Consider the following 50,554-nt stretch of genomic DNA (forward strand, 5'->3'; position numbering starts at 1 on the left):
CCACGGTGGTCACCGCAGCGCCGGTCTTCGGGGGTCGGCGCCGGGCCGGACGACGACGCACCGGCCCACGGTGGTCACCGCAGCGCCGGTCTTCGGGGGTCGGCGCCGGGCCGGACGACGACGCACCGGCCGCCGATCCGCCTCGCGACYGGCACCCGTCGGGATGGAGAGCAGGAGGGTGCCGCCGATGACGATGAGCTGCACCGCGGTGATGAGGCCGGCCGGCCAGCCCCCCGCGTCAGCCGGGATGCGCGCCGCCGCGGCATCCGCCTCGGCTCCGGCGAATCGCCAGAGCGTGCCGTACTCCGTCTCGCCGACGGGGACGAGCGCGGCGTTCGCGTCGAGTGCGACGCGGGCCCGGGTCTCCGTCTGGATCGCCTCGCGGCCGTCGCCTGGAGCCGGGGCCAGCAGCACGAAGGAGGCGCCGAACTCGCGCATCGCCGCTTCGGGATCGGAGCCGCTGCGGGAGGCGAGGTTCCCCGCGACCTCGGCGAGCTGCTCCTGGTCGGCGGTCGGGTCCGTCCTGGTCTGCGCGAGGGTCGACTGGTCATCGAGGGTGGGGCCGATGCCCCGTTCCAGCGTGGAGCGCATGCCGCCGTCGGCCTGCGGCTGCATGAGCAGCGTCGTCACCCTGGGATCGTTCTCGGCCTGGGCCACGACGTACGCCGGCAGGGCTCGCTCGGTCGCGGGCGCGAGCGGCACGACGTCGACGGCGATCGCGTACGAGAGCGGAAGCACCGCCGCGAGGCTGAACGCGGCCACGACCCACCCGACGGCGCCGGCACCGCGGCGGAGCGCGTCGAGCGCGGCGACCGCCGCGAGCACGAGGCCGAGCCATGCGAGGCTCATGCCGGCTCCCGCCCACACCGGAACCGACTCGGCACCGACGGCCGCCACCGACAGGTGCGACGCCGCGACGGCCGTCGCGTAGCCGAGCAGCACCGTGCCGAGCGCGAGCACCCCGCGACGCCATCCGGGGGCGAAGACCGAGCAGAGCGCGGCGATCACGAGCGGCGCGACGAGCGCGCCCGCGACCATCCACGGTTCGAGCGACGTGAACGACTCGACGAGCTCGCCCCACCCGCCCCATCCCCCGGCAGGCCACCCGAGTGCGAGCTGCCCGGCGGTCGGGATCGATCCATCGACGGGCGGGCCGGGATCGGCGACCAGACCGAACGCCGTGCCGAGGCGGACCTGCTCGACGATCAGGGGCAGGGCGAGCGCCAGCGCCGGGATGGGAAGTCCGACCAGGCGCACGGCGGCACGGCCGCTGACGGCGAGGACGACGATCCATCCGACGACGAGTGCGGGTGCGAGGCTGGGGGCGGCCGCGATGACGGCCGCGAAGAGCAACGAGGCCGTCGCCGCCGCGGCCCACGAGGTGGCGGCGCCGAAGACGGCGAACGCGAGCCAGCCGAGCAGGACGTGGGCGAGCACCGGCCCCGGTCGTCCGTCCGCCAGCGCCGACAGGAACGGCGGTGCGGAGGCCCAGGCGAGCGCCGCGACCGCGCGTAGCGACCCGCGCTCGGTGAGTCGTGAGGCGGCGAACCACGCGCCGATCGCCGCTGCGGGGAGCGCGACGAGCCACAGCAGCACCATGGCGAACGACGGCGACCAGAACGACAGGGTCCCGAGCACGGCGAGCGCACCGTTGAACGGATCCGCCGCCCCCACGAAGCCGGTGTTGACGTCGCGCCACCCGTAGGCGGCGTTCTGCCACAGGCCGGACACGCCCGACAGGGGCAGCAGCCCGCCGCCGCCCACGCCGCCCGAGCCGATGAGCCACGAGAAGAGGCCTACGGATGCCGCAGCCGTCGCGAGCAGCACCCATCCACCCCCCGTGCCGATGAACTGGAGCTCCTGAGAGCGACCCCTGGCGCGATTGCGGCGCTCCTCGGTGGCCGCCTGACGGCGTCGGCGGAGCTCGTCGGGCTGCATGCGCAGCGGTGCGATCGCCGACCACTTGGCGCTTCGCGAGGACTTGAGCACCCGGCGCGCGCGGGACACGCGCATGCCGGAGAACATGGTGGCGATCGCGGCGCCGAACTCGCCGGGGATCGCGCCCGGCTGCTTGACGAGGAGCAGCCGCACGGAACGGAGGAGCGCCAGGGGCAGGAAGGTCAGCCAGTGCAGGGGCACCGCCGGCGCCGGCGCGTACACGAGTCGTCGATGCAGCTGGGCGGCTCGGGCGATGCGGGTGTTCCGTCGCCGGGTTCGCGCTCGCCCGTCGAGCGGCAGACCGGCGACGCCGGAGCCGCCGAAGCGCACCCTCGCGGCCGGGACGGCGGCGACCCGGTGGCCGGACAGCCGCGCGCGCACGCCGAGGTCGAGCGCATAGTCGGCCGATGGCAGCGCCGGGTCGAATCCGCTGAGCGCCTGCCAGACCGTGTGCCGCACGAGGAGGCCGGCGGGATCGAGCCCGAGCACGTCGCTCAGCCCATCGTGCTGGCCCTGGTCGAGTTCGTCGGCGACGATGGGCACGCTCCGGCCCAGCTGGGTGATCGTCCGGCCGAGCGACGTGATGCGATCGGGTTCGTCCCAGCCCATCAGCTTCGGGCCGGCGAGGGCGACGGACTTGCCCGTCTCGAGCGTCGCGACGAGTGCCGCCAGCGCTTCGGGCTCGGGCGCGGCGTCGTCGGGAAGCAGCCAGAGCGCATCGGCATCGGAGGTGGGGGTCTCGAGCACCCGCTCGCCCGCCCGGATCGCCTCGCCGAACGAGAGCGGCTCCTGGAGCTCGACCACATGCGACGCGCCCGCCGCCGCGGCCTGCGCTCGCGCCTCCGCACCGGCCTGGGACAGGACGACGACGAGGGAGTCGGGTGTGCGCGCCTGGGCGCGGATCGCGTCGAGGGTCTGCGCGAGGCGGTCGCCGCCGTGACGAACGACGAGGACGGCGGTGACTCTGGGGAACATCGGGGACAGCCTAGGCGGCGCCTGCCGCGGCATCCGCAACCGAGGCGGGCGTGCCACGAATCGCCGCCCCATGCCGAGCCGCGCGGATCAGGCCGTCCGGTCGCGTGGTCGCCCCGGTCCGATGCGACGTCAGCGTCGCATCGGACCCGGGCTCAGACCGCGCGCTTGCGGAGCTTGCGGCGCTCGCGCTCGGAGAGCCCGCCCCAGATGCCGAACCGCTCGTCGTTCGACAGGGCGTACTCGAGGCACTCCCCGCGCACTTCGCAGCCGGTGCAGATCTTCTTCGCGTCGCGTGTGGAGCCGCCCTTCTCAGGGAAGAACGCCTCCGGATCGGTTTGCGCACACAGTGCGTCGCTCTGCCATGCCAGCGGATTGTCGTCGCCAGTGCCCTGCCGAACCCCCGGCACGCCCAGCCTCACCGGATCGACGAACCAATCGTCAGGTACTCCAGAACGATATTCAGGATTGCCCATATCGTCTCCCACCCAGTTGTACCGACCACCCAGAGGGTGTGTCTTGACCAATTACACCGGTGTAATTCGCGTGAGTCAAGTCGCGGATCGTAAACCCTCAACCGGCCGTCGAGGCTTCAACCCGCGCGCGACACGCCGAGGCCGTTCCGGAGACGTTATCTTGGCGGCTGCACTTCAGGGTCGAGCGCCCGTGGCCGCCGGCCGCGGCGGGTCACTCGTCGGGATCAGGCGTCGGATGCCGCGCGGCGGGCCTCCCACGCGCTCTCGACCATCTGGGTGAGCGAATGCCGCATCCGCCAGTCGAGGTCGCGGGCCGCGAGGTCGCCCGAGGCCACGATCCGAGCGGGGTCGCCTTCGCGCCGCGGGGCGATCTCGGGCGTGAAGTCGATGCCGGTGACCTCGGCGACGGCCCGCATGATCTCGCCGACGGACACGCCGTCGCCCGAGCCGAGGTTGTACACCTGCTCGATCGGCTCGCCGGCGTCGAGCCGCTTGGCGGCGACGACGTGGGCGGCCGCGAGGTCCGCCACGTGGATGTAGTCGCGCACGCAGGTGCCGTCGGGCGTCGGGTAGTCGTCGCCGTTGATGCGGGGCGTTCGCCCGTCGAGCAGCGCGTCGAACACGAGGGGGAAGAGATTGTGGGGGCTCGCGTCGAAGACCTCGGACGTGCCGGAGCCGACCACGTTGAAGTAGCGCAGGCTCGTGTGCGCGAGCCCGGTCGCGCGGGCCTGGTCGGCCAGGAGCCATTCGCCGATGAGCTTGGACTCGCCGTAGGGCGACTCGGGACGCTTCGGGGTGTCCTCGGTGACGAGGTCGACGTCGGGGGTGCCGTAGACGGCGGCGCTCGAGGAGAAGACGATCTTCTCGACCGCGCTGGCCTCCATCGCCGCGAGGAGGGTCGCGGTGCCGGTGACGTTCTGCTGGTACGTGTGCAGGGGCCGCTTCACGGAGACGCCCGCGTACTTGAATCCGGCGAGGTGCACCACGCCCCGCACGTCGTAGCGCTTGATCGTGGCCTCGAGCTGCGGTCCGTCGAGGATCGTGCCGTGCACGAACGCCGCGCCCTGCGGGAGGAATCCGTGCCGGCCCGACGAGAGGTCGTCCACCACGACCGTGTCGATGCCCTGCTCGGCGAACGCCCGAACGACGTGCGCGCCGATGTATCCGGCGCCTCCGGTGACCAGCCAGCTCATGTTCCCGCCTCCCGCGTGCGGGAGGTCCGCGCGCTCCCACGATCGTAACGGGGCGGGCGGCGTCGAGCCGAGGCGGGTCGCGCTGCGCGGGCCAGGAGCGGCCGGCGCAGCGCGCGCCCAGCGGTCAGACGGTGCGGGTGGGCAGGTTCTCGGCGTGGCGGGTGCGGTTGCGGATCTCGGGACGCCCGTAGCCGTCGCCCTCGAGGCGGAGCACGGTGGCGAGCACGCCCCAGACGGCGAGGCCCGCGATGATGAGGAACACGAGAGTGGTCATGGCAGAAAATGTACTCCTTGCGACATCCTGCCGATAGTGGCAGAGTGGCCACACAACGACTTTTTCCTGCCAACCGGAGGACCACGTGCTCAAGACCATCGCCTGCATCGCGCTCCCCCAGATGGCGCCGTTCGAGTTCGGGGTGATCTGCGAGGTCTTCGGCATCGATCGCCGGGAACACGGGGGGCCGATCTTCGACTTCCACGTCGTGGCCGCCGACCCCGGCCCCATCACGACCAAGCTCGGCTTCGACGTCGTCGTGAAGGAGGGCCTCGACTTCGCGTACGAGGCCGACCTCGTCGCCGTGCCCGCGTCCCTGGTCGGCTCGCCGGCCGACGAGCGCGTGCTCGACGTCATCCGCGACGCCGTCGACCGCGGAGCCTGGGTGCTCTCGGTCTGCTCGGGTGCGTTCACGCTCGGCTACGCCGGCGTGCTCGACGGGCGCCGGGCCACCACGCACTGGATGTACACCGACAAGATGGCCGAGCTCTTCCCGCAGACCGAGGTCGACCCCGACGTGCTCTTCGTGCAGGACGGCAAGGTGGTCACGGGTGCCGGCACCGCCGCGGGCATCGACGCCGCCCTGCACATCGTGCGCACGGAGCTCGGGGCGAGCGCCGCGAACGTGGTCGCCCGCCGCATGGTGGTCCCCCCGCAGCGCGACGGCGGCCAGTCGCAGTTCATCCAGACCCCGGTGCCCGAGTGCCACAGCGACTCGTTCGCGAAGGTCACCGAGTGGATGCTCGAGCACCTCGACCACGAGCTCACCGTCGACCTGCTGGCGCGCAAGGCACTGATGTCGCCCCGCACCTTCGCCCGCCGCTTCCGCGCGGAGACCGGCACGACGCCGAACGCCTGGCTGAACCGCCAGCGCCTCCTCCGGGCCCAGCAACTGCTCGAGGAGACCTCGCTCACCCTCGAGGAGATCGCCCGCGAGACCGGCTTCGGCGCGGCCGCGGTGATGCGGCACCACTTCCTGAAGGTGCTGCAGACCACGCCGACGCAGTACCGGCGGCTCTTCGGGGTGCGMGAGGCGAGCGACCGCGAGGTGGCCGCCGCCAGCTGACGAGGACGCACGGCACGCCGTCGCTCAGGCGGCGTCGGCCGGTCGCCGTCGAGCAGCCGGCGTCGGCGGCCGCCATCGATCAGCCGGCGGATGCCTCGGGCGCGCCGGTCGTCGCCACCCAGGCGATCCCGTCGCCGGTGATCTCGACCGCGCCCTCGTCGGGCGTGACGTAGACCGCCTCGCCACGGGCGAGCCGTGACTCCCCCAGCCGCCCCCGGAGACGGAGCGAACCGTCTTCGGCCAGCACGATCGCCGGACCGTCGAGCGGCACGCGCGCGGCATCCGCTGCCTGGTCGCCGGCACCTGCGTCGAGCGCCGCAGTGCCCGAGATCGACACCGGTTCGGCCCGGTAGAGCACGAAGTCGGGGACGTCGGGACGGAACGCGACGACGCCCGGCGCGACCGGCTCGGGCTCGAGGCGCGGCGGGGCGATCGGGGTGAAGTCGAGCACCTCGAGCAGCTCGGTCACGTCGATGTGCTTCGGCGTGAGGCCGCCGCGCAGCACGTTGTCGCTCGCGGCCATGAGCTCGATGCCGAGGCCCGCGAGGTACGCGTGGATGTTGCCCGCCGCGAGGTACAGCGACTCGCCCCGACGGAGTCGCACGCGGTTGAGCAGCAGCGAGATGACGATGCCGGGGTCGCCCGGGTACACCTCGGCGAGGGTGCCGACGGTCTCGAACGAGAGTGCGTACGGCGACCGGCGGGCGGTGTCGGATGCCGCGAGCGCCGTCACCCGCTCGGTGATCCACGCGGCCTCCCCCGTGTCGCCGCCGCGTCCGTCGCGGAGCAGCCACTCGACGGTGTCGCGGAGCGGCTCCTCCGAACCCAGGTGCGCGGCGAGCAGGTCGAGTGCGCCCGGATCGGGCGCGGCGTCCGCGGCATCCGCCGCCCGGAGCGTCTGCAGGATCCCGGCCACCTCGTCGAGCGGACGGAACCCCGAGAGCGCGTCGAACGTCTCGCTCACCGCGACGATGAGCTCGGGCTTGTGGAACTCGTCGCGGTAGTTGCGGTCGTAGGCCGAGACCGGCACGCCGTCGGCCTCCTCGCGCGCGAAGCCCGCGCGGGCCTGCTCGGGCGTCGGGTGGGCCTGCAGCGACAGCGGCTCCGCCGCGGCGAGCAGCTTCAGGAGGAAGGGCAGTCGCGCGCCGTGCCGGGCGAGCCGGGCACCGAGGGCCTGCTCGGGTGCGGCGGCGATCCACTCGGCGAGGTCGGCGTGGCCCACGGATGCCTCGTCCACGACGACCGCCGGTGAGCCCGCGTGCGCGCCCAGCCAGAGCTCCGCCTCGGGCGCGCCCGACGGGGCCACGCCCCGGAAATCGGCGATCGCGCTCGTCGACCCCCAGGCGTAGTCGCGCGGAGTGTTGGCGATCGTCACAAACATGCTCGGTGGTCCCTTCGCGGAGTTTGGCTCCAAACTACCAACGGCTTCGGGCGCCGCCGGCCCGGTCCTAGGCTCGACGGGCCACCCACGACGCATTGTGCATTGGAGCAGTCATGACGTTCGAGCCGCTCGCGAGCGACTTCTACTCGTACGAGTCCCTTCTCAGTGACCAGGAGAAGGAGGCGATCGCCAGGCTCCGAGCCTGGCTCGATTCCGACGTGCGACCGATCGTCGCGGACTACTGGGATCGCGCCGAGTTCCCCATGCAGGTCGTGAAGCCACTCGCCGAGCTCGGTGCGTTCTCCTTCAGCTGGGAGGAGACCCGGCCCTTCGAGAACTCCGCGGTCTTCCGCGGCTTCGTCGCGATGGAGCTCGCCCGCGTCGACCCGTCGGTCGCGACCTTCGCGGGTGTGCAGAACGGCCTCGCCACCGGCTCGATCAGCGTGTGCGGCTCCCCCGGGCAGCGCGCGCAGTGGATCCCGAAGCTCGCGAGCGGCGAGGTCATCGGCGCGTTCGGGCTCACCGAGCCGCTCTCGGGCTCCGACTCCGCGCAGGGGCTCCGCACGACCGCGACACGCGACGGCGACTCGTGGATCCTGAACGGATCGAAGCGCTGGATCGGCAACGCCACCTTCTCCGACATCACCGTGATCTGGGCGAAGGACGTCGAGGACGGGCAGGTCAAGGGCTTCATCGTTCCCACCGACACGCCGGGCTACACCGCGACGAAGATCGAGGGCAAGGTCAGCCTCCGCGCCGTGCAGAACGCGGACATCACGCTCGACCACGTCGTGGTGCCCGAGTCGCTCCGCCTGCAGAACGCCAACTCCTTCCGCGACACCGCGAAGGTGCTCCGGCTCACCCGCGCCGAGGTGGCCTGGGCCGCCGTCGGCACGGCGGTCGGCGCCTACGAGGCCGCCGTGAAGTACGCGGGCGAGCGGGTGCAGTTCGGCAGGACCATCGGCTCCCACCAGCTCATCCAGGACCTCCTCGTGAAGTGCCTCGGCAACATCACGGCGTCGCTCGGCATGGTCGTGCGCGTCTCGGAGATGCTGGACCGCGGCGAGCAGCGCGACGAGCACTCGGCGCTCGCGAAGGCGTATACGACGGCGCGCATGCGCGAGACGGTCGCCTGGGCCCGTGAGGCCGTGGGCGGCAACGGCATCGTGCTCGAGTACGACGTCGCCCGCTTCTTCGCCGACGCCGAGGCGCTCTACTCCTACGAGGGCACCCGCGAGATGAACACCCTCATCGTCGGCCGCGCGATCACGGGCACGGCCGCGTTCGTCTGATCCGCGATGCCGCGATGACGGATGCCGCGAGCCCGCGTTCGGCACGCGGCATCCGTCATCTGCTCGCAATGCCCCGCGCGATAGCCTTGGACCCATGACCACCGGCCGACGTCGCACCCTCATCGGCGCGTACGCGACGTTCGCCCTCTTCACGGTGCTCGCCGGCCAGTTCTGGCGCAACCTGCTCGGCTGGTGGGGCTTCGCCGCGGTCGCGCTCGTGGTCATCGGCGGCGCGATCGCCCTCCTCGTCGGCGAGCGCCCGAGCTGGCGCTGGCGGCGCGTGCCGAAGTCGACCATCGCGTTCCTCCTCATCGCGGTGCTGTCGATCGCGTGGTCGTACTACCCAGGCGCCAGCGCGCTCGGCGTCACGATCACCCTCGTGACCACGCTGGTGGCCGTCGCCCTGGTGCTCTGCCTCACCTGGGACCGCTTCGTCCGGGCACTCGGGGGCGCCATCAAGTGGGTCCTCGGGCTGTCGATCGTGTTCGAGCTCTGGGTCGCGATCTTCGTGCGCGAGCCCGTGCTGCCGAACTTCCCCGACTTCGACCCCGACGCGGGCAAGCTGCCCATGGCCTTCTACTGGTCGCGTGGACTGCTGTTCGACGGCGGTCCCATCGAAGGCATCGTCGCGAGTCGCAACATCCTCGGCATGGTCGCGCTGCTCGGGCTGATCGTGTTCGGCGCCCTGCTGGCCGCAGGCAGCATCCGGCGGGCGCAGGGCATCGGGTGGCTGGTCGTGTCGGGGGGCGTCCTGCTCCTCACCCGCTCGGCGACGGTCATCCTCGTGGCCGTCCTCGTGCTCGCGGCGCTCGGTTTCGCTGTGTGGGCTCGGCGGGTGGGACCCGATCGTCGCAGAGGGGTGTACTGGGCCGCGGCCGGCGCGCTCGTGGCATCCGTCGGCCTGCTCGTGGTCTTCTGGAACGCGCTGCTCGAGCTGTTCGGCAAGAGCGAGGACCTCACCGGCCGCTTCGACATCTGGAACGCGGTGATCGGCCTTGCCGCGCAGCGACCTTGGTTCGGCTGGGGCTGGGTCGGCTACTGGGTGCCGTGGGTGGAGCCGTTCGACGGGCTGGCGGTGCGCAACGGCGTCGAGTACCTGCAGGCGCACAATGCGTGGCTCGACGTGTGGCTGCAACTCGGCATCGTCGGGGTGATCGCCTTCGCCTCGATCGTGATCGGTGCACTGTGGCGTTCGTGGTTCCTGGCGGTGGATCGACCGCGCGACGAGACCGGACGACTCCTCCCCCACACCGCGGCGTCCTTCGTGCCCCTCCTCCTGCTCGTCGCGCTCATCGGCCAGAGCCTCGCGGAGAGCCGGCTCCTCATCGAGGGCGGCTGGGTGCTCCTCATCGCGATCGCCTGGTCGACGAAGCAGCGGCAGTGGGACCCCGAGCCGATCCCCGCCGCTCCCCCGCCCGTCCGCGCCTCCCGGATGCCGCCGCCCGAGGTGGCTCGATGACGGATGCCGCCGGCGGTGCGCATCTCGCGCGCGCCCTGCGGGAGTTCGCCGGTTCCGCCAGGTTCGCCCAAGCCCTCACCCTGCTCGTCGTCGGCTTCGCCTTCACCACGCACGCCGTGCGCAGTCTCATCGGCTGGCCGGGTCTCCTCGCCGCGCTCGGCGGCCTGCTCGCGCTCTGCGCCCTGTCGCTCGTCGCCCGCTGGCGCGCCGTCGAGTGGTACGGCATCCTCCCCATCACGATCCTCGTGTTCGTCGGGTGGTGTGCGGCATCCGTGCTCTGGAGCGGGCCCGGCGCCAACGCGCCTGCGGCGACCGCGCTGCGCGTGGCCTACCTCATCGCCTTCGCCTTCCTCGGGGTGTACGTGGCGCTCATGCGCGACACCATCCAGATCGTGCGGGCGTTCGGCGACGTCATGCGGATGCTCCTCGCCGTGTCGATCGGGTTGGAGGTGCTGTCCGGCATCCTGCTCGACGTGCCCATCCGCATCCTCGGGATCCAGGGCGACCTCGCCCGCCTCGGACCGATCCAGGGCCTCTTCGGATCCCGGAACCTGCTCGGCTTCGTCGCACTCATCGCGCTGCTCACCTTCGTCGTCGAATGGCGCACGAAGATCATCACGCGGGGCAAGGCCGTCGCGTCGATCGTGCTCGCCGCCTTCTGCATCGTGTTCGCCGGGTCTCCCACCACCTGGATCGCGCTCGGTGCGGCCGGCGTGGCTACGGCGGCGCTCTACGGGCTGCGACGCGCGGCGCCGGCGACCCGCTGGCGCTGGCAGATCGCCCTGCTCGTCGCCGGGATCGCGGCGCTCGTCACGGCGTGGATCCTCAGGATCCGGATCATCGAGCTGCTCGACGCGCGGGCCGAATTCGACGTCCGGCTCGACGTCTGGCGCGAGCTCTCCCGATACCTCAGCCTCAACCCGCTCCAGGGTTGGGGGTGGGTGGGCTCCTGGAGGGAGACCGCACCGTACTCGTGGATCGAGCTCGCGACGGGCCGCCCGCACGGATCGGCGCTCAGCGCGTATGTCGACGTGTACTTCCAGGTCGGCGTGATCGGCCTGCTGCTCTTCGTCGGACTGGTCGGCGTGGCCCTCGTGCGCGCCTGGCTCCTCGCCTCGACCCGCAGGAGCGTCGTGTACGTGTGGCCCGCCCTCATGCTCGTCGTCATCGCGGTGACGAGCTTCGCCGAGAGCTTCGCCCTCGGCGAGGGCGGCTGGCTGCTCYTCGTCGTCTGTGCGGTCAAGTCTGCCAGGGACATGAGTTGGCGGGATGCCCTCGCGGCGGGGCGTCCGCCGGCGCCGAGCTTCGAGCGACGGGATCATCCCCCGCTCGGCGGGCCGGACTGGAGTTAGGGCTGGCGCGCGGTGAGCACGAACACGGCGGATTCCCCCGATCCGGGCCGGAGCAACATCCGGCCCGAGAGGAATTGAGCGGCCATCGGCAACGAGTACCATAGGCGGTCCAACACCCATGGAAGTCTTGAGTAGGGATTGTTCCAGAGTCCGTCGCTGGATTCGCGCACGATGTCGAATCCTTCCCCTTCGAAGAAGACCTTCCATTGCGCGTGCGTCTTCAGGTTGACATGCGTGGCATCCGTGTACGCGTTCCAGCGCGCCTGGTGAAGCTTACGTGCGGCTCCTCCAAGATCCGGCGTGACAATCAGCCACCTGGCATTCGCTGTCGTGCTCGACCGAACCGCCTTGAGCAATTCCCGCAGCGGCGCGTCGTCGATATGTTCGACGACGTGGATGATCGTCACGCGAGCGTATGTATTGCGGTCCAGGTCGTTCGGGTCCGTATACACGGTGCTGAAGGGTGACGTTTCCCGCGCGATCCCCGCGGAGAACCGGGACGGCTCCAGACCGTCGGCCAGGGACTGATTGGAAAGCCGCCGCAGCAGGAATCCCGTGCCACACCCGACATCGAGAAGTGGTCCGTTTCCGAGATATCTCCGGGCGAGCGCGCCGTACCACCGAAGCGCAGGACGGTCTCCAAGTTGACCATTCGCCTGGTAGTACTCGCGCCCGAAGGTGGGAGTTTCACTCACCCGCTCATGTTAGCCAGACAGAATCCCAGTCTCCGAGCGGGTGGACACGAGACGCACTCGCGAGCGCACGTGCGATGGCTGAGGATCCGCGTCCGCTCGGACCCCGTCAGGCGCTGCGGGTGCGCTCGAGCACACCGACATTCAGGTCGTGGAGCAGGTCGTCGAGGATCACGATCGTGTGCTCCCATCCGCGGACCTCGATGCAGGCGACCCCCAGAGCTTTCACCGGATAGTCGTTCCCGTTCTCGTCGAGGCGGTCTCCGATGAACAACATGTCGTCGAGTGCGAGGTCGGCGACCTCCGCGAGTCGCTTCATTCCGTACGCCTTGTCGATGCCGCGTCGGGTGATGTCGATCGAGGTCGACCCCCCGGACCTCACCTCCAAGTCGAGTAGCTCAGCCTGCACAGCGTCACGGAGGGCATTCTTCTTCTCGCCGGTCGGATCCCAAGCAGTCTTCGCAGCCACCGGCGCCGCTTGGCCGAGCGCGGAGAAGGTCACTTGGGATCCGCGATCCTCGAGGATCGGCCCCCAAGTCTCGGACTCCCAATACCCAAGCGCCTTGGCCTTCGCCTCCACGACTGCGAGTGCGCGCTGCCGCTCCTCCTCGGAGAGGTTCTGTGCATAGACCTGCGTCCACTCGCCATGGGTGAAACGGAAGTACTGGGTCCCGCACGTCGGCATGAGGTGGAGTCGTTCGAGCTGTGCATCCGTTGCCTCGCCCAATCGATCGATCACCTGGGAACGGAACTGTCCGATCTGCCCTCCGGAAATGACACATACCTCGACCTGATCGAGCAGGCGGATCAGGTGCTCGGCCATCTCGGGCTCGAGCGGAGACTTCGACGGTGCCAGCGTGTCGTCGAGGTCGAAAGCAATGAGGCGGGGCGTGGGGGTCACGAATGAAGCTCTTTCGGTTGGATGAAGGAAAGGGGCGACAGGTCCCGAGGACAACGAGGACGCCGTGGTTCAGGAGGGGTACGCAGTACCCGACGTTGCATACTACGCGAAGCGAGCCGGCAACTCGAACCCGGACGAGTCACTCGCCGAAGGTGCGTCGCAACGCGACGATCCCCTCCTCCGTGTCTCCGTCGTAGACGATGCGGCCGTGGGACAAGACGACGACCCTGTCGCACAGATCCTGGATCTGGCCCGCGCTGTGCGAGACAAACACGATCGTGCGCCCGTCTTGCTGGAACTCACGGATCTTCGCCATGCATTTGGCCTGGAACGGCTCATCGCCCACTGCCAGCACCTCGTCGACGAGAAGGATGTCGGGGTCTACGTGGACCGCGATCGCGAACGCGAGACGCACATACATGCCCGACGAGTAGAACTTCACCTGTGTATCGATGAAGTCTCCGATCTCCGAGAACTCGACAATGGAATCGAAGTACTCGGAGGTCTGCTTCTGGCTGAGGCCGAGAATCGACCCGTTTAAGTAGACGTTCTCGCGGCCCGTGAGATCGGGATGGAACCCAGCGCCGAGCTCGAGGAGCGCGGCCACGCGACCTCGTCTCTCGACGAACCCGCTGTCCGTTTGGATGATGCCCCCGATCACCTTCAGCAGGGTGCTCTTGCCCGATCCGTTCGCACCGACGAGCCCGACGCTTGATCCCGCCGTGATCTCGAACCCGATCTCGCGTAGGGCCCAGAAGTCGCTGCGATGCCGTTGGGATCGCCCGAAGTTGACGATCCTCTCCTTCAGCGCCTTGTCCTTCCGAAGGGTGAAACGCTTGGAGACATCCTCAGCCCTGATGACGACGGGGGGGTTGTCGATGTTCGGACGGAGTGCAGTAGCCACTAGATCTCCTGGGCGAAGTTGCCCTGCAACTTCTGGAACACGCGCTGGCAGAGGACCAGAACAATGGCGCCGATACCGAACATGATCGCGATTCGAAGATCGAGGTCGGGCGGCCACGGCTGTGGAGGGATCGGATTTCCATCGATGACACTCTCGGTGGACCCCGCAACCCACATTCCCTTCTGGAAAGCGAGCACGGCAATGGTGACGGGATTCGCCAAGTACAGATCGGTCAACCAGGGAATCCCGCTTCGGACGGCGGCATCGACGACGAACGACCAGGCATAGACGATGGGAGATGCCCAGAAGAGGATCAGCATCGCGACTTCCACCAGGTATTGCACGTCACGCAGGTACACGTTGACCGCAGAAAGCAGAAGCCCGAGTGCGATGCCCCACACGAGCACGATGCCCACGCCGGCGGGTACGTACAGGAGCTCCCAGCCGAACGGCACCTTTCCCAGAACGATCGTCGCCGCAACCAGCACGATGAACTGCACGACGAAGTTGAACAGCGCCGACCCCGTTGCCGCGAGGGGGAATATCTCTCGTGGCAGCCGAACTTTCTTGATCAACCCGGCGTTGCCGATGATCGATGTCGTTCCGCCGGTGACGATCTCGCTATAGAGACCCCAGATGGTGAGACCGGTGAATACGAAGATGGCAAAGTCCGGCACGCCTCGAGCCGCACCGAGGAACTGGCCGATGGCGACGTAATAGATGACGAGCATCGTGAGGGGACGGATGAGGCTCCAAAGGAAGCCGAGACTGCTGTCCTTGTATCGGGCCTTGAGTTCCCGTCGGACGAGCAGGCCCAAAAGCTCGCGATACGCGCCGATCTCGCGTAGCGAAAGTACGAATCCCCGGAAGCTCGACGACGACGTTGCCGATGCCCGTTCGAAGGGCAATCCTCGCAGCCGATCAGCCCGCTGTTGCGCTTCGGTGCTCATGCGTCTCCGTCTTCGCGTGGGGCGGTGTTCGAGTCCAAGCCGATCGACGACTCATCGAAGCCGTTCATCGCCAGCCACAGCTCCTCGGCGTAGTCCGCCCAGCCACGCCGCGGCCTGGCGGCCGCCTCCACCCTCAGCCGAGTACGAATCGCCTCGTCGAAGAGAGCCTCTTCGAGACCACGGGCAACGTCCTCATCGCGTCGTGAGTTCACGAGAACGGCCCCGCCCAGCTCCGCGATCTCCTTCATGCTGCCGAAGTCCGACGTCACCACCGGCGTGCCGACGGCGAGGGATTCCGCGACCGGGAGGCCGAATCCTTCGTTGAACGAAGGGAAGATGGTTGCCCGCGCAATCCGATATCCGCCCCAGAGGATGTCATCTGAGATCGCTGTGACGGCCTTGATCGGTCGTCCTCGCTGCACGAGCTGCTCGACTTGGACGACGAACTCCTCGCTGCCCCACGAGTTGCCGCCCACGAAAGCGAGGGAGAACAGTCGGCCTTGACGCCAGAGTTCTTCCGCTGCCGCGATGACGGCCAGGTGGTTCTTACGCGGTTCATGACTGCCCACGCAGAAGAGCAGAGGCAGGTCCTCATCGGCGAGCAAGACGTCACGTGCACGTTCCAGACCCTGCTGGTCTACCTCACCCACGTCCGAAGGCAGCACGACGGATGTCACACGCGGGCCCGCAATGTTCGCACCCTCGAGCATCTGAGCCCATCCTCGGTACTCATTCGCGGCCGCCTCCGAAATGGTCACCACTCGATCGAATCGAGCGACGGCCGCGAGGGTCTTCCCGAACGCTCCGCCCATTCCGATGCCAACCGTCTCTGCGGAAGTCAACGGCACGCAGTCGAAACCGATCACCGCCGTCGCGTTCCGGGAGAACTCAGCGAACGAGAGCAATCGGGATGTCCGTTCCTCCTCGATGGCGAGCTCCGGCAGGAGGTACGTCGAACGCCACGGCACCAGCACCTCATGCGCGGTGCGCGCGGCCGCAGCTGCACCTTTGTCAGTCCCGTGCACCGCATTGTTGCGCTCGCGCTCAGTGAGCGGACGGAGGGCATCGAGCCCTGACGTCCATCCAGTCAGCACGACGTCGTGCTGAGCGGTCCAGTGCGGCAGCGTCATCCTCACGACCCGCTGGATACCGGTTGCCAGCCCCGTTCGCGCCGTGTGATGCACGTCCACGATCACTGCATCCTGTGCCACCCGAACCGCCGGTGCCGACCACGGCCGAAGGGCGATACGGCGACGAGCGGACTTCACGACCGAGGACAGCGCGGAATCCGCGCCGTCGAGCACCATCGACCGCCGGAGATCGATCACGGCCTGTCGTTCGGGGAAGGCCGCCGTCACGACAGCAAGCACGAGCCATGCGACCTCGCCACTGGGCCGTCCGATCGCAGCGGCGATGCGGGATACGAGTTCGGACGTCGAGCCGCCTGCCGGAGCATCCGGCGACAGCGTGGTCAGCAGTGTGCGGAGTCGCTGGCCGATGATGTCACGCTTCATGGTTCACCTCATTCAGCGGTACGACGAGGCCATCCCACAACTTTCGGGCGTAGTCATCCCAGCTGTCGTCCGCACGTGCGGCGATCTCCTTGCGAAGCACGTCCAATCGGAGGTCATCCGTGAGCAGCGAGCGCATGGCGTCCACGATCTGTTCGTCATCGCGCGGGTCGACCAGCACACAACCCCCGGCTGCCGCGATCTCGGCGGTGCTTCCGTAGTTGCTTGTGATAACCGGAGTGTCGTAGCTCAGCGATTCAGCGACCGGAAGGCCGTAACCCTCATGCAGCGAGGGGAACACCGAGAAGCGGGCATGGCTGTATGCGTCGAGCAACACGGCGTCATTGACGCCACGAAGCACCGTGATGCTGCGCCCGGCTCGCCGAAGGCGCCGGATACGGCGGTCGAAGTCCCGTGTATAGAGCAGGCTTCCGCCGCCGATGAAGGTCATGTTGAAAGAGAGACCCTCACGCCAGAGCACCTCCGCCGCATACAGCACTGACAGCTGATTCTTGCGAGGTTCCTGGCTACCAACGCAGAGGACGACAGCCTCATCCGAGGTGGCGGCGCGGATGATGGGATGATCCGGGGCGTCGACCGGAAGGACGATCGAAATGGTTTCGGGCATCGGCAGGCCTTGAGTGGAGAGCGTGGCACCGAAGCCCGCGAACTCCTTCGTGGCGGCATTGCTGATGCCGGCCACGCGTTTCGCGTGCTTGACGACCGTTAGGTATCGGACGAACCGCTCGGTCTCGAGCGCCGGCAACATGTCAGCGCTGACGACTGGAATCGCGTCATACCCGATCAGGCCCACGCGGTTCCCCGACAGCTCGGCGAGGGCGGCGAGCGGATCGACGAGTGCCGATTGAGGTACCTCCGGCAGGATCACCGTGCTGTCGACGGGCACTACCACCCGATATCGCGGCGGGTCGGTTGGCCGACGATCGGGTTCCGGCTCGACGTACCGGTTCCAGGCGACGACGCGATCGCGTTCGAGTGCGGACATGGTGCGCATGGCACCGCCACCGGCTGTCCAGGCAACGAGATGGATGTCCCTCGACTCCACCCATCGGGACATGGTCTGCCGGACGACGCGCTGGATACCCGTGTTGTGCACGTGGTTTGCGCAGAAGTCCACGTCGACCACCACCCCGCGTGCCACCACCTCGATCTCGAGGTCGAGCGTCTCGAACCGCGCGGCGTCGTCGAAACACGCCTCGAGCAACGTCGCCGTTGCCATCGAAGCCTCGGCGAGCGCGAGCGAACGGCGGACCATGTGCACTCGCGCGGCGTTCGGGAACGTGGCGGTCAAGGCGACGATGAGCATCCAGACGAACCGCTCGTCACCGCTGGCTCGAACGTCCCGCGCGACCGCATCCAAGAGCGCGGCGGCCCCGCGGTCCGCGAGGACCGTACCGGCGTCGATCCCGGGTGACATGTAGGGAGCGAGCGCGAGAAGGCGCTGCTCGAGCGCGGTTTCGATGGTGCCGATCGCGGAGGCGGTAGTCTCCGTCGCGGCGACGGCGCTCAGCGCCGCCTACCGAGGTATCGACGCCGAAGATCGGCCACGGCGAGCTGCGAGGTCTTCATCACGCCGACTTCCGCTACCTTGAGCTGCAGGAAGCGGGCAACACGCAGGGGCCTCGTGACCCGCCATGAGAGCGTCTTCTGCATGTCGCGGACGAGACGCCCCTCATCGCGTACCGCCTTGATCCATGTACGAAGGTCCTCACCCGCGCGCCGGTCGAGCTCACCCTGCAGGCGGCGGACCTCTGCTTCGAGCTCGATGACATGGCGCTCGTCGCCCGCTCCGGGCGCAGACCCGTGGCCGGGTTCATCGTTCGTTTCGGGCATTGCTCAAGTATATGGTCCGCTCGCTGGGCGAAACCGACACGGGTCACCGCGCTGTGGGACGCCGACTCGTCATTCGAGCCCTGAACGCCAAGCCGATCCCGAGGACCGCCCGCAACGGTGCGTTGCGGGCACCGGGGTAGCGCTTCGACAGAAAGCGGCGCGCGCTCTGGTGATGCGCCCTCACCATGGCATCCGGCCGGGATGCAGTGGAATGCCCTCCGAGGTGTTCGGCCGTTGCGGCCGGAACGTAGACATTGGAATATCCGAGACGCCCGATCCGGTACCCCAGGTCGACGTCTTCGAAATACATGAAGTAGCCGTCGTCGAAGCCGCCGATCGCATCGAACACAGTGCGGCGCACGAGGACGCAGGAACCGGAGAGCCATCCGGCCAATCTCGGGACGGAAGTGGGCCGGTGATGGTGATACTGACGAGTCCACGGATTCGTCGGCCAGAGGTTCGCGAAGAGCGCATGCCCGATGCCGTTCCCGATTGACGGGATCGCGCGTGCCGAGGGATAGACCGACCCGTCAGGGTTGATGATGGCAGGGCCCACTGCCCCGATCCTCGGGTAGGAATCCGCGACCTCCAGGAGGCGGTCCAGTGCGCCGATCCCGAGGACGACATCGGGATTGCTGACGAGAATCCATTCCACGCCTGGCGGCACGGCGAGGACGCCACGGTTGATGGCCCCGCCGTATCCCGGGTTGTCGGGTGCGGCCAGGTAGCGCGCGCCCCTCTGTCGGCTCTCTCGGGCGATGGCATCATCGTCGGGCTTGTTGTCGACGACGACCGATACGGCGGGCTCCTCGGTCGATCGGGCGATCGAGTCGAGGAAGGCGGGAAGAACGGATCCGGATGCGTAGCTCACGGTGATGACCGCCACCCTCGAGGTTGGATGGCCCACCGAGTCTGCAGCGTCCAACCCGTCGTGACCGTTGCCCATTTCGCCAAGTCTAGGCGGCAACGACGACGGTACGGTCATACTGCGCCCACGTCTCGGACGGCCTCCCCATGCTCCGCGACGGGGCTTCGATAATCGACCTCGATGAACCGCCCCCGTTCGACGGCGAACGACGTGACACTCGAGAGGGCGCACCGCCGTCGTCTCGGGTCGTGGAAGGAGGCGAGACCCCGACCACTCCGACTCGCCAGCCAGATGGGCAGCTGGTGACTCACGATGACGATGTCGCCGTCGCCCGGCCGCTCCCACGCGCTCCACATCGAATCGTGCATCCGCCCGAGAACTTCGACGTAGGGCTCACCCCAACTCGGCCGAAACGGATTGACGAGATATAGCCACGCCTTCGGCTTGGTCAGGAGTGAGAGGCTCATCTCGTACTGGCCGCCCTCGAGCCGACTCGAGGCCTCGATCAAGCGCTCGTCGGTCTCGACCTCGCGTCCTGCCCCGACGGCGATAGGGGTAGCCGACTCGACTGCACGCTCGAGCGGCGACGAGAGTACCACGTCGATCGGTCGGCCGGACCCGATCAAGAGGTCGGCCGCGAGCTGCGCCGTATGGCGCCCATGCGCAGAAAGGGAGAATCCACTCAGGCGCCCATAGAGGACGCCTCCGGGATTCTCGACCTCGCCGTGGCGCACGAGATGAATGTGTCGAGTCAATTGCCGCCGCTCCTCGTTCAAAGACCCGTGCAAGCATACGCATCGTGGGGAGCGTGCGCGAAACACCGATTCCCCCGTGGCGCGCTCCGCAAAATTTGCGCCCCCCGTGATAGGAAGGTGCCAGCGGCCGGGGGGCCTGGTGCGGAGGAGGCTGAATGTCGGCGAATCGACGTCCGGGCGGAGCACGGTCGATCTGGATGACTGCCTCGATCGCGTTGGTCGCGGCATTCTTGCTACCGCTGCCCACCGTCGGGGAGGAGGCCGCGACGGCCGCCGACTCGGCGACGTTCGACCCCGGCAACATCATCAGCGACGCCACATTCTTCAACGGATCAGCCATGACTGCCGCGCAAGTGCAGTCGTTCCTGAACCAGCAGGTCGTGAACTGCGTCGGAGCGAATGGTCAGCCCTGCCTCAAGGACTTTCGACAAGCCACGCCGACGCGAGCGGGCTCCTCGTATTGCGCTGAGTACGCCGGCTCGCCCAACGAGAGCGCCGCAGAGATCATCGCGCGGGTCGGGGCAGCATGCCGCATCAATCCGCAGGTGCTTCTGGTGACGCTGCAGAAGGAGCGGGGCCTGATTACGAAGGCATCCCCGACATCCGGCGACTACCAGATCGCCATGGGCTACGCCTGTCCCGACACGGCACCCTGCGACGCGGAGTATTTCGGGTTCTTCAACCAGGTCTACAACGCGGCTCGACAGTTCCAGCGGTACACGCAGAGCCCCGGCTCCTGGAATTACCAGGCCGGCCGCGAGAACGTGATTCAGTTCCACCCGAACAGCGCTTGTGGAGCGAGCCGCGTCTATATCAGGAACCAGGCCACGGCGAATCTCTACATCTACACCCCGTACCAGCCGAACGCCGCGGCCATGGCGAACCTCTACGGCACGGGCGACGGCTGCTCCTCGTACGGAAACCGGAACTTCTGGCGTTACTTCTCCGACTGGTTCGGAAACCCGGGAAACTGGCTCCAGTCCCCGTCCTTCGAGGGCGGCTCATTCACCGGATGGGGTGCAAGCAATGGATTCGTGAACCAGGCTGTCTACCGCGACGCGCAAGCCCAGGACGGGAACTGGTTCGCCGCGACGAACACGCCCGCCATAGGCCGAGCGCTGACGCAGGACGTGTACCGGACCACGAACGTCGGTGAGGAGGCCACCGCCTCGCTATGGCTCCGCTCGAGCGACGGCCGGCCATTCTCCGTGATCGTCGCACTGTGGGGCTTGTTGGGCGGATCGACTGAAATGAGAAAGGTCGAGCTCACCGTCGGATCGACCTGGCAGCGCGTCGACGTCCGACTGCCGGTCCGCGACTCCGTCCATACGGTCATGCGACTCGACATCTACCTGATGTCGACCGACGGAACCCTGTGGATCGACAACACCTTGATGTCGTTCGGGCAGGCGCCACCCGACCAGAACCTGCTTCGCGTGCCGTCTTTCGAGGGATCGTTCGCCGCCTGGGAGCCTGGAAACGGGTTCATCAACCGCCAGATCTACCACGCACCGGAGATCGCTCATGACGGTGAATGGTTCGCGGCGTCGAACACTCCCGTCGCCGGACGCTCGTTCTCGCAATCGGTGGCGATTGCCCGAAGTGCCGACACGAGGTACACCTTCTCCATCTGGCTTCGGAATGAGTACGTCGGCGCGCGGATGGAGGGAGCGGTCGTCCTCTGGGGCCTCGGTGGCACGCGCTTGATCAATGCCGTCGCGAGTTTCTCGGTCGCGGGCGAATGGACGGAAGTGACGGTGAACCTCGACACGGTCGACGCGATGCCGAGCGTCCTGAAGGCGGAGMTCTACATGCATACCGTCGGCCAGACGCTCTGGCTCGATGACGCTCAGCTCGCTCGGAATCTGCTGTCGTCGGGATCCTTTGAGAGCGGCTCGCTCGACGGATGGAAGCTCGGTGCATCGGACATGAACGTGGCGATCTACCGCGCCTCGGTCCCAGGTGACGCCGCCCACCGCGACCGTTACCTCGCCTCGAACGTCCGGCGGGCCGGCGACTCCCTTTACCAAGACGTCGCATTCCGGACGTCCGTGGGCGATACCTTCACTGCGGAGATGTGGGTCAAGGGCAGCGGGCATTCAGGAGCGCTCGCCGTGTGGGCGCTCGGCGGCGCAGCGACCGAGGGCACGAGTGTCGGTTTCAGTACGACGGGGACGTGGCAACGAGTCCGCGTCGAGTTGCCGATCACCGTGGCGGATCACACTGTCCTTCGATTCCAGGTGTACGAGAACACCCCCGGTGTCGACGTCTTGATCGATGGGGCGCAGCTGTACTGAGGCGATGAGCGCCCGGCGACGTCTCGCGATCAGTCCGCGGGGACCTCCCACACGTGCACGCCGTCAACCACCTCGGACGCACTGCCGAGAGAAGCCTCGGCGATCTCCATCCACGCCTCCTCACCGGCATCCACGATCACGAGATCGACGCCGGTTCGTTGAAGGTACGGAAGCAGGGTGTTCTCCCAGTCGAACTCCAGATCGCGTTCCCAGAGCGCGCTCGCGACCGGGTCGTCGAGAGCGTCGGGCCGATTGGCGCCACCGCCGTTGCCTGTCGGCATGACGAATGAGAAGTCGAGCTCGTCCATCCAGCGCATCCCGGGACCGTATTGACCGGGCSGGAGGACGAGCACACTCTCACCCTCGGTCACGACATCATCCAGGTCCTCCTCGGCGAACTCCGAGACCGGCGCGGGCGTTGGAAAGGCGAGTGTCGAGAGGCTGGGGACCATGAGCACGAACGAAGCTGCAACGAGCACACCGGTGATCCAGCCTCGGACGACCTTCCGCGCAATCGCATCCGCGACCAGGACGCACGCGGCCATGAAGACGAACAACGAGAAGCGTCCGGGTAGTGCATGGTCGAGGCCCGGCACCTGCGTCGCCAACGACCACGGCATCCAGGCTGTGTTGACACCCGAGATCGTGAGCAATGGGCCGAAGCTCAGGATGAGGGCGACCAGACCGAAGGCAGCCACTGCGCCAGAGAACCGCGACCGGGTTGCGAATGCGTAGATCGCAAGGAAGAGGATGAGTGGCGCACCGAGGAAGGCCGTGTTCTCCGCATCGTTCGAGAGCCAGCTCTGCCGGACGCCATCGAAGACCGCCCCCCCGAACTCCACCATCCGGGTGGGAACCACGAGATTCGTGAGCTCCGTGCTGTAGAGGTTCGGCGGGTTGCCGACCTCGACCGGAACGCCGACGCGCAGGGCTGCGATCACGACGGGAAGCAACAGCACTGCACCGATCGCCGCTCCCGCGGCGAGCCAGAGCAGCGACCGGGCCGCGCGAACGCGAGTGGGCGCACCGGTGAAGCAGATCGTGACGACGACGGCGATCACGATGAAGATCGTGTGCGTCACGAGGATCTCAGTCGACGCGCCCCCCGTGAACGCAACGAGCACGGCGGTCCACGCCACCAGCCAGCCGGGGCGGAGCCGGCCCTTGACGTAGCGGACGACGAGATACCCGATCATCGGGGTCGCGAAGATCCACATCAGGTTCATGTGCCCCTGCGCATGGCCCACGAAGTACGGCGCGACGACCATCAGGAGTCCGGCCGTCATGGCGCCGACGATGGAACCGGTCAATTCTCTGGCGAGAAGGTACACGGCGGTCGCTGCCAACCAGATCGCCAGGAGGAAGGCCACGTTGTATGCAGCCGTGCCTCCGAAGAGCAGCGTGACCGGGGCCACGAGCAGCGACACCGAAGGGATCGAGATCGCGTTGCCGAGTTCCAATCCGTCGGGCGCGTAGAGGTTGGGCGTATGGAAGGGATCCATCAGGTTCGTGATCGCGTGCACGTTCCATGAGAGATAGAAGGCGAACGACTCCGAGTCGCCAGGGTTCGAAAGCCGGGCATGTGCGAAGTCCCCGAGCACGGGACGGGCCCAGACCGCCGTGACGGCGATGGCGAATACAAGCATCGGCCACAGGTGGCTCGTCGGTGCGATGACTCGCTTCGCGATGCGCGTCGCGCGAACGCTCACCGTGGGGCGGTCCTCTGGCTCGTCCTGCTCCACGGGTGCCTCGAGTTGGAGCGATCCCGCACTCATTGTCCCACCACCTGATCGAACAGCCGGCGATATTCCCCGACGGTCTTCTCCAGGGAGTACCGCTCGTTGGTCTCGGCTGCACCGTTGGCGCCATCGAGGGGTCGTTCGGAAATCCCGCGGAGCGCCGAGGTGACGGACGGCGCACTGAACGGCTCGACGATCGCGCCGAAGCCGGTGCTGCTGACAGGGGTGCGCACGCCGGGGATGTCGGATGCGATGGGCGCGACGCCCACACGCATCGCCTCCACCTGCACGATCCCGAACGCCTCGAACGAGTTCACCGATGGTAAGGCGAAGGCATCCAAGGAGGCGTAGAAATCTGCGAGTCGATCCTCGGCGATGAACCCGAGGAGTCGGATGCGGCTGTCGTCGCCGATGTGCGCATGCACCCGGTCGATCACGCTTCCTCCCGCGACGTCGTAGCCGCCTCCGATGAGGAGGCGTGCATCAGGGTCGTCGAGGTCACGGAATCCGTCGATGAGGTACTCGAGTCCCTTCTCGGCCACGATCCTTCCGAGGAAACCGACGTGGAGACCGCTCGTCTCGCGGAATGCAGGAGCACCCCCGTTCCGCAATCGTGTCGGGGGCGAGATCGGGACGGTGCGCGAATCCTGCATGAGCCGTGCAAGCCGGGAGTGGTCGGCGTAGTCGCGGCTCGACGGGACGATGGCCGCGCTGTGCTTCATGGCGAGTGCGACCGAGCGGTCCATCACCGCCGTCTGGATCGAGTTCAGGACGCCGGGCGGCAGAGCGATGTCGCACTGGTAGGTGGTGACGATGGGCGTCTTCTTCGACAGGCGCTGTGCGATCAGGCCGCTCTCGATCATCGGAAGGTGGAGGTTGACGACATCGGCGCGAGCGCCCGCCTCCACCACCGTACCGACGAAGGAGGGGCTGATGAGCCCCTTGCCGATCCGCGCGACGACATCGGTGCGAAGGACCTCGACACCGTTGATGGACTCTTCGCGCGGGAGATCGGAGGCGTGGCGGCCGGCGATCACGCGCACCCGTCGACCGCTGGCTGCCAGCGATTCTGCGACGAGGCGTGCCGCGTCCGTCAGCCCGCTGACGTACGGCGCGTAGTAATTGAGCGCCATGACGACGTCGAACTCACGAGGCACAATGAATTCCTTCCAAGGTGATCGGGCCAGTTCCGTCCGGGCGCTCGATCTGCACGTGTGCGACCCCGTCGGTCAAGCGTACGTTGTCCAAGCTGAGATCCTCCGTTGAGCGACCGGCCTGCGTCACCGCGAGGGGAACGTCGGCGGTTGCATCGAGCTCGCAGCCCGCCAACGAATCGCGGTTGGACAGCAGGAGCACGGTCCCACCGCTCTCGCCGCCGGTCGGTCCCGACGAGGCCCAAGACCACGGTGCGCCACCGGTCACCGGCACGGCGACGACTGCGCGCCCTGACCGGAAGTCGATTCGACTGAACCGTCCCGACGAGTCCGTGATGGACTGATCGTCCCCTGCGACGAATGCCCCCGGGCCGGCGATCAGCACCCGCGGCAGCGAGCCATCCCAGTAGTCCGACATCGTCGTGTCCCCGCGATAGCCGAGATCACCGCGGAGGGTGACGTAGCCGACGCCATCCAGGTCACGCAGTGCGTCACTCGCCCACAGTTGCTCGAAGAACGCCGACGTGGCAACGACCACCCCTTGGCCCTCCGGTGCTTCCCTCGTGGCCCAGTCGCGCAGCACCGAGTACTCCGCGTCCACGACGTGCGCTCCAGCCATGGCGGATCGTTCTCCGCGGAAGAGTTGGAGCCCCGATGAGGTCACAGCGACCACCAGGACTGCCGCAAGGGTCACCAGGACCGCACGGTATGCCGCACCGCCGAGGCGGCGGAGCGGGACGTCCCATCCGACGAGCCCAGCGACCAGGATGATGGGCGTCACCATGTCGACGGCGCGGCCCGCCACGTAGTCGCCACTACGGACCGCGAGGAGGACGGCGACGGCGATCGCGAGGCCCGCGCCCACGGAGAAGCCCCGCGTTCGCAAGGACATGAGCCCGCAGGCCAAGCCGATCAGGATCAGCGCAGCGGCGGCCGCCGCGAGCCCGCTCAGGAGGACGTTCGGCTCGGCCGGGAGGTCGCGCACTGCGGATCCAGGCAGCCCGCCCAGCACTCTTCGGGCGCTTGCGAGGACGTCAGGCGGGGTGGAACCGGGGACGGCGGCGACGCCGGCGACGACGAGCAGCGACCGAGCGGCCCGCACCCAAACCAGCGGGGCGACCACGAGAGCGAGACCGATGATCGCTCCCGCCCGTATGACGGCCCTGCGGACCTGGGCTCTGGGTCGAATGAGCACGACCGCGACGAGTACCACCCCGACGAAGGGCAGGTACTCCGTGTAGGTGCCGACGAGTGCTGCCAGCGAGATGGCGGCGATCCACAGCGGGGCAGACCATTCCCCCGAAGAGCGCACGGCGGTCGTCACGAGCGCGATCGTGAGCAGGGTCAGTGAAGACCCGAGGAGTGAGTCGGCGTTGTGATTGACCACCTGATGCAGCGCCGTTGGAAGCACGCCGGCGGTCATCGCAAGGAGGATGCGTGTCTCGCGTCGGGTGCCGAATGCCGAGCCCACGACCCATGCCGCTCCAGGGAGGAGCGCGATCCAGAGGGCTAGCAGGCCGGGGAGGGCCGCCGACGCGGAAATCCCGAACGTGCTCGCAAGCCCCGCGGCGACGAGTTCCTGTCCCAGTCGCAGACCCCAGAGGAGGCCGACCCAGACGTCTCCGAATGCAGGTGACGGACTCCCCACCGACGGCGCTGAAGCCATGTCCGGGGAGTCGAAGATCGCGTGATCCGCGAGCCACTCCGACATCGACACGTAGTAGAAGGCGTCGTTGCTGGCAGTGAGTTGAACGATGCCGGTCGAGTGCGCGAGGATCTGCGGCGTGAGCGCGATGATGGCGGCTGCCGTACCGATCGCCCACGTGACGACGGCACCACGCCATCCGCTGCTCAGGAGTGCGATCCGATCTCGATGACGTACCACGCCAACGGCGATCACGGCCAGTGCCGGCACGACCGCCAGCCAGAGGGCGATCGAAGCGGGGACGACCATGCCGAAGAGGTGCATGGCGACCACCAAGTAGGCCACGCCGAGAATGGGTGCCGCGGGGAGGACGCGCACGGCGACCGGCGTGGGCGCGAGCAGGAGCACCGCCACTCCGAGGACGGTGAGCAGTGCCGCCCCGCCGAGGAACACCAGCACCACCGTCATCGCGGCTCTCCCGAGCGTGCGACCGGGACTCGGCGGAGTTCCATCACCACGATGACCACCAACTGCGCGACGGCCAGGGTGGCGCCGAGCAGGAGCGGGACCGCCGTGCGAAGGAGCGGGTCCGGGATGATCGCCAACGCGACGCCGCCGACGATGATTGCGAACACCCAAGACCGGACCAGCGATCGATGAGCACCGAGAGCGAGGGCGGTGTCCGAGGTGACTTGCGCCAGGAAGAACACGCCCACTCCGAGGCCGATCAGCACCTGAGCTGGCTGAGCGATCGCCTGCGATGGCCCGAACAGCACCGACACGATCCACTCACCTCCGATCGCCATCACCAGGGCGATCGCGCACGCCGTGGCTGCGGCTCCTCCAAGTCCGAGGATGATGGTCCCTCGAAGTCGCGCCCGATCGCCGGCGGCCCGGAATCGTGCGACTGAGGGCATGTAGAGCACCTGGGCGATGCCGTAAACGAACACCGGGATCCGGGCGATGGTGAGCGATGCGAGTACCCCCCCGGCGAACGGCGTCGCTGCGGCGACGGCGCCCGCGATGAGGACGGGGCTGTTCAGGAGGAGCTGGATCGCGAGCGCAGCGACGATCAGCGCGAGCGTCTTCCGCATGATGACGCTCGCACGCGGAGTTGGTCGATGCAACCACCGCAGATCGCGTGATACGAACGCGGGCAGCACCGCGAACAGGGCCGCAGCCGCGACCGCGAACGCGTACGGCACGGCCGAATTCAATCCGACGAGGACGAGGAGGCCGGGGAGGATGATGCGGAAGGCCCCCTCCGTCCCGATCACGAGAGCGTACCGTTCGCGACGTGCCCCTCCGGACAAGAGACCACGAACGGGAAATTGCACGGCGCTCGCCACGAGCACGGCGAGAAGGGCGGGCACGAGACCAGGATCGCCGATGTACTTCACGCCGGCGGGGGTCAACAACACCAGCGTCACGACGGCCGCCAGTACGGTGATTCCCGCCGCCGTCAGGCCGACGGTGCGCGCGAGACCCCGGCCCTCGCGCTGCCCATCGCCCGCGACCTCGCGCGCGGTCTCCTGTTCGACCGGATAGTAGAGTCCCAGCCCCGCGACGACGGCGAGCGACCAGAACACGGCGAAGGACGAGTACGCTTCGGGATCTGTCCCGCGCGCCGCCAAGACCACGAGAGCGTAGCTTCCCAGGCCCGAGATCGCGGCCGCGGCCGCGACCACCGAGGCGTGCTTGAGCGCACGGCGAGGCTGGAGCTTCACGTTAGGATCCTTCAGTAGCTTCGGCGCCGAGATGGTGGTCGACAATCAGCAAACGAGGGAGCTTCTTGCAGACACCGGCGGTCGTTCGGGCGCTTCGCCCGAAACAGTGGCTCAAGAATACCCTCGTCGTGGCGGCCCCACTCGCCGCCGGCGTACTCACCGACTCTGCGACGTGGGTACCTCTGGTGGTCGCCTTCATCACCTTCTCGGCTGCCTCATCGGGTGTCTACCTCGTCAACGACGCGCTCGATGTCGAAAGCGATCGCGCGCACCCCACGAAACGCAATCGACCGATCGCCTCCGGGGAGCTGGCTCTTCCGGTCGCCGTCGTCATCGCCTGCGTGCTGCTCATCGCAGCACCGGTCGTGGCGTTCTTCCTCGTGACCCCGGGCCTGGCACTCGTGCTCGTGGTCTACGAGGCGCTGCAGCTCTCGTACTGCATCTGGCTCAAGCACATCCCGGTGATCGACATCGTCGTCGTCTCGAGCGGGTTCCTGATCCGTGCCATCGCCGGAGCAGTGGCCATCCAGGTACCCGTATCCCAGTGGTTCCTGCTCGTTGCGGCGTTCGGTTCCCTGTTCATGGTCGCCGGCAAGCGATACTCCGAGAAACTGACCCATGCCGACGGCACCACTCGTCGCTCGCTCGAGCACTATTCGCTCTCCTACCTCCGCTTCGTATGGCAACTCGCAGCTGGCCTGACCCTGATCGCATACTCGCTCTGGGCGTTCGAGCCGGATGACTTCTCCACGAACCCGTGGCCCGCTCTCACGCTCGTCCCGTTCTCGCTGGCCGCGCTCCGGTACGCATTCGCGATCGACCGAGGCACGGCCGGCGCACCGGAAGACACGGTGCTCTCGGACAAGATGCTCCTCTCATTCGGTCTCGCCTGGGTCGTGCTCTTCGCTGTTTCCGTGGCCGTCCGCTGAGGTCCCCTCGCGGATCGGGGCGCCTGACTATACTGTGACGGTCAGTCCGGCCCAACGTCGCGGACGAGCGGAGCCGCATAGCAGCCCGCAAAGAATCAGATCATGCAAAGGAATCCCATGCCACGCGCCCTCATCACCGGAATCACAGGTCAGGACGGTCTGTACCTCGCAGAACTCCTCCTCGGCAAGGGGTATGAGGTCTTCGGTCTCATGCGCGGCCAGAACAACCCGAAGCGCGAGCTCGTCGAGTCGACTGTGCCGGGAGTGAAGCTCCTGACCGGTGACCTGACGGATGTCTCGAGCATCATCCGGGCACTCGAAGCTGCACAGCCCGACGAGTTCTACAACCTCGGAGCGATCTCGTTCGTCGCGTATTCATGGGAGAACGCCAGCCTGACGTCGGACGTCACCGGAAAGGGCGTACTGAACGCATTGGAGGCCGTGCGTCTCTACTCGCACGACGACCCCCGGAAGGTCCGCTTCTACCAGGCCTCGAGCTCCGAGATGTTCGGCAAGGTGCAGGCCGTTCCTCAGAACGAGGACACCCTGCTGTGGCCCCGATCGCCGTATGGTGTCGCCAAGGTCTTCGGGCACTACATGACGATCAACTACCGCGAGTCGTACGACATGCACGCCTCGTCGGGCATCCTCTTCAACCACGAGTCACCCCGCCGCGGGCCGGAGTTCGTGACGCGCAAGGTTTCACAGTCGGTGGCGAGGATCAAGCTCGGCCTGCAGGACCACATCACGCTCGGAAATCTCGACGCGCGACGGGACTGGGGCTTCGCGGGCGACTACGTCGAGGCGATGTGGCTCATGCTCCAGCAGGATGAGGCCGACGACTACGTCATCTCGACCAATGAGACCCATGAGATCCGCGAACTGCTCGACCTTGCGTTCGCCGCGGTCGACATCGACGACTGGTCGCAGTACGTGAAGCAGGACCCGCAGTTCATGCGTCCTGCCGAAGTCGACCTCCTCATCGGCGACTCCACGAAGGCCAGGGAAAGACTGGGATGGACGCCGAAGGTCGACTTCCCGACGCTCGTCACGATGATGGTCGAATCCGACCTCGCCGAGCAGAAGCGACTCGCGGGCCGCTGATCCCGTGACGGTCGCACTCATCACCGGTGTCTCCGGACAGGACGGTTCGTATCTGAGCGAACGACTCCTCGAGGCTGGCGTTGCGGTACACGGCGTTGTTCGCCCGGGACACGGTGGCGAGGAGATCGTCGACGGCGTCGTCGTTCACGAGTTGGATGTGACCGATGCGGATCGTCTTGCTGAGCTGGTCCTCCGCATTCGACCGGATCATGTCTACAACCTCGCCGCGATCAGCAGCGTGTTCCAATCCTGGCAGCAGCCGGTCGCGACGACCGCCGTGAACGTGCTGCCGATCGCGGCGCTCCTCGAAGCGTGCCTCAAGCTGAGCGAGGACGAGGGCAAGCAGGTCCGGCTGGTGCAGGCCTCGAGTGCTGAGATCTTCGGATCCGCCGAGGAGGTGCCCCAGTCGGAACGCACTCCGATCCGTCCTGCCTCTCCATACGGGGCGACGAAGGCATTCGGGCAGCACCTCGTCGAGATCTACCGGCGTCGCGGACTCTTCGCGTCGACGTGCATTCTGTACAACCACGAGTCGCCCAGGCGACCGGAGACCTTCGTGACCCGGAAGATCACCGCCGCGGCCGCACGGATCGCGGCAGGACAACAGGAGAATCTCGAGTTGGGCGGCCTCGACACGCGCCGGGACTGGGGTTGGGCACCCGACTACGCAGCCGCGATGCATCTTGCCGCAGAAGCCGATGAACCAGACGATTTCATCATCGCCACCGGAGAGACACACTCCATAGCCGAGTTCGTCGAAGTGGCATTCGCGCGAGCGGGCGTTCGAGACTGGCAGGACCACGTAACACTCTCCGCAGCGTTTGGTCGCCCCGTGGATCCCGCTGAACAGGTCGGGAACGCATCCAAGGCGCGTCGTGTCCTGGGTTGGTCTCCCTCGATGAGCTTCACCGAGATCGTCGAGGCGATGGTGGATCACGACCTGTCCGTCGTCGCGGATGCCACCGACCGAGACGATGCCTGACAGTCGGACCAGAGTCCTGCTCGATGCCACGCCGATCCCCGCGGATCGGGGTGGCGTCGGGCGTTACGTCGACGGAATAGTTCCAGCTCTCGTCGAATCGGGGACGGATGTCGTGGTCGTCTGTCGTCGGAGTGACGCACTCGCGTTCCGTGCAGCCGGCGCTCGGGTGGTGATCGCACCAGCGGTCGTCGACCAAGTGCTGGGCCGCCTGATCTGGGAGCAGTTCGCGTTGCCGTCGGTCGCCCGCCGGGTCAATGCGTCGGTCATCCATAGCGTCCATTACACCTTTCCTCTCGTCACGAGGCGTTCGCGGGTCGTCACGGTCCACGACCTGACCTTCTTCAGCGACCCCGGCGTGCACCTGAAGAGCAAGCGGGTCTTCTTCCGCGCCTGGATCAGGGCACTCCGCCTCACGCGAGCGGTGGCCGTCACCCCCAGCCGAGCGACCGCCGGGGAATTGACTGCACGAGTGGGAATTCCAGCAGATCGAATCGTCGTCGCGCACCTCGCGTACGACGGGCGGGATTTCCACGAACCGAATCCCGCCGAGGTGCGAGCGTTCGCTGAACGGAACGGTCTTCCGCACGGATGGCTCGCCTTCCTCGGCACGCTGGAGCCTCGCAAGAATGTCGTCGCCCTCGTCGACGCGCACGTGCGCCTCGTGAAGCAACGTGGTCGCGATCGTGTGCCGCCCCTCGTTCTGGCCGGCGGTCAAGGGTGGGATGAGGCCGTGGAGCCAGCCATCGGTCGTGCCCAGGCCGCTGGTGTCGATGTCCGGCGGATCGGTTACGTGCCGCTCGATGACCTTCCGGCGCTCCTCGGAGGGGCGACGGTCGTCGCGTACCCGTCGCTCGGCGAGGGATTCGGCCTCCCCGTACTCGAGGCGATGGCCTGCGGAGCCTGCGTGATGACGACGAAGCTTCTCTCGATCCCGGAGGTCGGCGGTGAAGCAGTGGAGTACACCGGGACGGATTCCGAGTCGATCGCGACGACACTGGCGCGGCTCCTCGACGATGAGCAACTTCGGGCTCGTCGCCGTTCCCTTGCCGTTCGACGCGCCAAGGAGTTCACCTGGCGGGCCACCGCGGCAGCGCACGTCGATGCTTACGATGTCGCCCGGCGACTCAGCTAAACTGGGGGGATGCGCAGCGATCCGTTGGGGGAGGACCGCGCCCTCGTGATCGACGAACCGACGGCGAGGAGCGTGACTGACTCGTTGCCGGTGGGCGCGTCAACGGGCAGGACCCGGCCGGGTCATCGGCAGAGTATCCGAACCGGAGGCGCAGAGACGCGATGAACGCTACTGGACGATTCCTCTCATACGCCCAGAATCGAGAGGACGTCGTGTTATGGCGAGCACTCGGGCACGTCGCCAATGGCCGCTATGTCGACGTCGGTGCGAATGACCCGACCGAAGGATCGGTATCCCGTGCCTTCTACGAGCACGGCTGGTCCGGGGTCGCAGTCGAGCCCGACTCAAGCTTCGCGGAGCGCTTCCGTGTGCAACGCCCACGGGACATCGTCGTCGAGGCCGTCGTCACGGACGCCACCGAATCCAGCGCGGTGCTTCACCGGTTCGAAGGCACGGGCCTCTCGACTCTGGTCGATGGCATCCGGGACTTCCATCTGGACGCAGGGCTCACGAGCTTCGAAACCCGCGTGCCGGCGCTGAGCCTCGATTCGGTCATCGAGGGTGCCGGAATGATGGACGAGGAGATCCACTTCCTTTCCATCGACACCGAGGGGTCCGAAGAATCCGTCCTTCGGTCCGTGAACTTCCGACGGATTCGTCCCTGGGTCGTGGTGGTTGAAGCCACCGCGCCCAACACGACTACTCGCACCCACCTCGCGTGGGAGCCGCTCCTGCTGGATGCCGGGTACGAGTTCTGCCTCTTCGATGGCTTGTCGCGGTTCTACGTGGCCGAGGAACATCGTCACCTGGCCAGCTCGCTGGACTACCCAGCGTGCGTGTTCGACGAGTTCCAGACCATGGATGACCTGGCCAGGGAGGCCGAGTTGCTTCGCGTGCACCGGGCCGTCGCCGACGAGGCTTCGCGCGCGGATCGGGCAGAAGCGGAGCTCGAGCGGATGCGTGCCACAGTCTCGTGGCGAATGACCGTCCCTCTACGACGCATGCATCGCCCCGTGGATCCTCATCGTTGAGCAGGGCGACGCCCTCGCCACAGTGCAAGACCAAGGTGCGGTGATCGGCGGCTTCAGCCAGTCAGCAGATTCGCGAGGTATCGGCCGTACCCGCTCTTGCGCAGCGGTTCCGCCAGCTGCGCAAGTCGTGCGTCATCGATCCATCCCGCACGCCACGCTATCTCCTCGATGCAGCCGATTTTGAAGCCTTGGCGGTCCTCGATCACCTTCACGTACTCGCTCGCCTGCATCATCGACTCGAACGTGCCGGTATCCAACCACGCTGTTCCGCGGTCGAGCACCGTGACGCCGAGCTTGCCGCGATCGAGGTAGACCTGGTTCACCGTCGAAATCTCGAGCTCTCCCCGGTCGCTGGGTGTGATCGACTTGGCGATCTCGACCACGTCGTTGTCGTAGAAATACAAGCCGGGCACCGCGTAGTTGCTCTTCGGATGAAGCGGCTTCTCCTCGATGGAGACGGCGCGGAAGTCGTCATCGAATTCCACCACCCCGTATGCCTCGGGCGTGGAGACGTGGTACGCGAAGATCCTCGCTCCATCGACGTCAGCGTGCCCACGGAGCGCTCGACCGAGCCCACCGCCGTGGAAGATATTGTCGCCCAGCACCAAGGCCACGCTCTCCTCCCCGATGAAGTCCTCACCGATGATGAATGCCTGCGCGAGACCGTCTGGAGATGGCTGCACGGCGTATTCGAGCCGCATGCCCAGTTCGCTGCCGTCGCCGAGGAGCGCCTCGAACTGCGAGTTGTATTCGGGCGTCGTGATGACGAGGACGTCGCGGATGCCCGCGATCATGAGAGTCGAGAGCGGGTAGTACACCATCGGTTTGTCGTAGATCGGCATCAGCTGCTTGGAGATGCCCTTCGTGATGGGCCACAACCGGGTGCCGGACCCTCCGGCGAGGATGATTCCACGCATGTCAACGCACCTCGTCGAGAGTTCGGTAGTAGGCCAAGCACTCCTCCCACGTCGGTAGGAGTCCGGACGATGCGGCGGCTGCGAGGCTCGGCGCCTCCGCGTCCTTGGAGGACAGCGCGAGGTCGGGAAATTCAGGGAACACCAGTCCGATGTCGGGATCGCGCGGGTCAACGCCGTGCTCGCGCTCCGGTCTGAAGACGTCCGACACCAGGTACGTCACCGTGGCGTCGTCCGTCAAGGCGACGAACGCGTGACCCAGCCCCTCCGCGAGGTACACGCTGCGTCGTTCCACGTCATCGAGGAGCACTGACTCCCACTGTCCGAAGGTCGGCGAACCCACACGGGTGTCGATGACGTAGTCGAGCACTGCCCCCCGTACTGCAGTGACGTACTTMGCCTGACCTCTTGGCACCGAGGCGAAGTGGATTCCGCGAACGACGCCCGCCCTCGAGACGGACAAGTTCGCCTGACGGAGGTCCAGGGCATGCCCGAGCGCATCCTGAAGGCGATCGAATCGGTACCATTCGAGGAACATGCCGCGATCGTCGCGGTGCTGTCGCGGCGTCATCTCGTAGGCATGCGGGATGGAGAGCTCGCGGATCTGCACACCGGGCAGTCTACCCATCGCCCTGTCGTAGAATCGCGAAGGCGCCGACGGAACGGAGCGAGACCAGGAATGAAGATCATCGTCACGGGAGGCGCCGGCTTCATCGGCTCGAACTTCGTACACCATCTGCTCGGCCAGACCGACCACACGGTGACGGTCCTCGACAAGCTGACGTACGCGGGCAATTTGGCCTCGCTCGAGGGAATGCCCGCGGATCGGTTCCGATTCGTGAAGGGCGATATTCAGGATGCCCCACTGGTCGACCAGCTCTTCGCGGATCATGACGCGGTGGTGCACTTCGCAGCCGAGAGTCACAACGACAACTCGCTGGAAGATCCCCGTCCCTTCCTCGACACCAACCTGATCGGCACGTACACCCTGCTGGAGGCGGCTCGGCGCCACGGCATCCGCTTCCACCACATCTCGACCGACGAGGTGTACGGCGACCTCGARCTCGACGATCCCGCCAGATTCACCGAGTCGACGCCGTACAACCCGTCCAGCCCGTATTCCTCCACGAAAGCCGGAAGCGATTTGCTGGTGCGCGCGTGGGTCCGCTCCTTCGGGGTGAAGGCGACCATCTCGAACTGCTCCAACAATTACGGCCCGTACCAGCACGTCGAGAAGTTCATCCCGCGCCAGATCACCAACGTACTCAGGGGCGAACGTCCCAAGCTCTACGGGAAGGGCGAGAACGTCCGCGATTGGATCCACGCGAACGACCATTCGTCGGCCGTGCTGACCATCCTCGAGAAGGGACAGATCGGTGAGACGTACCTCATCGGCGCTGACGGCGAGAAAACCAACAAGGAGGTCGTCGAACTGATCCTGACAACCCTCGGCCAGCCTGCCGACGCCTACGACCATGTCGTGGACCGCCCTGGCCACGACCTGCGGTACGCCATCGACCCCACCCGCCTGCGCACGGAGCTCGGATGGCGGCCGAGGTTCTCCGATTTCGAGGCGGGCATCGCGGACACGGTCGCGTGGTACCGCGAGAACGAGGCCTGGTGGGCGCCCCAGAAGGACGCGACCGAGGCGCGATACGCGGCCCAAGGGCAGTGATGGAGCGATACCTCGTCACCGGCGCGAACGGCATGCTCGGCCGTGACCTGCGGTCAGCGCTCGGGGACCGGGAGGTTACGGCGCTTGGCCGATCTGACCTCGACGTGACGGACGCCGCCGCGGTCGCCGAGGCTGTCGCCAGACACGACGTGGTGATCAACTGCGCGGCGTACACCCGGGTGGACGACGCAGAAGTCGACGAGGCCACGGCGTTCGCCGTGAATGCCGTCGGCGCCGGCAACCTCGCCCGTGCCGCGGCGGCATCCGGCTCGCGACTCGTCCAGATCTCGACCGACTACGTCTTCGACGGCCGCGCCACGAAACCCTACCCGGAAGCAACGGCGCGTGCACCGCTGTCCGCGTACGGCCGCACGAAGGCCGCCGGCGAGGAGCGGGTGCTCGAGCACAACCCCGAGCGGTCCTACATCGTTCGGACCGCGTGGCTTTACGGCGCGCATGGTCAGAACTTCGCGAAGACGATGCTCGCCCTCGCCGGGTCGCGCGAGACATGGACGGTAGTCGACGACCAGTTCGGCCAACCCACCTGGACCGCCGACCTCGCGGCGCAGCTCGTCGCACTCGTCGATGCCGACGCACCCGCTGGCATCTACCACGGCACGAACTCGGGTGCGGCGACCTGGTTCGAGTTCGCGCGGGCCGTCCTCACGGAGTCGGGCCTCGACCCCGAGCGCATCACGCCGACCGGGAGCGCCTCATTCCCTCGGCCGGCGCCGCGCCCCGCGTACTCCGTGCTCGGTCACGACGGCTGGGCCACGGCGGGACTCCCGGAGATGCGGCCGTGGCGCGACGCTCTGGCCGAAGCCGCACGCACGGGCGTCCTGCGCACATGACGACCACCGACAGGAGCCCGGTGAAGGCACTCAGCGTGATCCTCGACCAGCTGCTCGCGCCCGTGCCGGGTGGGATCGGCCGATACACCCGGGAACTCGGGCGCGCGCTCGTCGTGTCGGCCCCTGCCGGGTGGGAGGTGCACGGGCTCGTTGCGGCGGCCTCACGCACTCGCCTCCGGTCCGTGGCGGCCGACGTCCCCGGTCTCGCGCAACTGCACCGGCTCCCGGCCGATCGTCGCATCCTCGCCCGAGCTTGGGAGCGTGGCCTGCCTCCGAGCCCGCACGGTCGCGGGCCCGTACACGGAATGAGCCTCCTGGCGCCACTCGGCGTTCGCAGGCCGGCGCGCTCGCCACGTGCGGTCGTGGCAACGATCCACGACGTGGTCCCGTGGACGCATCCCGAGACCCTCACGGCGCGCGGAGTCGCATGGCACCGAGCCATGGCGAGCCGCGCGGAGCGATTCGCGGACGCCGTGGTCGTTCCGAGCCACGCGGTCGCCGGAGAGCTTGCCGACCTGTTCGATCTCGGTGACCGCATCCACGTCGTCCCGGGCGCGCCGAGCGACGACCTGCTACTGCCCGCCGACCACGACCGACGCGCAGCAGCCCTCAGCCTCCCCGACCGCTTCGTGCTCGCCGTCGGAACCCTGGAGCCCCGGAAGGGCTTACGCCACGTGGTCGAGGCGATGGGGGCGTCGGAAGCGGCCGGCCTTCCGCTCCTCATCGCCGGCCCCGGCGGCTGGGGAGGGGTCGACGTGGCGGGGCTCGCCGAGGCGGCAGGGGTCTCCGCGGACCGCGTCAGGGCCCTCGGCCACGTCAGCGAGGCCGACCTCGCCGTGCTCTACGATCGCGCGACCGTCTTCGTGATGCCCAGCCTCGCCGAGGGCTTCGGGTTGCCGATCGTCGAGGCATTCGCGCACGGCACGCCCGTCGTGCACTCCGACGCACCGGCGCTGGTCGAGGTCGCCGGCGGTGCGGGCATCACGGTTCCGACGCTGCCGGCGGACTCGTACGGCGAGCGGCTGGCGGGGGCGATCGCCGAGGTCCTCGAAGCCCCGGCGACGGCGGAGCGCATGTCAGCGCGGGGCCGTGCGCGGGCATCGGACTTCACGTGGAACGATTCCGCTGCGCGCGTCTGGCAGCTCCACCTCGGCCTGTCCGGCTGACGGACCGAGGTCCGGCCGACGTTCGAGGCACACTCAGCCCGAGGGCTCCTCGGTCGGCGGCGCAACGGCTGACGAAACGAGCTGCCTGACATACTCCCAGTCGGGTTCCTCGGGATCCACCTCGGGCGGCACGAGCGCGATGCGCGTGATCGGCAGCTCTTTCGTCTTCGACCCTAGGTTCACGAAGTAGCCGAGCATGCCCTGCGGAATGTCGGTCTTCACCACCTGGGAACCGGCCGTCGMAATCGCCTGGAACTTGGCGAGGACGTTCCCGGGGTTGAACTGTTGGAGGATCGCTTCTTGCAGTTGCGCCTGGCGCTGCATCCGGTCGTAGTCGCTCGTCTCGTAGCGGGACCTCGCGTACCAGAGCGCGTGGTACCCGTCGAGCACCTGGGTGCCGGGCTCGATCCACTCCGTGATCTCGACCTCGTTGCCCTCTTCGTCGTGCCCCGCGCCCATGGGAACGCGGTTCTCGACGGTCATCGTGACCCCACCCAGCGCGTCGATGAGATCCGAGAACCCCTGCATGTCGATGAGCACGTAGTACTGGATCTGGAGCCCGGTGATCGCCTCGGCGGCATCCCTCATGCCCTCGATGCCCGGCTCGCTGCCTTGGGAGATCGCGTCAGGGTACATCTCGGGGCTGACGAGCTCGACCTCTGTGTAGATGGAGTTCAGCAGGCACACGTCGACCTCGCAGCCGTCGATGGACCCGTAGCCCTCTGGGTAGACCTCCGCCAGCGGTGAACCCTCGTCGAACGGGACGTCTTCGAGGTTGCGCGGGAGGCCGATCGTCACCGCCTGGCCCGTCTCAGCATCCACGCTGACCACCGTGATGCTGTCGGGCCGGAGCCCGTCGCGGTCGGGCCCGGCATCGCCGCCGAGAAGGAGCACGTTGTATCGACCGTCGATGGGCGGCTCGCTCGGTCCGGCCACGAACACCGAGGAGAGGAATCCGCTCGCCGTCGTCGCGAGGTACGCGCCGTAGGCAGCCGTGCCGGAGACGGCCACCATGAGCGCGACCGACAGCGCGGCGACCCACGCACGGGCCGACGGAGCGGTCTTCACGAGCCGCACGAGGCGCAGCGTGTCGAGGGTCAGGATGGCCCACAGCACCGCGTAGAACACGAGGAGGGCCGCGACCACCCAGAGGGTGATGCTCGTCGAGAACACCGTGTAGAGCACGGTCGGCCAGACGAACCAGACGACCAGGGCGGCGACGGCGAGGAACCAGAGCGTCAGGGTCGCCCCGAGTCCGAAGCGGCCCAGCTTGCGGTCGCCGGCGAGCACCTGGGCGGAGCCGGGGATGAGCACGTTGAGCACGATGAGCCACCACGCGCGGCGCGTCATGACCGTGCGGGAGGCGACATCCGGGAAGCGGATCGGGCTTGCTGCGAGACTCATCGGGTGGACTTGAGCCGTTCGTTCTTCTCCTCGACGAGGGCGGCGAGGGCGATGGCGTAGTCGGCGAGGGCGGCGCTCAACGCGGCATCCGACGTCGCGAGGATCTTCACGGCGATGAGGCCGGCGTTCTTCGCGCCGCCGATGGACACGGTGGCCACGGGCACGCCTGCCGGCATCTGCACGATCGAGAGCAGGGAGTCGAGCCCGTCGAGCCGCGACAGCGGCACGGGCACGCCCACGACGGGCAGGGTCGTGACCGAGGCGAGCATGCCCGGCAGGTGGGCCGCTCCCCCAGCGCCGGCGATGATCACCTTGAGGCCGCGGGCGGCTGCCTCCTTGCCGTAGGCGATCATCTTCTCGGGCGTGCGGTGCGCCGAGACGACCTCTACCTCGTGGGCGACGCCGAATTCCTCGAGCAGTTCGGATGCCTCGCGCATCACGTTCCAGTCGGAGTCGGAACCCATCACGACGCCCACGAGCGGGGTGGTAGCTGCAGTCACCCGATGAGTGTAGACGGCTGCACTGGCAGTTCACCGAAGGCACGCAGGGGGTCCGTCGCGCTCTCCACAGGGCACGGCGGGCGGTCAGACGCTGGCGATAGATTGAACGGGAACAGGAGGCGAGCGGACATGACCACACGGTTGCGCGTCATCGTCGACCAGCTGACGGCTCCCGTACCGGGTGCGGTCGGGCGGTACACCCTCGACCTCACGCGTTCGCTCATCTCGAGCGCTCCCGCCGACTGCGAGGTGGCCGGCATCGTCTCGTCGTCCCCGCCCGCCGACTACGAGCGCATCGAGGCCGAACTCCCCGGGCTCGCCGACCTCTACCGCACCTCACTGGCCCGCCGCGAGCTCGCCGCCGCGTGGCAGGTCGGACTGACGACCTCGCCGGGGGGCGGCATCATCCACTCCCCCAGCCTGTTCGCGCCGCTGCGCAAGCACGACCGCGCGAGCGGCAACCAGGTGGTGGTGACCGTGCACGACACCATGGCGTCGACGCACCCCGAGTCGCTGTCGACGGTCGAGGGCGCCTGGCGACGCGCGATGCTCAAGCGCGCCTGGAAGCACGCGGACGCCGTCGTCGCCTCGACGCACGCGCTTGCCGGCCGGATCGGCGACCTCTACGACTTCGGGGACCGCATCCGCGTCATCAGCTCCGCCGCGCGGTCGGGACTCACGGTCCCACCGGATGCCGAACGGCGACTCGAGGCCCTCGGGCTGCCACGCGCCTACCTGGTCACGATCGGCTCGCTCGAGCCGCACCGTGGCGTCGGCGATGTGCTCGCCGCACTCGGCCGCCCCGGCATGCCGGAGCTTCCGCTCGCGGTGATCGGGCCGCGGGAGTGGGGCGAGCAGCAGCTCGCGAACGTGGCGGAGGAGTCAGGGCTCCGTCGCGGCATGGTGCAGTCGTTCGACACGCTCTCCGACGAGGACCTCGCGGTGGTGCTCGGCGGCGCGGTCGCGTTCATCGCACCACGGCATGAGGAGGGAGACCCCGCGACGCTCATCGAGGCGTTCTCGCTCGGCACGCCCGTGATCCACTCGGACATCCCCGAGTACGTCGAGACGGCGGCCGGAGCCGGGCTGGCGGTGGCAGTGGGCGTCGCGGGGGACGGCTACGTGAACCGGCTCGCCGCGGCGATCTCCACGGTCGCGACTGACGAGACGATCGCCGAGCGGCTGTCGATCGCCGGGCACGACCGGGCTCGCGCCTTCAGCTGGCGTGACTCCGCCGAGCGGGTCTGGCAGCTGCACGCCGACCTCTGACGCCGCGCGCTGCCCGCTCAGTCCTGGAAGACCGCCGCCGCGGCGCGGGCCTCGTAGACGACGTCGTCGAGGTCGTCGCCGATCGCCGTGACATGGCCGACCTTGCGGCCCGGTCGCGGTGCCTTGCCGTAGTTGTGCAGCTTCACGGTGGGGTGCCCGGCGAGCGCCTCGGGGTAGCGGTCGGCGAGGGTGCCCTCGGATGGTCCGCCGAGCACGTTGACCATGACCGACCACGCCTCGTGGCTGCCGGTGCCGCCGAGGGGCAGGTCGAGGACCGCGCGCAGGTGCTGCTCGAACTGGCCGGTCGTCGAGCCGTCCATCGACCAGTGACCGCTGTTGTGCGGCCGCATGGCGAGCTCGTTCACGAGGACCCGATCGTCGGTCGTCTCGAACAGCTCGACGGCGAGCACGCCGGTGACGCCGAGGCCCTCGGCGATCGTGATCGCGACATCCGCGGCGACATCCGCCAGCCGACCCGCCGAATGCGGGGCGGGCGCGATGACCTCGCTGCAGACGCCCCCGACCTGCACGGTCTCGACGACGGGCCAGGCGACGATCTCGCCGGAGGGCCGGCGAGCCACGAGCTGGGCCAGCTCACGGCGGAAGTCGACGAGCTCCTCGACGAGGAGCGCCCCGCCGCGGCCGTCCTCGGCGACGGTCGTGAACCACTCCGCCACCTCGGCCGCAGCGCGGACGACGCGCACGCCCTTGCCGTCGTAGCCGCCGCGCGGCGTCTTGACCACCGCCGACCCGCCGTGGTCGCGGATGAAGTCGTCGAGCTCGTCGGTGGTCTGCACGCGCGCCCAGTCGGGCACCGGCAGGCCGAGCTCCGAGAGGCGCTCGCGCATGAGCAGCTTGTCCTGTGCGAAGCGAAGCGCGTCGGGCCCGGGGTGCACGGGGATGCCGGCGTCGACGAGACGCCGCAGCACGTCCTGCGGCACGTGCTCGTGGTCGAAGGTCACCACGTCGACGTCACGCGCGAACGCGAGCACCGTCTCGGCGTCGGTGTAGTCGCCAACGCGGTCGGCGGCCAGCGCCGCCGACATGCCGTCGGCCTCGGCGAGGACCCGGAGCTCCACTCCGAGCTCGATCGCCGCGGGAATCATCATCCGGGCGAGCTGCCCGCCGCCGATCACTCCGACCCGCACCCGTGCACTCCATTCGCCGTCGTCCGTCGATGCGCCGCTGCGAGGGCGCCTCGTTCAGTCTAGGCCGAGGCCGACGACATAGGATGTGGCGGTGTCCACACGAGTCGGCAGCGCCTTCGCCCGCCTCTGGCACGGCCTGCTCGCGTATGTCGTCAAGTTCGGCGTGGTCGGCCTCATCGGCCTCGTGATCGACGTCACGCTCTTCAACCTGCTGCGGCTCGGGGTCTTCGGCGACGATCACTGGGCGCAGTCCGCGATCGGCGCGAAGACCATCTCGACGAGCGTCGCGATCATCTTCAACTGGCTGGGCAACCGCTACTGGACCTTCCGGGCGCACCGCCGGCGGAACTACGTGCGCGAGTTCATCGAGTACACGATCGTGTCCGTCGGCGGCATGCTCATCTCATTGGGCTGCCTGTGGATCACCCACCACTGGCTCGGATACACCAGCCTGCTCGCCGACAACATCTCGACCAACGTCGTCGGCCTCGCGCTCGGCACGGCCTTCCGATTCGTGCTCTACCGCTACTGGGTCTACGGGCAGCATCGCAGCGACGGCCTGTCGAACCTCGACCGGGTCGAGGAGGCGCAACGCGCGATCTTCGAAGAGCCCGACGAAGCGTCGGGTCCCGAGAGAGCGACGGATGCCACGACGGCGACGGATGCCACGACGACGAGTGCCGCCGAGGTCACTCCTCCACGAGCGCCGTCGGCTGGAACCACGGCGGGTACACCGCGACGCGGGTCCTGAGGCCGACCGCGTCGAGCGCCGTGCGCACCCGGTCGCGGACCCGGTCGTTCCCGACGGCGATGAGCAGCACCCGCTCGAGAGGCAGTGACTCCCGCACGAGGAACTCGGCGGACAGCATGCGCGACCCCTCCTCCTCGCGATGCAGTCGCTGCAGCATCCGGAGCACATCGGGCCACTCGGATGCCGCGGCCACGCCGCCCGCCGCGGCGTCGGCGTCGGTGACGACCACCGTTCCCGGCGTGTCGGTTCGCGCCCCGACGGCGCTGGCGACGGAGCTCACGAGGATCACGTGGTCGGCCGGCTGGCGCTCGACGGCCCCCGACGCGAGCCGCGGATCGGGCGTCGCGGTGCGGATGGCGTTCCAGACGTGGGCGTCGGTGGAGAGCAGGAACGGCACGTAGTCGGCGACGACCGCGTCGACGTGGTCGATGGGGGCGGCCCGACGGAACGCGCGCGCGTCAGGCGCCGACAGGTCGACCGCGGGCGCCGCACCGGCCCCGTCGGCGAGCAGCGCGCCCTCGCCGAGGATGGACGCGAGGTTGTCGACGTGGGTCAGGTGGTAGATGCGGACCGTCTTGGGGTCGACGGGCGTGCCGGCCGCGGGCGCTCCGGCCCGGGCGCTCCCCGGGACCCGCGCGGCGGGACGCGCCGGACGCGCGGCCCGCGTGCCGTCGGTGTTCCGGGTGCGCGGAGCGACGACCACCGGCTTGGGCTCGGGCTCCTTCGGCGGGTAGCAGATGGCGCAGAGGCCGTCATCGAAACCGTGGATGCATTCGTCGGCCAACTGGAACCCTTCATCATGCGGCTCGCGCTCGGGGGCGCACGAGACCACCTGTCTACGTTACGTCCTCCGGGCGCCCGCCGCCGCACCACGTGGAAAGAACGGCGCCATCGGGCGATCGCCGCACCATGATCGGCTTCAGCGTCCGCCCCAGGCGATGGTGTCGCCGTCGGCGATCGACTGGTCAGCGCGCCGCCGGTCGGCCACGTGGGATCGCGCCTCGTCCATGAGCTCCTGGAGCGCCGCCTGCACCTGGAATGGCTTGGGCACGTCGGCGATGACGAACGGATGCTCGTGCCCCGTGTTGATCCGCACGTCGCCCGACCCGAACGCGCTCTGCCCCCACGTCCGGCGCACGACCACGTCGTACCCGCGACTGTGCAGCAGCTCCCGGCGCACGCGCGCGAACAGGCCGCTGCGGGAGATGATCCGCCGGGTGGTGATCGTGGTCCGCCGGGCGAGCCAGGCGAGGAACGGCAGGATGCACCCGAGCACCAGGACGAGCAGGCCGACCCCGACGACGGCGAGCTGCTGCCAGACCTCGGGCAGCACGAGCACCCCGTAGGTTCCGGCGCCCCCCACCACGACGAGCAGCGCTGCCGGCACGATGAGCACTCGCGCATGCCGCCGCAGCCGTGCGACGACGCGCTCGGCCGGCATCGCCGGCGGAACGGCAGGCTGCGGCACGGCTGGGCTCATACGCCCATTAATACCTCAGGTGCGTGACGTCCCCGGCGGCGACAGCCTGCAGCTCCCCATTCCCGTCGCGCACGACCAGCCGGCCGTCGCGGTCGAGGCGCTCGGCGACCCCGAGGAGCTCCCGTCCGCCGGGCAGCTCGACGCGCACGTCCGTTCCCAGCGTGCCGCAGAGGCCGCTGACCCGGTCGGCGATGCCGCTCGCCGCGGCATCCGCCCCGTGCTCGGAGAATGCCCGCACGAGCCCGAGGAAGGTGCCGAGGTAGTCGGCGAGCACCCGGTCGGCGTGCGGCGGCACGCCGGTCACGAGCTGCAGCGACGTGGACGTGAGCGTGGGAAGGTCGTGCTCGTCGAGGGTGAGGTTCAGGCCCGCGCCCACGATGACCGCGCCGGCGCCGGGCAGCAGCTCCGAGAGGATGCCGCAGACCTTGTAGTCCGACACGAGCACGTCGTTCGGCCACTTGAGTGCCACGTCGACRCCGCCGCTGCGGTCGTCGTCGGCGGCGTCGAGCACTGCGGATGCCGCGGCGTCGACCTCGCGTCGCACCGCCTCCGTCATGGCGGCGCCGGCGATGAGCGGGATCCAGCCGTAGGCGTCGGCGGGGAACTCCGCCCCGCCCGGGAGCGCCGGACGCAGGAGCACGGAGATCGCGAGCGTCTTGCCCGTCGGGGCGAGCCAGACGCGACCGAGGCGCCCGCKCCCGCGGGTCTGGTCGTCGGTGACGATCACGGATCCGTGCGGCCAGGCCGCCGCCTCAGGTCCGGCGGCGCCGGCGCGGAGGTCGTCGTTGGTGGAGCCCGTCGACGCGAGGAACTCGAGGCGCGGCACCGCCGCGCGGCTGAGCGGAAGGTCCATGCCGACAGTCTCCCAGTTCCGCACGTGACGGGAATGCACCACGTCACCCGGCGGATTTGTAGGAAACCATCAACGAAGTCGGCCGGATGCTCGCCGGTAGAGTGAACGGCGTGACCGAATCGACTGACGGCCCAGACCTCTCCACGACCGCCGGCAAGCTCGCCGACCTCAAGCGGCGGTACCACGAAGCGGTGACCGCGTCGGGCGAGTCCGCGATCGAGAAGCAGCACGCCAAGGGCAAGATGACGGCTCGCGAACGCATCGCCGAGCTGCTCGATCCCGGCTCGTTCGTCGAGCTCGACGAGTTCGTCCGGCACCGCACCCACGCGTTCGGCATGGAGGCGAAGCGTCCCTACGGCGATGCCGTGGTCACCGGAACCGGCACGATCCACGGCCGGCAGGTCGCGGTGTACTCGCAGGACTTCACGATCTTCGGAGGTTCCCTCGGCGAGGTGGCCGGCGAGAAGATCATCAAGGTCATGGAGCTCGCGCTGAAGACCGGCGTGCCCATCATCGGCATCCTCGACTCGGGCGGCGCGCGCATCCAGGAGGGCGTCGTCGCCCTGGGCAAGTACGGCGAGATCTTCCGGCGGAACACCGCGGCATCCGGCGTCATCCCCCAGATCTCGATCGTCTGCGGCCCCGCCGCCGGCGGCGCGGTCTACTCGCCCGCGCTCACCGACTTCGTGATCATGGTCGACAAGACCAGCCAGATGTTCGTGACCGGTCCCGACGTCATCAAGACCGTCACCGGCGAGGACGTCGGCATGGAGGAGCTCGGCGGCGCGCTCACGCACAACACCGTCTCGGGCGTGGCGCACTACCTCGCGAGCGACGAGTCCGACGCGCTCGACTACGCGCGCACGCTCATCTCGTTCCTTCCCGACAACAACATGTCGGATGCCCCTGTCTACGACGCCGAGCCCGAGCTCGAGATCACCGACGACGACCGGCGCCTGAACACGGTCATCCCCGACTCCCCCAACCAGCCCTACGACATGCACGCCGTCATCGAGGGCATCGTCGACCACGGCGACTTCCTCGAGGTGCAGCCGCTGTTCGCGCCGAACATCGTGATCGGCTTCGCCCGCATCGAGGGGCGCTCGGTCGGCATCATCGCGAACCAGCCCAGCCAGATGGCCGGCACGCTGAACATCGCCGCCGGCGAGAAGGCGTCCCGCTTCGTGCGATTCTGCGACGCGTTCTCGATCCCGATCCTCACGCTCGTCGACGTGCCCGGCTACCTGCCCGGCACCGACCAGGAGTGGACGGGCGTCATCCGCCGCGGCGCGAAGCTGCTCTACGCCTACGCCGAGGCGACCGTGCCGCTCGTCACGATCATCACGCGCAAGGCCTACGGCGGCGCCTACATCGTCATGGGGTCCAAGCAGCTCGGCGCCGACATCAACCTCGCCTGGCCCACCGCCGAGATCGCCGTCATGGGCGGCCAGGGCGCGGTGAACATCCTCTACCGCGGCGAGATCAAGCGCGCCGAGGAGGCGGGCGAGGATGTCGCGGCGGTGCGAACCAAGCTCGCGAACGAGTACACGTACAACGTCGCCTCCCCGTTCCTGGCCGCCGAGCGCGGCGAGCTGGACGGCGTCATCGAGCCCGCGGCGACCCGCGTGGCCGTCGTGAAGGCGCTCAGGGCGCTCCGCACCAAGCGGGCCAGCCTGCCGCCGAAGAAGCACGGGAACATCCCGCTGTAGGGGGCGCCATGACCGACGACACCACGACGGGCACACCCGGCGCATCCGGTGCACCCGGCACCGCCGGACCATCGGGCGACGCCGCGGGCGACGACCGCGTCGACGCCATCCGATTCGTCACCCGTCAGGTGAGCGACGAGGAGGCCGCCGCCGTGACCGCGGTGCTCCTCGCGGCACTCGACGAGGCTGGCGGGGCCGCGGCGATCGACGAGGAGTCCCGCCGCGACCCCTGGGTCCGGAGCGGCAACGCCCTCCGCGCCCCCATCGAGGTCGGCCGCGGCGCCTGGTCGCGATCCACGCGCTGACCCGGCGTGTCCCCCGTTCGGCGTCGGCCGATGCGGAGCCGGGGAGCCGCCGCTGCCGTATCGCGGGGGCCGCTCGGAACGATCGGTCGGGGTTGTCCCCCGAAACCCTCGTTTGTCCCCCCAAATGATGACTTTGCGATCCATTGGATCTGGTCCAGTATGGGTGTTGCAGGCTCCGTGATGGAGTCGCCACCGTCACCGGTCGGGTAACCGGTGACCGTTGGGGGCGAGTCAGGGCGATATTCGGGTTGTCGCCGTGGCTCGGGCTTGATGGGGGGTCGATCTCAGATCGGCCCCCCACCTTCATGTCGGGGCAACCTCACGCACGGGTCACCTCGCTGCGCGGGATCTCCATCCAGAACTCGACCTCGAGGTCGTCGGTGTTCTGTGCCGGCGCTGCGCCGTCGAGCGGCTCCCTGAGGCCCACCACGGTCACGGCCACCGGAGAGCCCTCCGCAGCGGTGCGGGCGATGATGCGATCGGCGTTCGACCGCGCCACCGCCTCCGCCAGGCGCGACAGCACCCGGTCGCGTGAGGGCTCGTCGAGGTCGTCGATGCCGCCCTCGTCGAGCAGCGTCACGGTGATGCCGCGCTCGCGCGCGCGCTGCACCTCGGTGCGCACCGCGTCGGTCAGCAGCATCCGGCCCCGGATCTCGTCGCGGATCGCCGCCTCGAGCATTCGGCATTCGCGCCGCTGGCCCTCGGTCAGGACGCCGCCGACATCGGCGATGCGGCGGAGCATCGGTGCCGCGATTCGATTCGTCTGGGCCAGTCGCATGCGACCCTCGAAGAGGTGCGCGTCCTGGGCGGCCTGCCACGCGGCCGCCTCGCGCTCGGCCTGGGCGTACCGCCGGGTCTCCCGCGCTGCGGTCGTGAGGGCGGTGGTCAGCATGTGGGCGATCGCCACCCACACTATGCTGCCGATCACTCCCAGGGTGCCGAGCGCGATCGGCCCGGCCCAGATCACCGTCTGCACCGCGAGCACGATGACGCCGGTCCAGGCGGCCACCAGCTGGCGCCTGGCCGCCGCGATGGTCATCAGCGTGCCGACCGCGGCGACGTACCAGGTCGCGTATCCGTTCGGGTCATCGGGATCGAGCTGGCTCGTCACCAGGAGGGGCATCACGATGCTCACGGCGAGGTCGAACGCGGCCAGCCAATCGGGCATCCGCATGCGCTTCGCCGGCCAGAGGCTCGCGGCCGTCGCGACCGAGTAGAGCACGAGCGCGACGATCGTGGGCAGCGGCGAGCGCGGGATGTTCAGCGAGTAGATGCCGAGCACCACATGGTAGATCGAGAAGAGGGCGCCGAGCGCGAGGAGGAGCCAGCGGGGCACGGTGATCATGCGTCGCCCCCTGACGCGCCGGCGGGCCAGGCGATGGTGATCGTCGTGCCGTGGTGCGGAGCGGAGACGATCTCGGCGCTGCCGCCCGCGTTGGCCATGCGCTCCTCGATCGACACCCGGAGCCCGAGCCGTTCGTCGGGCACGCTCGACCGGTCGAAGCCTGCGCCGTTGTCGGCGATCTCGATCACGCAGCCGCCGGCCCGGACCCCGCGGATCCGGAGCTCGCGTCGCGTGGCGCGTCCGGGTTCGTCGGCGTGCTGCATGCTGTTCACCATCGCCTGCACGGACGCCGTGTACAGCGCCTCGACCGCCTCGACGGGCAGCTCCACCCCGCCCGCGTTCACCACGCGTACGGTGAAGGGTGCCGAGAAGGTCGTGAGTGCCGCCCGCAATCGGCGGACGAGCACCGGCAGTCCCACGTTCTCGAGCGCCCGCGGGCCGGACGCGCCGGCCTCGTCGAGCCGGTTGATCGCATCGCGGGCCATGCGCGCCGCGAGTGCCTGCTCCTCGGGTGACGCCGCGGCCGCGGCCGAGAGCAGCGTGGTCAGCACGCTGTCGTGCACCAGGGCGTCCACCTTGACCCGCTCGTTCTCGGTGGCGTGCTGGCGGGCGGCGAGGTCGTACCGCTGCAGCGCGCCCTCCTGTGCGGTGTCGACGGCCTCAGCCGCCTGGCGGAGCATGGTGATGATGACGAGGACGGCGACGCCGAGGATGACCGCGTACATGGCGTCGAGCACCGCGAGCAGGCCGTTGACCTGCCCGCCCGCGGGGAACAGCCGGATGATGCCGTAGACGATCGGGATGGCGATCGTGTACGCGGTGGCGCCCGGCACGGGAAGGGCGATCACGGCGGCGGCCGTGGCGACGGTGCAGATGTAGTAGAGCCAGGGGGCCTGGCCGTCGAGTGCGGCAGGATCGACGACGAGCAGGGGCCACACCAGCAGCGCCAGGGCGTAGAGGCCCGCGAGCGCGAGGGCGGCACCGCGCACGGCGACCTTCGCGACGCTCGCGACGGCGAGCGTCGCCATGGTGCCGTACAGCACCGCCATGAGGGCGGCGCCGGCTCCGGGGATCAGCGCCGAGGACTGCGCGAGTGCGAGCGGCAGCGTCTGCGCCCCGAACACGAGCCCGAAGAGGCCGAGCGCACGCCCCGAGACGGTCTCGACCTGCGCACGCGTGACCGCGGTCCTGCGGCGCGTGGCGAGTCGCGCGACCCGCCATTCAACGGCGGCCATCCCCGCCTTCGCCATCGAGTCCGGGGAGGATGCCGTCTTCCACCGCGCGCCGCAGCAGGTCGACCTTGGTGGGCGCGGGTCGCCCCACCTCGACGTACTTGGCCCGGATGCGGTCGAGGTACTCCCTGGCCGTGGAGTGGGCGATGCCGAGCTGCATCGCGACGAGCTTCAGCGGCAGTCCTGACGCGTAGAGGTGCAGCACGTCGCGCTCACGACGCCCGAGCTGCGCCTTCGCGAAGTCGCGGTCGGCCTCGATCGCGCTCGCCCACTCGACGTTGTTGAGCACCTCGCCGTTGGCGACGGTCGCGATCGCACCGATGACCATGGACATGGGCGACGCCTTCGGGATGACGCCCGCGGCACCGGCGGCG

General features: G+C 68.4%; 45 protein-coding genes and 1 pseudogene. 17 read left to right on the forward strand and 29 right to left on the reverse strand.

The window, feature by feature from the left end; all coding sequences use genetic code 11:
• Window positions 1–9 precede the first annotated feature (9 nt).
• The 4 genes from AC1DY2_RS00255 to AC1DY2_RS00270 all read right to left on the reverse strand — a co-directional run bounded on the left by AC1DY2_RS00255 (window position 10) and on the right by AC1DY2_RS00270 (window position 4,853).
• Entirely contained in the window at window positions 10–2,913 is a 2,904-nt protein-coding gene (locus tag AC1DY2_RS00255) for a glycosyltransferase family 2 protein (protein ID WP_476760577.1), read from the reverse strand.
• Window positions 2,914–3,065: 152 nt separating this feature from the next.
• Window positions 3,066–3,386 (reverse strand): WhiB family transcriptional regulator, encoded by a 321-nt coding sequence (locus tag AC1DY2_RS00260; protein WP_159606096.1) that lies wholly within the window; start codon window positions 3,384–3,386, stop codon window positions 3,066–3,068.
• 224 nt (window positions 3,387–3,610) lie between these two features.
• Window positions 3,611–4,579 (reverse strand): UDP-glucose 4-epimerase GalE, encoded by a 969-nt coding sequence (galE, locus tag AC1DY2_RS00265; protein ID WP_476760578.1) that lies wholly within the window; start codon window positions 4,577–4,579, stop codon window positions 3,611–3,613.
• Window positions 4,580–4,703: 124 nt separating this feature from the next.
• Window positions 4,704–4,853 carry a hypothetical protein gene (locus tag AC1DY2_RS00270; protein WP_309973182.1) on the reverse strand — a complete coding sequence of 50 codons (150 nt, stop codon included), beginning with the start codon at window positions 4,851–4,853 and terminating at the stop codon, window positions 4,704–4,706.
• A gap of 85 nt (window positions 4,854–4,938) precedes the next feature.
• Between AC1DY2_RS00270 and AC1DY2_RS00275 the strand changes: the two genes are divergently transcribed.
• The gene (locus tag AC1DY2_RS00275; protein WP_309973184.1) at window positions 4,939–5,919 is read left to right on the forward strand and encodes a GlxA family transcriptional regulator; all 981 of its coding nucleotides are present in this window, start codon (window positions 4,939–4,941) and stop codon (window positions 5,917–5,919) included.
• Between the two features lie 79 nt (window positions 5,920–5,998).
• Here AC1DY2_RS00275 and manA read toward each other — a convergent pair whose 3' ends face one another.
• Window positions 5,999–7,300: a mannose-6-phosphate isomerase, class I gene (gene manA / locus AC1DY2_RS00280; RefSeq protein WP_476760579.1), complete on the reverse strand. Its 1,302-nt coding sequence runs from the start codon at window positions 7,298–7,300 to the stop codon at window positions 5,999–6,001.
• Between the two features lie 113 nt (window positions 7,301–7,413).
• On the opposite strand from manA, the gene AC1DY2_RS00285 reads away from it, so the two are divergent.
• The 3 genes from AC1DY2_RS00285 (at window position 7,414) to AC1DY2_RS00295 (ending at window position 11,403) form a co-directional block, all read left to right on the forward strand.
• Window positions 7,414–8,592, forward strand: coding sequence for an acyl-CoA dehydrogenase family protein (locus tag AC1DY2_RS00285; protein ID WP_476760580.1), 1,179 nt, complete (start codon window positions 7,414–7,416; stop codon window positions 8,590–8,592).
• Between the two features lie 94 nt (window positions 8,593–8,686).
• Window positions 8,687–10,051: an O-antigen ligase family protein gene (locus AC1DY2_RS00290; RefSeq protein ID WP_476760581.1), complete on the forward strand. Its 1,365-nt coding sequence runs from the start codon at window positions 8,687–8,689 to the stop codon at window positions 10,049–10,051.
• Entirely contained in the window at window positions 10,048–11,403 is a 1,356-nt protein-coding gene (locus AC1DY2_RS00295) for an O-antigen ligase family protein (RefSeq protein ID WP_476760582.1), read from the forward strand. The genes AC1DY2_RS00290 and AC1DY2_RS00295 overlap by 4 nt, the downstream gene beginning before the upstream one ends.
• Here the strand turns inward: AC1DY2_RS00295 and AC1DY2_RS00300 are convergent.
• The 9 genes and pseudogenes from AC1DY2_RS00300 to AC1DY2_RS00340 form a co-directional block, all read right to left on the reverse strand.
• A complete protein-coding gene (locus AC1DY2_RS00300; RefSeq protein ID WP_476760583.1) occupies window positions 11,400–12,098 on the reverse strand; it encodes a methyltransferase domain-containing protein in 699 nt (232 codons plus the stop codon). The genes AC1DY2_RS00295 and AC1DY2_RS00300 overlap by 4 nt on opposite strands.
• 106 nt (window positions 12,099–12,204) lie before the next feature.
• Window positions 12,205–12,996, reverse strand: a complete 792-nt coding sequence (locus tag AC1DY2_RS00305; RefSeq protein WP_476760584.1) for an HAD-IIB family hydrolase — start codon at window positions 12,994–12,996, stop codon at window positions 12,205–12,207.
• A gap of 148 nt (window positions 12,997–13,144) precedes the next feature.
• A pseudogene (locus tag AC1DY2_RS00310) lies at window positions 13,145–13,900 on the reverse strand (ABC transporter ATP-binding protein); the annotation flags it as partial.
• Window positions 13,900–14,850 (reverse strand): ABC transporter permease, encoded by a 951-nt coding sequence (locus tag AC1DY2_RS00315; RefSeq protein WP_476760585.1) that lies wholly within the window; start codon window positions 14,848–14,850, stop codon window positions 13,900–13,902. The gene AC1DY2_RS00315 and the pseudogene AC1DY2_RS00310, both read right to left, overlap by 1 nt.
• Window positions 14,847–16,364, reverse strand: coding sequence for a glycosyltransferase family 4 protein (locus tag AC1DY2_RS00320; RefSeq protein ID WP_476760586.1), 1,518 nt, complete (start codon window positions 16,362–16,364; stop codon window positions 14,847–14,849). The genes AC1DY2_RS00315 and AC1DY2_RS00320 overlap by 4 nt, the downstream gene beginning before the upstream one ends.
• Window positions 16,354–17,799, reverse strand: coding sequence for a glycosyltransferase (locus AC1DY2_RS00325; protein WP_476760587.1), 1,446 nt, complete (start codon window positions 17,797–17,799; stop codon window positions 16,354–16,356). Before AC1DY2_RS00325 ends, AC1DY2_RS00320 begins: the two co-directional genes overlap by 11 nt.
• An 89-nt stretch (window positions 17,800–17,888) precedes the next feature.
• The gene (locus tag AC1DY2_RS00330; protein WP_476760588.1) at window positions 17,889–18,215 is read right to left on the reverse strand and encodes a hypothetical protein; all 327 of its coding nucleotides are present in this window, start codon (window positions 18,213–18,215) and stop codon (window positions 17,889–17,891) included.
• A gap of 43 nt (window positions 18,216–18,258) precedes the next feature.
• Complete coding sequence (locus AC1DY2_RS00335) at window positions 18,259–19,101, reverse strand: glycosyltransferase family 2 protein (protein WP_476760589.1); 843 nt, start codon at window positions 19,099–19,101, stop codon at window positions 18,259–18,261.
• A 95-nt stretch (window positions 19,102–19,196) separates the two neighbouring features.
• Window positions 19,197–19,817 (reverse strand): histidine phosphatase family protein, encoded by a 621-nt coding sequence (locus tag AC1DY2_RS00340; protein ID WP_476760590.1) that lies wholly within the window; start codon window positions 19,815–19,817, stop codon window positions 19,197–19,199.
• A gap of 218 nt (window positions 19,818–20,035) precedes the next feature.
• On the opposite strand from AC1DY2_RS00340, the gene AC1DY2_RS00345 reads away from it, so the two are divergent.
• The gene (locus AC1DY2_RS00345; RefSeq protein ID WP_476760591.1) at window positions 20,036–22,135 is read left to right on the forward strand and encodes a hypothetical protein; all 2,100 of its coding nucleotides are present in this window, start codon (window positions 20,036–20,038) and stop codon (window positions 22,133–22,135) included.
• 29 nt (window positions 22,136–22,164) lie between these two features.
• Here the strand turns inward: AC1DY2_RS00345 and AC1DY2_RS00350 are convergent, their stop codons facing one another.
• From AC1DY2_RS00350 to AC1DY2_RS00365, 4 genes are read right to left on the reverse strand one after another with little or no spacing between them, the layout of a single operon-like run.
• Complete coding sequence (locus AC1DY2_RS00350; protein WP_476760592.1) at window positions 22,165–23,910, reverse strand: hypothetical protein; 1,746 nt, start codon at window positions 23,908–23,910, stop codon at window positions 22,165–22,167.
• Window positions 23,907–25,031, reverse strand: coding sequence for a glycosyltransferase family 4 protein (locus tag AC1DY2_RS00355; RefSeq protein ID WP_476760593.1), 1,125 nt, complete (start codon window positions 25,029–25,031; stop codon window positions 23,907–23,909). Before AC1DY2_RS00355 ends, AC1DY2_RS00350 begins: the two co-directional genes overlap by 4 nt.
• Window positions 25,021–27,141: a hypothetical protein gene (locus AC1DY2_RS00360; protein ID WP_476760594.1), complete on the reverse strand. Its 2,121-nt coding sequence runs from the start codon at window positions 27,139–27,141 to the stop codon at window positions 25,021–25,023. Before AC1DY2_RS00360 ends, AC1DY2_RS00355 begins: the two co-directional genes overlap by 11 nt.
• Window positions 27,138–28,400 carry a lipopolysaccharide biosynthesis protein gene (locus AC1DY2_RS00365; RefSeq protein ID WP_476760595.1) on the reverse strand — a complete coding sequence of 421 codons (1,263 nt, stop codon included), beginning with the start codon at window positions 28,398–28,400 and terminating at the stop codon, window positions 27,138–27,140. Before AC1DY2_RS00365 ends, AC1DY2_RS00360 begins: the two co-directional genes overlap by 4 nt.
• Before the next feature lie 65 nt (window positions 28,401–28,465).
• On the opposite strand from AC1DY2_RS00365, the gene AC1DY2_RS00370 reads away from it, so the two are divergent.
• The 5 genes from AC1DY2_RS00370 to AC1DY2_RS00390 all read left to right on the forward strand — a co-directional run bounded on the left by AC1DY2_RS00370 (window position 28,466) and on the right by AC1DY2_RS00390 (window position 33,578).
• Window positions 28,466–29,329, forward strand: a complete 864-nt coding sequence (locus AC1DY2_RS00370; RefSeq protein ID WP_476760596.1) for a decaprenyl-phosphate phosphoribosyltransferase — start codon at window positions 28,466–28,468, stop codon at window positions 29,327–29,329.
• A 117-nt stretch (window positions 29,330–29,446) separates the two neighbouring features.
• On the forward strand, window positions 29,447–30,433 hold the full coding sequence (locus tag AC1DY2_RS00375) for a GDP-mannose 4,6-dehydratase (protein WP_476760597.1): 987 nt from the start codon (window positions 29,447–29,449) through the stop codon (window positions 30,431–30,433).
• Between the two features lie 4 nt (window positions 30,434–30,437).
• Complete coding sequence (locus AC1DY2_RS00380) at window positions 30,438–31,415, forward strand: GDP-mannose 4,6-dehydratase (RefSeq protein WP_476760598.1); 978 nt, start codon at window positions 30,438–30,440, stop codon at window positions 31,413–31,415.
• On the forward strand, window positions 31,408–32,547 hold the full coding sequence (locus tag AC1DY2_RS00385) for a glycosyltransferase family 4 protein (protein WP_476760617.1): 1,140 nt from the start codon (window positions 31,408–31,410) through the stop codon (window positions 32,545–32,547). Before AC1DY2_RS00380 ends, AC1DY2_RS00385 begins: the two co-directional genes overlap by 8 nt.
• Before the next feature lie 212 nt (window positions 32,548–32,759).
• Complete coding sequence (locus AC1DY2_RS00390; RefSeq protein ID WP_476760599.1) at window positions 32,760–33,578, forward strand: FkbM family methyltransferase; 819 nt, start codon at window positions 32,760–32,762, stop codon at window positions 33,576–33,578.
• Window positions 33,579–33,631: 53 nt separating this feature from the next.
• Here AC1DY2_RS00390 and rfbA read toward each other — a convergent pair whose 3' ends face one another.
• Both rfbA and AC1DY2_RS00400 read right to left on the reverse strand, forming a co-directional pair.
• Window positions 33,632–34,495, reverse strand: coding sequence for a glucose-1-phosphate thymidylyltransferase RfbA (gene rfbA, locus AC1DY2_RS00395; RefSeq protein ID WP_476760600.1), 864 nt, complete (start codon window positions 34,493–34,495; stop codon window positions 33,632–33,634).
• 1 nt (window position 34,496) lies between these two features.
• Complete coding sequence (locus tag AC1DY2_RS00400) at window positions 34,497–35,102, reverse strand: dTDP-4-dehydrorhamnose 3,5-epimerase family protein (protein ID WP_476760601.1); 606 nt, start codon at window positions 35,100–35,102, stop codon at window positions 34,497–34,499.
• A gap of 69 nt (window positions 35,103–35,171) precedes the next feature.
• On the opposite strand from AC1DY2_RS00400, the gene rfbB reads away from it, so the two are divergent.
• Genes rfbB through AC1DY2_RS00415 form a run of 3 tightly spaced genes read left to right on the forward strand, consistent with a single transcriptional unit; the run spans window position 35,172 to window position 38,184 of the window.
• Window positions 35,172–36,167 carry a dTDP-glucose 4,6-dehydratase gene (gene rfbB / locus AC1DY2_RS00405; RefSeq protein ID WP_476760602.1) on the forward strand — a complete coding sequence of 332 codons (996 nt, stop codon included), beginning with the start codon at window positions 35,172–35,174 and terminating at the stop codon, window positions 36,165–36,167.
• Window positions 36,167–37,018 carry a dTDP-4-dehydrorhamnose reductase gene (gene rfbD / locus AC1DY2_RS00410; protein WP_476760603.1) on the forward strand — a complete coding sequence of 284 codons (852 nt, stop codon included), beginning with the start codon at window positions 36,167–36,169 and terminating at the stop codon, window positions 37,016–37,018. The genes rfbB and rfbD overlap by 1 nt, the downstream gene beginning before the upstream one ends.
• On the forward strand, window positions 37,015–38,184 hold the full coding sequence (locus AC1DY2_RS00415; RefSeq protein ID WP_476760604.1) for a glycosyltransferase family 4 protein: 1,170 nt from the start codon (window positions 37,015–37,017) through the stop codon (window positions 38,182–38,184). The genes rfbD and AC1DY2_RS00415 overlap by 4 nt, the downstream gene beginning before the upstream one ends.
• A gap of 33 nt (window positions 38,185–38,217) precedes the next feature.
• Here AC1DY2_RS00415 and AC1DY2_RS00420 read toward each other — a convergent pair whose 3' ends face one another.
• Together AC1DY2_RS00420 and purE are read right to left on the reverse strand one after the other, a co-directional pair.
• A complete protein-coding gene (locus tag AC1DY2_RS00420; RefSeq protein WP_476760605.1) occupies window positions 38,218–39,588 on the reverse strand; it encodes an LCP family protein in 1,371 nt (456 codons plus the stop codon).
• On the reverse strand, window positions 39,585–40,052 hold the full coding sequence (gene purE, locus AC1DY2_RS00425) for a 5-(carboxyamino)imidazole ribonucleotide mutase (RefSeq protein WP_476760618.1): 468 nt from the start codon (window positions 40,050–40,052) through the stop codon (window positions 39,585–39,587). The genes AC1DY2_RS00420 and purE overlap by 4 nt, the downstream gene beginning before the upstream one ends.
• A 165-nt stretch (window positions 40,053–40,217) precedes the next feature.
• Between purE and AC1DY2_RS00430 the strand changes: the two genes are divergently transcribed.
• Window positions 40,218–41,357 carry a glycosyltransferase gene (locus AC1DY2_RS00430; protein ID WP_476760606.1) on the forward strand — a complete coding sequence of 380 codons (1,140 nt, stop codon included), beginning with the start codon at window positions 40,218–40,220 and terminating at the stop codon, window positions 41,355–41,357.
• A 17-nt stretch (window positions 41,358–41,374) separates the two neighbouring features.
• Here AC1DY2_RS00430 and AC1DY2_RS00435 read toward each other — a convergent pair whose 3' ends face one another.
• The gene (locus tag AC1DY2_RS00435) at window positions 41,375–42,505 is read right to left on the reverse strand and encodes a 5-(carboxyamino)imidazole ribonucleotide synthase (protein ID WP_476760607.1); all 1,131 of its coding nucleotides are present in this window, start codon (window positions 42,503–42,505) and stop codon (window positions 41,375–41,377) included.
• A 91-nt stretch (window positions 42,506–42,596) separates the two neighbouring features.
• Here AC1DY2_RS00435 and AC1DY2_RS00440 point away from each other — a divergent pair, with 91 nt between their 5' ends.
• Window positions 42,597–43,256: a GtrA family protein gene (locus AC1DY2_RS00440; RefSeq protein ID WP_476760608.1), complete on the forward strand. Its 660-nt coding sequence runs from the start codon at window positions 42,597–42,599 to the stop codon at window positions 43,254–43,256.
• Here the strand turns inward: AC1DY2_RS00440 and AC1DY2_RS00445 are convergent.
• The 3 genes from AC1DY2_RS00445 to AC1DY2_RS00455 form a co-directional block, all read right to left on the reverse strand.
• Window positions 43,195–44,040, reverse strand: coding sequence for a DarT ssDNA thymidine ADP-ribosyltransferase family protein (locus AC1DY2_RS00445; protein WP_476760609.1), 846 nt, complete (start codon window positions 44,038–44,040; stop codon window positions 43,195–43,197). The two genes, AC1DY2_RS00440 and AC1DY2_RS00445, sit on opposite strands and share 62 nt — an antisense overlap.
• Before the next feature lie 135 nt (window positions 44,041–44,175).
• Window positions 44,176–44,724: a PH domain-containing protein gene (locus AC1DY2_RS00450; RefSeq protein ID WP_476760610.1), complete on the reverse strand. Its 549-nt coding sequence runs from the start codon at window positions 44,722–44,724 to the stop codon at window positions 44,176–44,178.
• Window positions 44,725–44,743: 19 nt separating this feature from the next.
• Window positions 44,744–45,589 (reverse strand): biotin--[acetyl-CoA-carboxylase] ligase, encoded by an 846-nt coding sequence (locus tag AC1DY2_RS00455; RefSeq protein WP_476760611.1) that lies wholly within the window; start codon window positions 45,587–45,589, stop codon window positions 44,744–44,746.
• A 110-nt stretch (window positions 45,590–45,699) separates the two neighbouring features.
• Here AC1DY2_RS00455 and AC1DY2_RS00460 point away from each other — a divergent pair, with 110 nt between their 5' ends.
• Window positions 45,700–47,298 carry an acyl-CoA carboxylase subunit beta gene (locus tag AC1DY2_RS00460; RefSeq protein ID WP_476760612.1) on the forward strand — a complete coding sequence of 533 codons (1,599 nt, stop codon included), beginning with the start codon at window positions 45,700–45,702 and terminating at the stop codon, window positions 47,296–47,298.
• An 8-nt stretch (window positions 47,299–47,306) separates the two neighbouring features.
• A complete protein-coding gene (locus AC1DY2_RS00465; RefSeq protein WP_476760613.1) occupies window positions 47,307–47,603 on the forward strand; it encodes an acyl-CoA carboxylase epsilon subunit in 297 nt (98 codons plus the stop codon).
• 319 nt (window positions 47,604–47,922) lie between these two features.
• Here the strand turns inward: AC1DY2_RS00465 and AC1DY2_RS00470 are convergent, their stop codons facing one another.
• The 3 genes from AC1DY2_RS00470 to AC1DY2_RS00480 form a co-directional block, all read right to left on the reverse strand.
• The gene (locus AC1DY2_RS00470) at window positions 47,923–48,948 is read right to left on the reverse strand and encodes a hypothetical protein (protein WP_476760614.1); all 1,026 of its coding nucleotides are present in this window, start codon (window positions 48,946–48,948) and stop codon (window positions 47,923–47,925) included.
• On the reverse strand, window positions 48,945–50,183 hold the full coding sequence (locus AC1DY2_RS00475) for a sensor histidine kinase (RefSeq protein ID WP_476760615.1): 1,239 nt from the start codon (window positions 50,181–50,183) through the stop codon (window positions 48,945–48,947). Before AC1DY2_RS00475 ends, AC1DY2_RS00470 begins: the two co-directional genes overlap by 4 nt.
• The coding region (locus tag AC1DY2_RS00480) for a LuxR C-terminal-related transcriptional regulator (protein ID WP_476760616.1) at window positions 50,170–50,554 on the reverse strand (385 nt) is incomplete at its 5' end. The genes AC1DY2_RS00475 and AC1DY2_RS00480, both read right to left, overlap by 14 nt.

It is taken from the genome of Agromyces sp. P1_H4, from assembly GCF_056405255.1.

Coding starts and splice junctions, on each gene's coding strand:
- AC1DY2_RS00285 (WP_476760580.1), top strand. CDS start 7,414: ATGACGTTCGAGCCGCTCGCGAGCGACTTCTACTCGTACGAGTCCCTT.
- galE (WP_476760578.1), bottom strand. CDS start 4,579: ATGAGCTGGCTGGTCACCGGAGGCGCCGGATACATCGGCGCGCACGTC.
- AC1DY2_RS00465 (WP_476760613.1), top strand. CDS start 47,307: ATGACCGACGACACCACGACGGGCACACCCGGCGCATCCGGTGCACCC.
- AC1DY2_RS00475 (WP_476760615.1), bottom strand. CDS start 50,183: ATGGCCGCCGTTGAATGGCGGGTCGCGCGACTCGCCACGCGCCGCAGG.
- purE (WP_476760618.1), bottom strand. CDS start 40,052: ATGGGTTCCGACTCCGACTGGAACGTGATGCGCGAGGCATCCGAACTG.
- AC1DY2_RS00290 (WP_476760581.1), top strand. CDS start 8,687: ATGACCACCGGCCGACGTCGCACCCTCATCGGCGCGTACGCGACGTTC.
- rfbA (WP_476760600.1), bottom strand. CDS start 34,495: ATGCGTGGAATCATCCTCGCCGGAGGGTCCGGCACCCGGTTGTGGCCC.
- rfbD (WP_476760603.1), top strand. CDS start 36,167: ATGGAGCGATACCTCGTCACCGGCGCGAACGGCATGCTCGGCCGTGAC.
- AC1DY2_RS00375 (WP_476760597.1), top strand. CDS start 29,447: ATGCCACGCGCCCTCATCACCGGAATCACAGGTCAGGACGGTCTGTAC.
- manA (WP_476760579.1), bottom strand. CDS start 7,300: ATGTTTGTGACGATCGCCAACACTCCGCGCGACTACGCCTGGGGGTCG.
- AC1DY2_RS00330 (WP_476760588.1), bottom strand. CDS start 18,215: ATGCCCGAAACGAACGATGAACCCGGCCACGGGTCTGCGCCCGGAGCG.
- AC1DY2_RS00430 (WP_476760606.1), top strand. CDS start 40,218: ATGACCACACGGTTGCGCGTCATCGTCGACCAGCTGACGGCTCCCGTA.
- AC1DY2_RS00360 (WP_476760594.1), bottom strand. CDS start 27,141: ATGACGGTGGTGCTGGTGTTCCTCGGCGGGGCGGCACTGCTCACCGTC.
- AC1DY2_RS00315 (WP_476760585.1), bottom strand. CDS start 14,850: ATGAGCACCGAAGCGCAACAGCGGGCTGATCGGCTGCGAGGATTGCCC.
- AC1DY2_RS00325 (WP_476760587.1), bottom strand. CDS start 17,799: ATGTCACCCGGGATCGACGCCGGTACGGTCCTCGCGGACCGCGGGGCC.
- AC1DY2_RS00270 (WP_309973182.1), bottom strand. CDS start 4,853: ATGACCACTCTCGTGTTCCTCATCATCGCGGGCCTCGCCGTCTGGGGC.
- AC1DY2_RS00260 (WP_159606096.1), bottom strand. CDS start 3,386: ATGGGCAATCCTGAATATCGTTCTGGAGTACCTGACGATTGGTTCGTC.
- AC1DY2_RS00470 (WP_476760614.1), bottom strand. CDS start 48,948: ATGATCACCGTGCCCCGCTGGCTCCTCCTCGCGCTCGGCGCCCTCTTC.
- AC1DY2_RS00320 (WP_476760586.1), bottom strand. CDS start 16,364: ATGAAGCGTGACATCATCGGCCAGCGACTCCGCACACTGCTGACCACG.
- AC1DY2_RS00385 (WP_476760617.1), top strand. CDS start 31,408: ATGCCTGACAGTCGGACCAGAGTCCTGCTCGATGCCACGCCGATCCCC.
- AC1DY2_RS00415 (WP_476760604.1), top strand. CDS start 37,015: ATGACGACCACCGACAGGAGCCCGGTGAAGGCACTCAGCGTGATCCTC.